Source organism: Arthrobacter sp. NPDC058127, assembly GCF_042884555.1.
In the GTDB taxonomy this organism is placed as follows: domain Bacteria; phylum Actinomycetota; class Actinomycetes; order Actinomycetales; family Micrococcaceae; genus Arthrobacter.
The window spans coordinates 227,913-285,583 of record NZ_JBHVTT010000004.1; the positions used below are offsets into that span (position 1 = coordinate 227,913).

The window sequence follows — 57,671 nt, forward strand, 5'->3', positions numbered from 1 at the left end:
GCTGCGCAAGCCGCGCATGGCTCCACTGCCACCCCCGATTCCTCAAGTACTCCGGCAACCACAGAAGAGGGCACACAGGCATGAGCGAAATTACCGCACACGGCGAGAAGAAACTAGTTCTCGCCGCCGGACGGGCGCACCCCGAGCTGGCGCAGGAAATCGCCAAGGAGTTGGAAACTGAACTCCTGCCTATCGACGCCTACGACTTCGCGAACGGGGAGATCTACGTGCGCTCGGCGGAGAGCGTCCGTGGCACCGATGCCTTCGTCATCCAGGCGCACCCGGCTCCGCTGAACAACTGGCTCATGGAGCAGTTGATCATGATCGATTCCCTGAAGCGCGCTTCGGCGAAGCGGATCACGGTGGTTTCGCCGTTCTACCCGTACGCCCGGCAGGACAAGAAGGGCCGCGGCCGCGAGCCGATCTCCGCCCGCTTGGTGGCAGACCTCTACAAGACTGCCGGCGCGGACCGCATCATGTCCGTGGACCTGCACACGTCCCAGATCCAGGGGTTCTTTGACGGCCCCGTGGACCACCTCATGGCCATCCCGCTGCTTGCCGACTACATCCGCACCAGGGTCGAAGCGGACAACATCACCGTTGTCTCGCCGGACACCGGCCGTGTGCGCGTCGCAGAACAGTGGGCCGAGCGCCTGGGCGGTGCGCCTTTGGCGTTCGTCCACAAGAGCCGCGACCTCACGGTGCCGAACCAGGCTGTCTCGAAGACCGTCGTCGGGCAGATCGAAGGCCGCACCTGCGTCCTGATCGATGACATGATCGACACCGGTGGAACGATCTCCGGCGCAGTCCAGGTCCTCAAGAACGCCGGTGCCAAGGACGTCATCATCGCGTGCACCCACGCCGTGTTCTCCGAACCGGCGGCGCAGCGCCTGGCCGATTCCGGTGCCCGCGAGGTTGTCGTCACCAACACCCTGCCGATTCCGGCCGACAAGCGCTTCCCGCAGCTCACGGTCCTGTCGATCGCACCGTTGATTGCGCGCGCCATCCGTGAAGTGTTCGACGACGGTTCCGTCACCAGCCTCTTCGACGGCAACGCCTAACCCGCCAATCCGCGGGTCGGGGCCGTTTTCCCTTCGGTGGGACGCGGCTGCTAAACTCTTGGGGATACCTTGGCGAGGGAGAGCACATCCGGGTTAAAACCGGATTGCGGGTCTCCGTTATCGACTGGGTCTGAATCTCCTTCAACGAAGGCGGACTGAACCTGCTGCTCAGCGGCCGGCATTCCGTCGGGCGTGGAAGGTCACCACAGACCTCCGCCCTTGCTGATCGACTTGCCGGCAATTCGCCGGCGCCACAGTAATCAAGGAGTACACATGTCTGAGCAGAAGCTCGCAGCAGAACTGCGCACCGAATTCGGCAAGGGTTTCGCCCGCCGCGCCCGCGCAGCCGGCCAGATCCCCGCCGTCATCTACGGTCACGGCGCTGAGCCCATCCACATCAACCTGCCCGGCCGCGCCACCACCCTGGCCGTCCGCGTTTCCAACGCCCTGCTGGCCCTGGACGTCAACGGCGAAGAGCACCTGGCCCTCGTGAAGGACATCCAGCGCGACCCGATCAAGCAGATCATCGAGCACATCGACCTCCTGACCGTCCGCAAGGGCGAGAAGGTCACCGTTGACGTGGCCGTCCACGTTATCGGTGAAGCTGCCATTGGCGCAGTCGCAAACCAGGAAGCCACCACGGTTTCCCTCGAAGCCGAAGCCACGCACCTGCCGACCTTCGTCGAGATCAGCATCGAAGGCCGCAAGGCCGGCGAGCACGTCCACGCTTCGGACATCGTCCTGCCGAGCGGTTCGGAACTGCTCACCGATCCCGAGACCCTCATCATCAACATCTCGGAGGCCACTTCGGAGGCCGAGGAAGAAGCAGCTCCTGCCGCCGAGTAGTTTTTCGGTTTATTAGTCGTTCCGACTAATTGCGGCATGAGCCTTTGCGAGTGGCCGGGTCCCTGAGGGGTCCCGGCCACTTCTTTTCATTCCACACTCTTGATTCCCTAGGATGACTCCATGACAGACACCTGGCTGATCGTAGGCCTTGGCAATCCCGGCGCTGAGTACAGCCACAACCGCCACAATGTCGGCCAGATGGTCCTGGACGAACTTGCCTCACGCATCGGCGGAAGCTTCAAGGCCCACAAGGCCCGGGCCCAGGTGGTCGAGGGCAGGCTCGGGATCGGTGGCCCGCGCGTGGTGCTGGCGAAACCGATGAGCTATATGAACGTCTCCGGGGGACCCGTTTCCGGCTTGGCCAGGTTCTTCGACATCGCTCCCGATCACGTCATTGCCGTCCACGACGAAATTGATATTCCGTTCAATACCGTCAAGTTGAAGATCGGCGGCGGAGAAGGTGGGCATAACGGCCTGCGGGATATTTCCAAGGCATTGGCTACAAAGGACTACTTGCGGGTTCGCGTGGGCGTCGGCAGGCCGCCGGGGAGGATGGACACCGCGGATTACGTCCTCAGGGATTTTGGAGCCTCCGAGAAGAAGGAGCTTCCATTCCTCCTGGATGAAGCTGCCGATGCTGTCGAAGTATTGATGACTGAAGGTTTGCTCGCCGCCCAGCAGAAGTTCCACCCGGTCAAGGCCTGACCCCACTGCCTCCCTAACCTCGCTTCGCTCGGCCAGGGAACCCGAGCGGCGTGGGCCTGCCGTGCACTCAATTCAGTGGTTAACAAGTACCCTGATGGTTCGTCGTCTGGCTAATTGATTCGGGCGGATCGCTATGATACTTTGCAAATCACTGCTGGGGGTGAAGAGGAAATTCTAAAGCAAACGACCCGCTGAACGTCACGTCCGCCAGAGCTGCGAAGGTAGCGTGATCTAAATTGCGAGCAACACCGGAATCTGAAATAGGGCGACCCGCAACGGAGCGGCAAGCACTAGGCGCTGCTGAACGTCGAAAATGGTCGTCGCTTGTCCGGCAGGATCTTCAGAACACGGTTATTGAAGCGCTCGGCGAGCCGTCTTTGTATGGAGTGGTGGTGGTTGGCGCGCCGGGCGTCGGCAAAGCGACTTTTGCCCGTTCGGTTGAAGCCCGGCTCACTCCAAAGACCCACGTCCTCCACCTCCACGGCTCAACGGACGTCAACTCTCCGTTTGGGGCGTTGGCCCATCTTGTCGCGAGGCTTCCAGCAGATGCTGCAGATTCCCCTGGCGCGACCATCTATGGCATATCGCACTTGATAAGTGCGGACGCCGCGGGACGCGAAGTGCTGTTGGTCCTTTCGGAACTTCCCGCTTTGGACAGTATGAGCACGGCACTTCTGGTGCACTTGTTAATTAGCGGGACCGCGAAAGTCCTCGTCACCGTCCGCCAAGCGACGGATATGCCGGAAGACCTGATCAGGTTGTTGAAGGACGGCCTCCTGGAAGAAGTTCAGCTTCAGGTTTTTTCCCGCTCGGAAGTTGCCAAATTGCTGACCGGCGTCCTTGGAAAACGGGTGACCGCAACCGCGGCAAGTGCATTGCACGCGTCCAGCGGTGGAAACCCCTTGGTGCTCCAAGCCATTGTCACCGAGCAGCTCCGCTCAGGCAACCTGCATCTGGCCGGGCAGGTTTGGGCGATGAAAGGCGAAATCCACCTTTCATCCGCGGAAGTCCTGACCGACCTGGTCCGTTCCCGCCTTTCCCGGGAGAGCCCTGCCGTCCAGGAAGCGCTGGAGCTACTTGCCCTCATTCGAACGGCCCCGCTCGCCGTGCTGTTGGACGTCCTCGAACCTGAAGTGGTTGCGGAGATGGAGTGGTCCGGCTATCTCCGCATCGAACCGTCCGGCTCCCGCCGGGTGGCGCTGCGCGACGAGTACATGGGTGAGGTCATTCGAGGCTGGATGGACTTGCCACGGCGGAATGAACTGCGCCGGCTTGCCGCCGGGGTGATTGGCAGCATTTCCCGGGACCTGGATGCGGAGGCCCTCCTGGGCTTTGCTTCTTCGACGCTAAACGTCCGCGAAACCCTTGAACCCGGGGTGGCCTTGGCGGCTGCGACGGCAGCGAACAGGCAATTCGATCCTTGGTTCGCCTTGGAATGCGCCCGGCAGATCGGGCGCGAGGACAAGGAATGGGTGGCTGCGGCCCAGCAACGCTGCGTTTCCCACGTCATTCTGGCCGAGCACGAGGCTGCGGTGGCCGCTTTGAAGGATGTGACTCCCGAGCAGCTCCGGCGCCTCCCGGCGTACGACTATGCGGACTACGTCCAGGAGCTCTGCAGTGCGCTGTTGTGGATTCCAGGCGGGCACCTCCAGATACCAGACCTCATCGCCCAGGCCCAGGAGGATCTTTCCCGCCGATCGCAGGAAGTCGGAGCGGATGCCACGGAAATTGAACGGGCCTGCGGGATGCTCAGGCTTGCGAGTTTCGAGCTCCAGGTCCATCAGGGCGAGTATGCCGAAGTTGCCGAGGCCTTGGAGCAGGAGTACCGGGATGGCAATGATCTTCAACAAAGGTTGAGCTGCGGGAGCCTGCTGACCATGGCCTGGGCAGTGCTTGGGCGGGAAATGGAAGCCATCGAGCTGGCGCGCGAGTTGAAGCACAAGATACAGCGCGCAAAGGCGCGGCCGCGCTTGCACAACTGGTTGTCCGAAGGCTTGTTTGCCGCACTCCTCTGCAGCGGACAGTGGGAAGAACTAGCCCGGATGCTGACGGCGACCCTCGATCAGCAACCAAAGAACATCCACTACCTTGGCGGAGCCGCCGAACTTGCCTTGGGCGTTTCCTACACCTATGCGGGACGGGCTGCGGTGGCCATCGACACCCTGCTGGGGGCCCAGGCGCAACTGGAGATCAGACGCAACTACTATGGACCCGCGCTGGCCTACTCGGCGCTTGCCTTTGCCTATGCGCAGGCCGGCGACGTGAAGGAATCCCGGACGTTTCTCGAACTGGCGGAAAAGGGACAAGGGGAGACAGCATGGTTCCCCGCATGGATGGCCGAATTCTGCGTCAAGATGGCACGACGCTGGTTGAAGGATCCCGGGGCGAAGCAAAGCCTCATCGAGTCGGCCAACCGGGACTTGGCGAAAGGACGGATCACCACGGCATCCATCAGCCTCTTCGGCGCCACCGTCCACGGTACCGAGGAGGAGTTGCTGCTCCTGGAGCAGGTCTCCTCCCGCCGCCAAGGCAAGATGGCCGCAGTGAACCGGATGGTGGCCGAGGGAAGCCGCAAGAAGGACCCGAAGACCCTGCTTCTTGCCGCTTCAGTTGCCCAGGAACTGAAGTTGGACGCGGTGGAGTCGCGCTGTGCCGTCCTGGCCCTGGACATCGCCCGGGAAGCCGGCGATTCGGCGTCCGCCAGGCTTGCCCAGCAACGGCTGGACCGCCTGGTCGGTACCGTGCCTGTATTGCCCCTGACACCGCATACTTTCGGACCCGAACTGACGGAAAGGGAGCGTCAGGTTGCAAAGATGGCCAGTCAAGGGTTGAGTAACAAAGAGGTAGCCAACCAGTTGCAAGTTTCCGTCCGCACAGTCGAAGGCCACCTGTACCAAATCTTCACGAAAATGGGAATCTCATCGAGGAGCGAGCTTGAAGGAACCGCGCAGTCATGACAACGCTGCGGCGGTGCATGGTCATGTCGGAGAAAGCGGTACGAGGCCGGCTGAACCGTGGCTCGACTATGGGCATTTGCTTCCCGGAATTACCGCTGCGGTGCGTGCCGACGATTGTTCGGCCGTCTTCATCGTGGGCGATTCCGGTCTCGGCGCGTCATCTCTCCTGGCACAGCTGGGCAGTGTCTTCGGCGGGGACCTTGCGGTAGTCCCGATTCACGGGAGTCCTTCACTGACCGCTGTCCCATATGGGGTACTCGCTCCGTTTCTTGCCCATCTTTCGCTTGCCGACATATCCTCCCGGGTCGCTGTGCTCCGCTCACTTTGGGATCACCTCGAAAGCATCCGCGTAGGTACCGGGCCGGCTTTGCTGCTGGTCGACGACGCGCACTACCTGGACGATGCCACGTGCGCGATGCTGACGGAGCTTGTCCAGGCGGGTTGGGCCAAAATCGTGGCCGCATGCGTTCCGCGGCCGGGAGTTCCCGGGCCGCTCTTGCGCTTGTGGCACGAGGGAACTGCCGAGTGGTTTGACCTGGAGCCCCTGACGGCAGAGCAAGGCCACGAATTGTGCGAGGCATTGCTGGGCGGAATCGTCCTGAACAGCACGAGCCATGGGTTCTGGACAGAGGCAGGGGGAAACACCCTTCTGCTCAAGACCCTTGTCCGCGAAGCCGAGAGCTCGGGGACCCTCGTCCAGAGGCACGGTGTGTGGCTCAAAACGGCTGCAGCACCGGTCCACACGGTGAAGCTCGAGGCGGTTGTCAAACTTCAGCTGATGCGCATTTCGGCCGCTGGCAGGGAAGCCTTGAGCTTGATTGCATTGGCGGAGCCGGTGGACGAGACCCTGATTAACGTTGTGGCCGGAGAAGCGGCCGTCCAGGAGTTGGTGGACCAGCATTTGATCAAGCCCGGAGGCAATGGGTTGCCAACCCTGCGGCTCGTCAATCCGGTCTACGGCGAGGTGCTTCGTAGCATCGTCCCGGCCGCACAGAGCCTCCAACTGCATCGGCAGCTGATCTCACGGATGGATGTTCTGGAGGACAATCCGGATTCCTTGCTGCGGATGGTGACATGGTCTCTTGACTGCGGAGCGGACGTGCCCGACCGTCTCTTGATCCGGGCCGCGGTCCTTTCGGCAAGGCTCCTGCAGAGCGAGACGGCGCTGCGCATGGCGGCTGCGGTGCGGGACACGCAGTGGCAATCGATTGCCCAGGCGGTTATGGCCCGCTCCTACTTCAATCTTGGCCGCCGGGAGGAGGCCGCGGCAGTCCTGGCCCAGGAAACAGTGGATACCGACGCCGGACCCTCCCACGTAGTATCCGGCAGCCTCCTTCGCGCGGCTACGCGTGCCGCCGTCGGGCAGCCTGCTTCCTTGATCCGGTCAGAAGCCGAGGTCCTCCGCGAGTGGGGAGAACAGCAGCCAGGCCTGCAGGGCCAGCGGACGCCGGCGGCGAAAGCCGCGGTGCCGCTCGCAGCCGCCCTCATCGGGCTGCTTGCCGGCTCCGTGGACGGCGACTACGAGAGGATGGGCCCTGAACTGGAGCGCGTGCTTCTTCAGTCGGGAACCGTGGAAGGTTCCTCGGCGCCGCTATTCAGGGCCTTGGCGCTGGCCCTGAAGGCAGAGATGTTCTGCGCTCTCGGCTTGGGACGCCAGGCAAAGCTGCTGGTGCTGGAGGCCGCCGCCCTCGCGCAGCCCCAGGAGAACGACGTCTTCTTCGTCCCTGAGTTCATCTCTGCGCGCCTCGTCATTTGCGCGTTGGCCGTAGGTGACTGGGCCGACGCACAAAAGCTGCTCGACAGGTACTACGAATCGTCCGGCGTCTCGATGGCGTCCTTCGGCGGGGCGGCCTACGTGGTGGCCGGGTACATTGACATCAGGCAGGGAAAATCCGCCGACGCCTTGCCGTTGCTGACTGCGGGACTTGAAGCCCTGAGGGACAGCGACCCGCAGAATCTCTTCGGGCTGTGTGCTGCCATGGCTTTCTATGCCGCAGCGGGCGCAGGATTGCCTGAAGCCGAACGGTTCCGGGCGGACTACAAGTCCTGGGGACAACACAGCACCCACCTTCTCGCGGCACAGGCAAGCAGCTTTTTCGAGGCCGCAGTTGAACTCCTCAACGCTGACGGCTCCGGCGTGGAGGCGTTGCACCTCAACGCGGACAACGCAGCGAAGGAAAACGCCACCTACCTTGAACTTCATGCCCTGGAGCTTGCGCTTGGCCTGGGAGACACCAGCAGGCTGGACCGGTTTTGTGAAACCGCGGCCGCAACGGAGGGCGAATGGGCGCATGCGCTCGCTGAATACGGGCTCGCGCTCAAATTCGGAGGGGCCGCCCGGTATCTGTCCGCAGGAGAGAAGCTGCAGGCGGCCACCGCCTACCACCTGGCCGCGAAGGCTTATGGTTTGGCGCTGGGAGCAGCGGATCGCGGCCAGACCAAAGAGCTCAGCGCGGTTGCCCGCGCAGGGCTGGCCCGTTGCAACGAAGAACTCGGTCAGGGCAGCGAGGAAGCACAGAACGAGTCCGTGGTTCCGAGGCTGACCCGGAGGGAATGGGACATCGTCAACCTCGCGGTCCAGGGCCTCAGCGACCGCCAGATTGCAGATACGCTCCTTATCTCGGTCCGGACCGTCGAAGGGCATCTCTACAGGTGCTATTCGAAGTTGGGGATCACCGGCAGGGACGAACTTGCCGGAGCTGCCGCCGTCGCACAGGGGGCGTCGGGCACAGGCTGAAGCCGGAAACGGCCGCAGGGCAGTAGTAGTGCACTCTCGATTCGAACAAGTCCCACTGCCAGCGACGAGTACCCGCAAACCGGGGCAGGGGTACTCACACCCGCATACGAGTATCCGGCGGTATGAAAGTCGAGTACTCACTACTGGTGTGGGCCTGACGGCTAGCTGGTTAATTGGGGGGTGTCACCACTCGATCACTGGGGGTCTCGCTCATGTTGACAGCAGGCAGTGCATCTACGGTCCATGCCGTTCGGTCCGGGGGATCCCGGTACCAGGCATTCGACGCATCCTCGGCTTCATCCGCACCTGACGGAACCGAGGGCAAGCCGGCGATTTCGACGGCCTGGCCGCCGATTGGACCTAGAGCCGCTGTTGAGGACATCGCCCTTGCGTTGGCAGCATCCAAAGGCGGGGTGCTCGTCACGGGTCCGTCGGGCAGCGGCAAGAGCTACTTGACTACTCGGGCGGTCAACGAACTACGCGGAAACTCATTCGTCGTCGTCATCCGCGGCAGCGCAGCATTGGCGAGATCACCGTACGGCGCCCTCAATATCCTTTTGAGCGATCTTGACCCCGGATACCTGGCCCATCCCGTCCTGGTGCTGTCGGCGCTCACCAACTTGCTCCGTGAACGCGCCGAGGGAAAGCCGGTGTACCTGGTCATTGAAAACGCGGCCGAGCTTGACGAGTTGGCGGCTATGACAGTGGCCCAACTCGCGAGGAACGGCACCGCACAGCTTGTCCTCACCTGCACGGACCCGCAGCGGCTCTGCGGCGAGATCACACGGCTTTGCGGCGATGGGTTCTTGCACCGGATTGACCTCAAACCACTGACTTTCCAGGAATCGTATGCCTGGCTCGAGGCCGGGCTGGGGGCACAAGTCTCTCCTTCCGGTGCCCATGCCCTGTGGACCGCCAGCGGGGGAAACCCGCACTACCTCAAGATGCTCGCGGCGGAGCTCGCCGAATCCGGTTCGCTTCTGAAAAGCGATGGTGTCTGGGTCCTGACATCCCGGAACGAACTGCACGGCAGGGCAATCACCGATCTCATCACCACGCGGCTTGGGCGGATGGGCGGCGGTGAGCGCAAAGTCCTGGAGATCCTTTCACTGGCCAGGGCGGTGCCCCTGGAATCCCTGCTGGCGCTCGCTTCGGCGGACGATGTGGATTCCCTTGAGAAAAGGAGCGTCCTCGTCGTCGACGATTCGCTGCCCAGGATGGCCCGCCTCCAAAGCCAGCTCGTGGGAGACGTGGTCCGGGCGAACGTTCCCCCCGGCCGTAGCAACGAACTACGGGGCCTGCTCCTTGAGTCGATGGATCCGGGCCTCGGCCAACGCTCCATGCTGCTGTCCATGGCCTCTTGGGCATTGGACTGCGGAGCCAAGCTGGGAAGGGAAGAAGCGCTTGAAGCTGCTGCAGTGGCGAATCGGCAACTTGATGCGCGGCTGGCCCTGCGCCTGGTCCGGTCCATTCCAGGCCACTCCACGGTGCCCGGGGCAGTAGCCGAGGAAGCCCGTGCGTTGATGACGCTGGGGGATGCCGCCGGGGCCCGGGACGTGCTGAGGCAACACCAGGACGGATCCGGCGATGAAGCCAGCCTTGCCGAATGGGTCCGGCTCAAGCTGGCCGAGGCCTCGGTCCTTCTGGCCCTTCCCGAAACCACGGCGCAAGCTTGCGAGACGCTGGCACACGTCCGCCGGCGGCTGGAAGACGAAACGATCACGGCGGGTGAAGGTCAGGACATCGCCACGCTTCGGGAGCAACTTGTCCTGGCCGAATCGCAGGCCGCCAGCTATTCGGGTTCCTACGCTGAGATGGCAGCAAGGCTGGAAGAGGTACTTCAAGATTTTGAATCGCACGGCACGGAGTTCCGCCTCCTCGCCGGAAGCTGGCTGTGCGAGGCATGGGCCCTGACGGGACGGCAATCCGAGGCGGCGGACATGGCAGAACAGCTGACGGCTGACTGCCATGACCCCGCTGTTTCGGTCGCCGCGGCCCGGCGCGCCACATCGCGGCTGCGGTTCGCCTTCGTGCTTGCCGGACGGTGGGACAAAGAGGCGGAAATGGTCCAGCCAGGCGATGAGCTCTTGGTCTCCGCGGCCGAGGTATTGCCCACGGCCATCGATCTTCCCAAAGCGATCTTCCGGTGCCTTCAGGGACGGGGCCAAGACGGCTTGGAGGCGCTCATTCCGGTGATTAGCCAGCTGCGGGTCCAGGACAATGAAGGCATGCTGGATGTCGCCTGCACGGCAGCGGCCTACGCCTCCGCCTTGCAAGGCGAGCACGAGCAGGCCCTGCGCTACCTGAAGGAAGCGTCCACCCAGCTGCGCCGGCCGACGTGGCGGAAGGAGCGGACGAAGAGGTATCTCGCGGCGTTGGCCCGGGATCGGATCAACGGCCCGGAGGCCGCCATCGAGGAGCTCCTCCGCTTGGCCGACGCCGACCGGGACGAGGGCGCCCCGGGTCACGAGATCTTTTGCCTCAGTTCGGCCGTCCGGCTTGGCGCGGTCGCAGCTGCTCCACGGCTGTTGGACTCGGCCCTCCGCTGCCAGGGACGATTCGCTGAACTGTGCGTTGCGTACGCACGGGCGACGATATCCGGTAGCGCCGAGCTTCTTCTCGAGGCAGCACGGTTGGCCGAAGACATGCAGAACGACAGGTTCGCCTTCGATATCGCCGAGACCGTGTTGCACCTGGACCAGGTTCAGCTGGACAAGACGGTCCTCAGGAAGGCGCGGCAACTCGCGGAGACGTGCAGGCAGCGCTTGCGCACACCGCAAAGCGGTAACCAAGAGGGACTGAAGTTGACTTCCCGCGAGTTGGAGATCGCCAAGTTGGCGGCGAACCGGGAGAGCAACAAAAGTATTGCCGCGAAGCTCCATGTTTCAGTACGCACGGTGGAGGGGCATCTCTACCAGATCTTCGGCAAGCTGAAAATCGTGGAACGCTCCGAGCTGAGCTTCGCCCTTGGCAACGTCGAAGGTGGTGCGAAATGACTGAGGTGGTTTCGACCGATGCGCTCGTCGGACGATTCAGCGTGATGGCAGCCGTTGTCGACTGCCTTCTCGATGTCAACGGCCCCGGGGTCCTGCTTTTCGGCGACGCGGGCATCGGCAAAACGGCACTGATTAACGAAGTGGTCCATGAATTGGGGCAACGTGTCCGCCCCTTCAGGGTCTTTGCCGGTCCCACCCTGGCCTCCGTGCCGTTTGCCGCCTTGGCGCCGCTGTTGACGGCTTTGACCCCAAGCCAGATCAATGAACCGTTGTCAGTCCTCAGGGCCGTGGTAGCGGCGTTGAACCCGGCAGGCCAGCCCCATCCAGCACCCGCCGTCCTGATCGTGGAGGACGCACACCACATCGATGACAGCAGCGTGGCTGTCCTGGCGCAGTTGGCGGCGGCGGAAGCCGCCAAAGTCGTATTCTTGTGCCGTCCGTATCCTGCGCCGCCAGCCGAGGTTTTCTCGATGTGGTCCGAGGGGCTCGTGGACCGATTCGACTTGCAGCCGCTCAACGAGCAGGAAGTCAACCAACTTTGCGCCCAGGCCTTGGAAGCGCCCGTCGTCCAGGGCACCAGCGCCGTCCTCTGCAAGTACTCCGGCGGAAACCCGATGTTCCTGCTGGAACTCATCGAGCACGCAAAGTCGCTGGGCCAGTTGGTCTGCCGCAACGACGCCTGGATGCTTTCGGGCGAGCTGCGGGGAACCAGCGTGCGCTTGATGGACCTCGTGCGGAACCAGATCCTGATGCTGGGAGCCGCGCAGCGTGAGACCCTCGAGACCGTGGCATTGGCGGAGCCTGTCCCGCTGAACGTCGTACAACAGGCCTGCGACTCCAGTGCCGTGGATGAACTGCAGGAACTCCATTTCATCGAGATCGCGTCCGACCCCGCCCGGCACGTCCGGCTGGCGCAGCCGCTGGTTGGTGAAGTGATCCGCCAGCTGGTCCCGACCGCCCACAGCATGACCATCCGGCGGCGCATCGTGGAGCTCATGGGGGCCAAGCCGCAGACCATGGACGGACTGCTGCGCTTCGTCTCCTGGGGTTTGGAATCAGGCACCGAGGTTCCGGACTCCGACATCCTGGAAGCAGCCCAGCTGGCCAACCGCTTGTTCATCCCCAGCTACGTGGAACGGGTAGCCGGCGCGATCAAGGATCCTTCGCTGAGGCTGGCAGCCCAGGTGGAGGTGGCGCGGGCCAAATGGTACCGGGGCGACATCAGGGGATCGGTGTCCTCGCTTGCCGGAGTGGTGGACAGGACAAATGATCCGCGGACGGTCCGGCAGGCATCGATGTTGGCGGCCCAGCTTGCCGGGCGTCAAGGCGTCGGGCCGAACGCCATCAAACAAGCAGCATACGAATGGGAGGCGGCCCTGGCCAGGCTCGCCGAATCCCGTCAGGGGATCGACCCTGGTGAACTGGAACGCGGGAAGCTGGGAAGCAGGCTCCTCTCGCTGGAAGGCCTCCAAGCCGAAGGCCACTACGTCGAGACAGAGCGTGAGCTTCGCCAGATCTGGAAGGAAACGGACGACGACGAGTCCCGCCTCGTGGCGGGCACCCTCCTCGCCGAGGCCCTGGCTGTCACAGGACGCCCGGTTTCCGCCATCCAGATCCTGATGGAAATACAGGAGATGGTTTCCACAAGCGGCGACTGGAGCCTCCAGTACGCAGGAATGGTGATGCGCCGCTACATTCTGGCCTTGCACCAGGCAGGTGAGTTCGGCGTTCTTGAAACGTTCCTCAAGAACCATGTTTCGCAGGCACCGAACTCCCTGATCTATTCAGGCGGGATGCTGCACCTGGCCGCAGGAATGGTGGACCTGCGCAGGGGAGACCTGGGGGTGGCGCTGCCCCGGCTTCGCCAGGCGGTCAGCATGCTGCGGGTCTCCGACATGGGAAGCGACCTGCCCGACGCCGTTGCTGCCGCCGCCTACGCGGCGTCGATCCTGAAACGCCGGGACACGGCCATGACGTACTCAGGCGAGTACGACGCATTGATCCGGGAAGGCGTGCATCCGTCGCTGCTTGCGCAAGGTCATGCGGCCGTAGCGCGAGCCGAACATACCGGATCGCAGACGGCGATTGCGAGACTCATGTCCCTCGCGGATTCCGCGGCCGCGGACGGAGCGATCGGCGCCGAGATCGACATCCTGATGTTGATCCTGAGGCTGGGAGACACGGGTGTGGCGCGTCGGCTGATAGCAGTAGCCGAGGGCAGCGAAGGCCGGACGGCTGAGTTTGCCCTGAGCGTCGGGCTTGCCCTTGCGCACAAGGACGCGGACCGCCTCATTGAGCTGAGTGAATCGGCCGCCAGGGACGGACTGGAGTTGGCCGCAGCTGATTGCGCCGGCCACGCCTTGCGGATCCTGGAAAGCAGGGGTGACAAGGCGCGCCAGCTGGAGGGACAGCGACTCCTCAAGCGCCGCACCGCTGCCCTCGACAAGGCCGGCCCGGCCCTTGAAGGCGGTTCCCCGGATCTCCAGAAGCTGACCCGCCGCGAACAGGAAATTGCAACGCTCGTGCAGTCGGGTTCGAGCAACAAGGACATCGCGCTTAGCCTGGGCTTGTCATTGCGCACCGTTGAAGGTCATCTGTACCGAATGTTTGCCAAGCTTGGCATCAGCCACCGGGAAGATTTGATGAACGGTGCCCACGGCACGCAGGGCCTGGGCTAGCCGCACGCGCGGCTTCCTTGCCCACTGCTTGGGGTGACCGTTTCCCCGAAGCCTCCTTCCGCCGTCGTCCGCTGCAATGAATGGCGCGAGGCCTTAAAGCGAGTACTAAATCGAGTGGTGAAAAGCGCCCGGACGGGTAGTCAATGGCCCCGGAAGGGGCCGCGCATCCAAAGACGGGTATAGCCCACTCGCGCCCGCCCTAGGGGTTCGTTAATACGCTTTTCCTGATGGCAACCGCCACTCATTTGGGGATAAGTGGGTCTCGAGATGAAACGCAGGAAGAATTCTTTGCTCCAGGAAAACCACCCGGTAATCCGGCGAGAAGTCAGCTCCAATGCGACCGGTCTCCCGCTTTCGGCGGGTACCCCCACAATCGAGCCGGCGGCGAGCGGTCATGTGCCCTCTGAGACCAGGGCACATCCCGTTTCGCCGCCGGCTTTCTTTCACACTGGAGACAACAGGCACCGGGAGGTCGACTGACCATGGCACCGAACACGAAGGTAAAGACCCTCAAGGCAGAGCCCAGCGGGAGCTCGCAGTCCTTGCACACGCAGGCCCCAGCTTGGCCGGAGGGCGCGGGAACACGGACAAGCACACAGGACCAGGCCTTTACTTTCGACGTGGCGATCGTGGGCATGGGCTATGTCGGCCTGCCCACGGCCCTGGCCATCAACGCCTCCGGCCGGCGCGTTCTGGGCCTCGACGTGTCCGATGCCCGCCTGGCCGTGATCCGCGAGCAACGGGCAGATCTCCTCGACTCGGACAAGGAGCGGCTCAGCAACGCACTCCTGGACCCGACCTTCATGCTGAGCAGCGATTTGTCGTTGCTTGCCCGCGCGGCTGCGGTGGTTGTGTGCGTTCCTACTCCCGTAGACGAGTACTTGGTCCCGGACCTTGGCATTCTCCGGGCGGCGTGTGCCTCGGTGGTCGATTTCGCCACCACTGGCCAGTTGCTGATGCTGACCTCTACAACGTACGTCGGATCCACCCGCGACCTTCTGGCTTTGCCCCTGGCTGCCAAGGGACTTATTCCGGGCCGCGATGTGTTCGTGGCCTTTTCACCCGAGCGCATCAACCCTGGCGTGGATTCGTTCTCCCACGAAGACGTTCCCCGGGTAGTCGGCGGCGTGACCCCGGCCTGCGGCGAAGTTGCCGAACGGCTTCTGAGCGCCAGCACCAAGCTGGTCCACGTTGTACCGTCGGCGGATGTCGCCGAAATGACGAAGCTGGTGGAGAACACCTTCCGGGCCGTCAATATCGCCTTGGCGAACGAATTCGCCGATATCTGCCACGAACTCAACATGGAGGTCATGGACGTTATCGATGCGGCTTCCACCAAGCCGTATGGATTCATGGCGTTCACTCCCGGCCCTGGGGTCGGCGGACACTGCATACCGTGCGACCCCCACTACTTGCTGTGGCAATTGCGCAAGGCCCGCTTGACGGCTCCGGTGATCGAGCAAGCGATGGCCGGGATTGCAGGCAGGCCGCACCAAGTGGTGGAGAAGGCCCGGCGCATCCTGTCGGACCGCAACCACGGTGTTGCCGGTGCCCGCGTCATGGTGCTCGGAGTCGCGTACAAGCCCGATGTCGAAGATCTCCGGGAATCCCCGGCACTGGAGATCATCTCCGCCTTGATCGCCGACGGAGCGGAAGTTGCATTCTCCGATCCTTGGTGCCGGACGGCTCCGGATGGCCACGGCGGGACGCTCGAATCCGAGCAATCGCCTGCTGACTGGGGCGCGGATCTGGTGATCCTGCACACGAGGCACAGCCGGATGGAACTTGACTGGCTGGCCGGGGCATCAGCAGTCCTGGACACGACGTACCGCTTGCCCAAAGCCGACAACGTAACCCGGCTCTAGATCCACCAGGTTTTCGACGGAAGCAGGAGTAATGAAAACAGCAATCACCGGCGGTGCCGGTTTCATAGGAAGCCACCTTGTTGAGCACTTGTTGGCAGCCGGGGACGAAGTCGCCGTGCTGGACAACTTGTCGACCGGACGCTTGGAGAATCTCAAGGGCGTCATCGGCCACAGGAACTTCCATTTCGTCGAGGGCACCATTCTCGACCGGGATGCGGTGGACAGGGTCGTCGCGGGTGCCGACAGGGTCTTCCATCTGGCCGCCGCTGTTGGGGTGAACTTGATTGTCGACCACCCGTTGGAGAGCCTCCGCACGAATATCCATGGCACTGAAGTGGTCCTGGACGCGGTCCTGGAATCAGGTGCCTCGCTCGTGCTGGCGTCCACAAGCGAGATCTACGGCAAGAACACCTCGGACAGCCTCTCGGAGGAAGCGGACCGCATCCTGGGATCCGCGCTCAAATCCCGGTGGACCTACGCTGCGGCCAAGGGCATTGACGAGGCATTTGCCCATGCATACTGGCGCCAATTCGGGTTGCCGGTTGCCATCGTGCGGCTCTTCAACACAGTAGGCCCGCGGCAGACGGGCCGCTATGGAATGGTTGTTCCGCGACTTGTGCGGCAGGCGCTCCTCGGTGAGCCCCTGACGGTATACGGAGACGGCCACCAGACGAGGTGCTTCTCCTACGTGGGCGATATCGTTCCCGCCATCGTCCGCATTTCCGAGGAGCCGCTTGCCTACGGAAATGCCTACAACCTCGGCGGCAGTTACGAGATTTCAATCCTGACGTTGGCCGAAAGGATCGTTGAACTCCTTGGGAGCGGCAGCGCCATCACCTTGGTGCCCTATGAGCAGGCGTACTCGGAAGGCTACGAGGACATGCGCCGGCGGGTTCCGGACAACAGCAAGTCTTTCGGGCTTGTTGGCTTCGAGCCGAAGACCACCTTGGATGAAATCATCCTCAACGTCGCGGCCGACTACAAGCCGGCAAAAGTCCTGGATCCCGCACGTTGGAAGATCACCCTCGCGTCTTGATGCGGGCCCGAACAAGCCGTGCCGACTGAAGCGGCGTCGTTCGACTGAAGTCGTTCAAGTGAAGAAGTACCGTGAAGAGAAAGGCTGAGTGCAAATGAAACGAATCTGGGGGGCGTCTTTGTCTCAACCTCGCCACAGGGCCGAACGCTTGAGCCCCAAGGGAAAGTCGCGTTGGCTCGCAGGCGTCCTGAGCGTCCTGATGTCAACGTCTGTCTTTGGGATAGCGGTACCGGCCGCCCACGCGGCGCCGAACACCATCATTACCCTGACTTTCGACGACGCCAACGCAGATCAGATTCCCGCTGCGGCTATCCTCAAAAGCAACGGGCTCAAGGGCACGTTCTTTACGCCGTCGGGCTTCCTCAACGCTCCGGGCTACATGACAACCCAGGAAGCACTGGCGTTGCAGGCGGACGGAAACGAGATCGGCGGCCACACAGTCACCCACCCGGACCTGGCCCAAATGGGTGCGGACGAGGTCACACGCCAGATCTGCAATGACAGGGTCAATCTCACCAACATGGGATTCACCAACGTCACCAACTTCGCGTACCCCTTCGCTTCCCTGACCCCGGCAGTGGAAACCACCGTCGCCGCCTGCGGATACAACAGCGCCCGCGGGCTCGGTGACCTGGAAAGCAAGGTGCCCGGAAGTGCAGGGCTGGGATTCGCTGAGACCCTTCCTCCCGCCGATCCTTATGACACAAAGGCTCCGGACGAAGTGGACAACACCTGGACCTTGACCGACCTGCAGAACCTGGTCACCAAGGCCGAGCCCGGCGGCGGCTGGGTGCAGGTGACGTTCCACCACATCGGCACCGGTATCGATCCGACGTCAGGAATCGCGGATCCCCTGACGGTTTCCACCGCGCTCTTCACCCAGTATGTACAGTGGCTCGCCGCGGAGAAGGCCGCCGGGCGGATCGCCGTCCAGACGGTCCAGGAGACGCTTGGCGGAGCCGTCAAACCCGTTGTCGCCGGGCCGACCGCACCGCCTCCCGTCACCGCGGGGAACCTCGTCAAGAATGCGAGCATGGAAACCGCTGGGCCGGTAGCTTCGGGACTGCCGCAGTGCTGGGCCCAGGGCAACTACGGCAGCCACACTTCGGCCTTCACCACGGTAACCCCCGGGCATGGAGGCACCACCGGGACCCATGCCGAGCAGCTCGTGATGTCGGCCTATGTCAGCGGGGACGCCAAGCTAGTGCCAACCCTCGACCTGGGCGAGTGCGCGCCAAGTGCGACTCCCGGCCACACCTATGAGATGAAAGCCTGGTACACCTCGACGACGACGACCCAATTCGAACTGTATTACCGCACGGGGCTGGGAACGTGGACGTATTGGACCGCTAGCCCGTATTTCCCGGCGTCGACCGCATGGGCCCACGCTGCGTGGACCTCGCCCGCGCTTCCAGTGGGTGCTTCGGCCGTCAGCATGGGCTTGAACCTGCTCGGCAACGGCACCTTGATCACGGACGACTTTGAACTCTATGACAGTGCAGGTATAAAGCACTTCATAGACGTCACTCCTACCACGGCGTTCTATGAGGAAATCAGTTGGCTGTCGAACAACTTGATTTCGCAAGGTTGGCCTGACAACACCTACCGTCCCCTCACGTCAATCACCCGCGAAGCCATGGCAGCGTTCCTCTACCGTTTCTCCGGAAGCCCTGTAGTGCCGGCGAACGCGCCCACGTTCTCCGATGTGCCAGCCGGCGCTCCGTTCTACAACGAGATCCGTTGGCTGGCATCCACAGGCATCACCACGGGGTACCCGGACGGAACCTACCACCCAGGTGAGGCCGTCAGCCGGGCCGCAATGGCCGCGTTCCTCTATCGTCTCAAGGGCCGTCCCTCTGTGCCGGCGAACGCACCAACCTTCTCCGATGTGCCGGCCGGCGCTCCGTTCTACAACGAGATCCGTTGGCTGGCATCCACAGGCATCACTACCGGCTTCCCTGACGGCACGTACAGGCCAACCACCGCAATCAACCGTGACGCCATGGCTGCCTTCTTGTACCGCTACAACATTGATTTCCCGAAGGGTTGACCGCGGCTCGTCCTGAGGGACAGTGGGTGGGATTTCCCAGCAAATTTCCGGTGTTCTCCCGCCCAAGGCCACGTACACTGCGAAAAGCACGTAAGACAGGTCCCAAGGGAGCGAATGGTGAATCCGGCGAAATCGACGGTGAAGCGTTGGAACCGCCCGGCCGTCTGCACTGCATTTTGCGTGGCCCTGCTGACGGCGGCCTGCACCGGACCAGGGCCGGCGCCGAGCCCGACCCAATCAGCCACGACGGCCGGGCGCTATCCCTGGCACACCGGGATAGTGTCCACGACCTTTTGGGTTGGCGAGATCTTTGATCCCAAGGCCGCAGATGGCAGCCAAGTAATGTCCACTTACGACTCCCAATGGATGCAGAGCTACGGAGGCTGCGACGGCGTCGTGAAGAACGGCTGCCAGACCGAGGCGAGAGCCCAGGCAAAAGGATACGCGCCGACCAGCATGACTCCGAAGGAGAACCCGTTCTACCTCGATCTTCCTTTCGATGACATCAACGATCCCGTCGCCTTTGCTGAACGGGCCAGCGTCATCCCATGGGCGAATGATCCCGGGTTCGCTGGCAATGCCCAGAACCGTTCCTTCAGCTACATGAAGAATCAATGGGTCAGGATCCGGATGGGCAACCGCGAATGCTACGGACAGATCGAAGATGCCGGTCCGGGCCAGTATCACGACAAGGACTACGTCTTCGGTTCGAATGATGCCCGTCCAGCCAACAAGAACTTCAACGGGGCCGGCATGGATGTGTCGCCTGCGCTCAACGGGTGCCTTGGTTTCTCCGAGCTCGATGGCGAGTCGGACAAAGTCGACTGGCAGTTCGTGCCACGGGACCAGGTTCCGGCTGGCCCCTGGCTGAACATCGTCACGGTCAGCCAAGTGAAGTAGCCACGGCGGCCGGGGCCGTCCCAGGAACCCGGTACAAGCAGCCCCTCGAAAACTGGAGGTATCCATGCAGTGGCTTAAGAAATTGTTCCGGCACGGCAACGGCCGGCACCTCGCCCGACCGGCCGACGGCAAGAACCAGAACAGGGCGTAACGTACTGGCCCGGCATGATCCTCTCTTGATCGGCGGGATCGTTGATCGGCGGGATCAAGGCAGTTTGGCGTGGAATCCTGCACTCAACAAATCGGAGAAGCGCTGGGTTCCTTGATCGATGCCGCTGCACACGTGGCTGGCCGGATCCTCTGGAGTGTCCTGCGGGCACGACATATCCCGGTTCAGGGACCACATGGATACTCGTTGAACCCCCTTGCTGATGGCGAAGGAGTTCAATCCGCGGGCCGCATCAAGGTCGAACACTTCGCCCGGGAGATCGTTCCGGCCGATCATGGGGGTCAATCCCATCTTTCCCCAGATCTGTTCGCTGTTAAGGGCAATCCCCGCACGCTGATAGATGATGCTGAGCTGGTCGTTGGTGGACTGGGCCGCCGAGGTTCCGGCATCGAGCATGCTCTGCGATTGACTCCGGCTTGAACCGTAGTTCATGGTCATGATGTTGACCCCGGACAGCTGGACTCCGGCGGCGAGCATCTGGTCAACGGCTGAGGTTCCGGCGTCGGTCAGCCCTTGCGGGGTGACCGGGAGGGTCAGCCAAATTGAAAGGGCGTGCCCTTCCTTGACACGCTCCTTCTGGAGGGCAGCGACGGCTGCGGCGCGGCGCTGCCAGGCTGCGCTGTCCGCAAGGTTGTCGCCCTCGATGTCAAAGTCGATGGTTGCGGGGTTGTAGCGTTCGAGGACGGCCCGGTAGGCCCTTTCCAGATCTGTTGCGTTCTGGCAGGAGTTGGCGAGCTCACTGTTCACTGAGCCGCCGAAGGACACAGCGAAGGCGCCGCCGTTCGACCGGAGCTTGGCGATACGTTCTTCGAGCTTGAGTGAGGTCTTCGCGGCATCGAGGCTGTATGTGCTACCCCAACTCGGTGTGCAGGCCTGTCCAGCCATTGCCACCACAAACGCCAGAGTGACATTCTTGGTGCCCTCGCCCACGGGTGTCTCGAAAGCGTATTGAGGGACCACAGTGACGTCGACATAGCCGGAAAACCACGGGGGCTCGAGGGAACCGTTTGCGTCCGTAGTAAACCGCCACACGAGGATGCCTCCCATCCCCACCACCACAAGGACTGCGGCAATGCAGGCCCGGGCGAAACCTGACAGCCGGCGGCGAGGTCCATTGGCTTGGGGCGACAAGCGACGGACGTCCCGCGCGCCGCCCGCCCCAGCCGAAACGGACGTGCCGCTTCCCTGTTTCCTGGACACGCTCTCCGCCATCCTTAAACTCCGACTGCCCTGATTGCACCATTTGACCATGAACAGACCGGATTCGCCCCTGCCCGCGCCCCCGGGTTTGATCCCCGTGGTTCCGGCGCGTAGCGCACGAGTAGTGGTGCTGTCCGGACGCCAAGGTTGAGTGTAAAGACGGGTAGAGCCTACTCGTGTCCGTTGCCTCCCTAATTCATACGCTGATGGTGTCAGTTGGTTGAGGGCAACGGGGGAGAGACAGGTCTCACAATGGAAACGGACTCTCTGGTCCGAACGGCATCAGGACGCGGCGGATTCATCCGAGAAGGCGTTTGCCTCGAGTCCGAGCCTGTTCTTTGGGGATACAGCACAGTCCCTCCTATGGACCCAGCGCCAATTGACGGTGCTGCCGGACGGCAGCGCGCCCTCGCAGAGAGGGTCCCTGAGCGGGGGCCGGTGGTGAATAAGCCTTTGAGACCGAGGCTTCCCCCAGTCGCCACCGGCCCCTTCAGGAATCCCGGCAACTCGGGTTGGCAATGAGTCCCCGGGTGAAGGGCATCGCATCCGGCCCGGTCCGCACTTCGAGGAAGCGGGCAGGTCTATGGGCTGCCTCGTGGGTGTCGGTGTTGCTCTTGTTGACGGGCGCAACATCGCTGATCAACGGAAGCCAAGCTCCCGTCGGTGGGTCCGCGAACAATACCCCCACACCTTCTATCGCCCCGCTCTCTTCTGTCAGCTTGACGTTCGATGCGGGCCGGGCGAGCCAGATGGAGGCGGCCCGGATCCTGAAGGACCACGGACTCCGGGGCACCTTTTTCATCGACTCGGGCTTTGTTGGCGCACCTGACTACATGACAACGGACAATCTCCATAGCCTGGCCGCGGACCAGAATGAAATCGGTGGCCACACAGTCACCCTTGCCGATGTGACCTCCGTAGAACCCGATGAAGCGTCGAGACAGATTTGCAACGATCGGGTGAACCTCACGGACTGGGGCTTTAAGGTCACTTCCTTTGCCTATCCGTTTGCGGCTTCAACGCCGAAATCGGAGGAACTGGTCGCCGGATGCGGCTACAACAGCGCGCGCGGCCTCGGCGAGATCAGCACTCCTGTTGACTGCGTCGGCTGCGCGGCAGCAGAAACTGTCCGCCCCGCCGACTTGTTCCGGACGCGGGCGACCTCGGAGGTCGGCAGCAAATGGACGTTGGCCGACCTTGAGGCGACCGTAGCGCAAGCCGAAAAGGCCGGCGGCTGGTTACAACTGACCTTCTACGACATCGACAACAGCGGCAGTCCCCGCTCCATCAGCCCCGCGTTGTTCGAACAGTTCGCCACCTGGCTGGCGGCCAAGACCCAACCAGGGACGATGGCCGTGCGCACCGTACACGACGTGATCGGCGGCGTGGCGAAACCCGTGGTGAACGGTCCCGTGGCCGCTCCGGCAGCACCGGGACAGAACGCCATTCGGAATCCGGGGCTCGAAACTGCTGGAAAGTACGGCTTGCCGCAATGCTGGCAGGTGTCGTCCTACGGCAAGAACGCCGTCGTTCTGAGCACTTTGACTCCAGGTCGCACCGGTGCGGTGGCCCGTCGCCTGGACGTGACCGAATACGCCTCCGGTGACGCCAAATTGCTTCCCGTCCTCGATCTCGGAGCATGCGCTCCGAGCGTGAGTGCGGGCCACAGCTATTCGCTCAGGGCGTGGTACCAGTCCAACGCGAAGACCCAATTTGAAGTCTATTACCGCAACAAGCTGGGCACGTGGACCTATTGGACAGCCAGTCCGTGGTTCACGGCCAACACCAGTTACGAGCAGGCGATCTGGGAAACGCCGCCCGTTCCGGCAGGAGCCGAGGCCATCAGCTTTGGAATGAACCTCTTCAGTGATGGCCAGCTTGCTACCGACGATTACGAAATGTACGACACTGTGGGAGCACCGTCGCCGTGATAGTTCTTTCGATCTTTTTGGTTCTGGGAGTCAGCACGATCTTTTGGTCTCTTGCCGGGCTGGTCCGTCTCGCGGGTGAGGAGTCGTGGCGGGCCCGGGAATTGTCCTTCCGGATCCGCGGGTGGATCGCCTTGCTGCGCGGCGTCAACGCGCCGATCCCTCGACGTCAACGCGCCCGCCATCGCGCAAAGGGAGTGCGGATCTCCCCGGCGAATGTCGCGGTCCTCATGGCCGCCCACAACGAGGCTTTGGTCATCAGCGAGACAATCCTTGCCGCGTCCGCTTTAGTCCCTCGACGCAACATCCACGTCGTTTCGGACATGTCCACCGATGACACTGCGGCCATTGCGCGGGCCGCCGGGGTGAAGGTCCTTGACCTGGAACCGAACCGTGGCAAGGCAGGTGCACTCGCGGCGGGCATCGCCCATTTCGATCTGTGCAGGCGGTTCAAGGTGGTCATGCTCCTGGACGCAGACACCCGCCCGATGCCGGATTATCTCGAAACGGGGCTCCCGCTCTTTGATGACCCCGCGGTGGTCGCCGTCGCGGGACGGGCCAAGTCAATCATGAGCCCGGCACCTCCGACGGCGATGGGCCGCTTCCTTGTGGCCTACCGGGAGCGTTTGTACATCGCGGTCCAACTCCTGCTCAAGTACGGCCAGGCAGCCCAGGGCGCCAACGTCGTCTCCATCGTGCCTGGATTTGCCAGCATGTACAGAACCAGCGCGCTCGCGAAAATAGAGGTCTTGGCGCCCGGACTGGTGATCGAAGACTTCAACATGACGTTTGAAATCCATGCAAAAAAGCTGGGACGGATCGCATTCCATCCCTCGGCCGCTGTTGCGTACACCCAGGATCCGGACAATCTGAAGGACTACATCAAGCAGGTGCGGCGGTGGATACTCGGTTTCTGGCAGACCGTCAGGCGGCACGGCCTGCAGTTCAGCCGATTCTGGTTTGTCCTGGGGTTGTACATTGTTGAACTCGTAGCCAGCTGCCTCTTCTTCGTGCTCCTGGTGCCGGCTTTCCTGCTTTCGTCCCTCGCTGCTGTCGAGGTGTGGATTTTTGGCAATCGATCGGACGTTTTTGTCTTTCTGTCGGGTGTCCTGCGGCCCCAGGACGTCCTCATTGGGGTCTTCCTGCCGGACCTTTTCCTGACAGTCCTTGCCGCAGTTTCGATGCGCAACCCGCGTTTTCTGTTGATGGCGCCCCTGTTTCCGCTGATGCGGATCCTGGACGCAGTCATCTGCCTCCAGGTCCTGCCCAGGGCGTACTCGTCGAGTTCGTCGGGAGTGTGGGTCAGCCCGGTCCGGAGGATCCAGCGCCAACCCCAGGAAGTCTCGACGCCGGGGCCTTCCGTCGTGCGGACGGGCTAGCGCACAATCTGGCGAAGTGAGCGGACACGCGGACGCCCACGCTACACAGCCATCGCGGCTGTGTGGCGTGGGCGTCCGGCACTCCCGGAGTATGTAGTGTCCGGTTGACCCTCAGGGACCTGGGAACGCGTGTCGCGTTAGTTTGTCACTCCCGCGGTGGTGACAACAGAGAGCCACGGACCGGCGGGCACACTGGCGCGGTCAACGAAACGCCACGATACGTGGTCGTTGTCGCCGTCCAGATCAGCGAAGCCCAGGCAGCCGTTCAAGGCAGGTGACACATCCATGCCCGCACCCTGGCTCGGGTCGCCGGAGAACTGCTTGTTGGCAGGACGCGCGTTGTTCGCACCGAAGACGTAGGCGGAATCGTGGTAAAGGGAGCCGCTGGAGGGGCCGGCATCTTCGACTTGTCCGTAGCAGACGCTGCCATTGGGGCCGGTGATCTGGACCCATGCGTTTTTCATGTAGCTGTAGCTCGAGTCCGCGCAGTGGTTGACGCCCGTTTTGGCGTTGTCCGCGGCGGCCCACGGAATCACGTTGCAACGCTCGGCGAAGGCGACACTGTCATTGACGTCGTCGTAAGGCAGGTCCAGGTAGAACGGGTTCTGCAAAGGCTTGGGCTGGTGCAGCGGGAAGTACCCATTACTGGCAACGCGCTGTTCCGTGGCACATTTGAAGCTCGTGCCGGTCCCGGAACTGACTCCGTCACAACCGCCGTAAGTGCTGCCGGGGCAACCGCTCGCGCTCGACGGAGTGGTTCCCATGTTGATGCCGGTGTGCTGCAGAGCCCACTGGCCGTTGTACGTGGAGCAGACCTGGGAGCCGTCCGAGAGGCTGGCATTGAAGATCTCGCCCACCCAGAAGGTGGTGCTCACGATGTTGGTGTGCAGCGGGTATGTTCCCGTGACGGGCAGGGGCGCTGCCGTTGGTGCGGGTGCGCCGGCGGCTGGAGCGGAAGCAGACGGTGCGGCCGGAGCGGGCGTGCTCGACGGCGTCGTGACCTTGGTAGGGGCCGGCGTCGGCGCCGGGGTGGAGGTGCGCGTTGGCGCGGATGAAGCGGAAGGCGACGAGCTCGGCCGCGAATATGAATCGCGGTCGCCGGCCTGGTAGGAGGATTTGTGTGATGACTGGACAGCGGACATGGTGGCGAACCCGCCGAAGGCAAGGACCGCCAAGGCGACGAGTGCTGTGAACAGGTGTTTCATATTTTGGGTGACATATCTGTTGGGGACATAGACATACGAGACCTGGGCAATGGGTAAGGCGATCTGCGGCCGAACGCGCCGCAGCGTCGTACACGGCCAAATGGTGTGTCACGACAGAGTGGTTACGGAAATCGGCTGCGCTTCAACTCCCCAGAAGTAGCCAGCCGGAACTTACTCTTGCGGCACCAGCTTACACAGTTAGATCACAGGGTGGTAACAGCGGATGCAAATCCGACGAAGGAACCGGCCTGGAAACGACGCCTTGGCACTTCGCCTGGAGGCCCCGTGGAGCGGGGATATTCCGCGCTAGTAGCCCCGGAAAACCAAGTAGTTACCACTCAATTCAGGGCTGAAACCCGGAGGTAACGTTTGGAAATGACACCGGTCCGTGCCACAGCCGTCAGGAACGTGTGTCCGGCGGCCCGAAGATGAGACAGGACCATGGACGAAACCGAAGGGACCCACACCTCGCCCCCGATTATTCGGGCAGCCGAGCTCCAGGAGATTGTCATTGCCTTGTCAGGGCCGGAACCGGCCGGGATAGTCATCTCGGGACCGGGCGGCTCCGGAATGACCACCCTCTTGGACGCCGCGGCTTCAGTGCTGGGCGGGTCCTTTAGCGTAATCGCCCACAACGTCTCGGAGTCATTCGCGGACATTCCTTTTGGAATCGCCATGGCGCTTGTTCCGGACCTGCCGGCCAGGGCCAAGGTGTGGCCGGGTTCCATCGTGGCAGCTTGCCGCAAAGCAATACGTGGGGCTGCGACATCCGGATCCGCCGCCTTGCTGGTGCTGGACAACATCGATTTCCTGGATGACATGTCCCTTTGGCTCCTGAGCCAATTGCTTGTTGAACCGGACATCCGCCTGATTGCCACACACCGCTCGGACCGGCCCTTGAGGATGGAACTCATGGAGTCCGTGGTTTCACGGCAGCTTTCCGTTGTGACGCTGGATGATCTTACGGAGCAGCAGCTCCGCGAATTCCTTGATGATCGCCTCGGCGGGCGTGCTGCCCGCAGCCTGGTCCGGGACATCCATGCCCTCACCGGAGGAAACCTGCAGACCGCGAAGTTGCTGGTGGACGAAGCCGCGGCGCGTGGCGAGATCGTGGAGCAGGCTGATTCCTGGATATTGTCCGGGCCGATCCGCCTGGACGGTTCGCAAGCGCTCGAGCTGACCCGCCACCGGCTTGAGGGCTATTCCGTGCCGCAGCGGCAGGTCGTGGACATTCTGGCGGTGGGGGAGCCCATACCGCTGGCAGTCCTTGACCAACTTGTCCAAAAGCGGGCGATCGAAGCGCTGCGGGCCGACGGAACGATCCGTGTCCAGAAAGACAGCCAGGAGACGGCAACGCTCAGCCACGCCATCGAGGGGAGGCTGGCCCGGCAGCAGCTGGGAGCTGCACGGATCCTCGAACTACGGCGGAGCATCTACGCGTCGTTTTCACCCGTTGCCGATGACTCGCTTTGGACGCTGTTCCGTCGCGTGGACCTCGAACAGGCGAGTGGTCTGCCGGTGCCCGACGCCGATCTTTTGGCCGTGGCCATTGCCGCAAACGACATTCACGACAATCGGAGGGCCCGGCGGTCCGCGGAAGCGGTGCAGGCGCCGGAACTCGGACTGGTTGCAGGTGTGGAACTGGCAAGGGCCCTCTACCAAACAAGGGATTTCTCCGGGGCGGTCAGGGTCCTGAAGGGTTTGGTGGCGAACACCCCCGACGTCCTGACTCTGGACTTCGCCCACGCGGTATGGCTCCTGCTGCATGCGCTTTTGCCGACATCGCCCGGGGCCAGTGTGCTGCAGGCGGTCCTCCAGGATGCCCGACGGCGGCTGGAGGCTGCCGCCGTCGGAATCCAGCCGGGCGGGGAGGCCCATCGTGACCATTCGGCCGTCCGGGACGAACTGGATGTTCTCCAGCTGTATCTGGATGCGCAGAACGGCACCTGGCCTTCAGCCAGTGGTGAGCTGTTCCAAAGGCTTAGCCATAGCCAATTGGTCGATCCTGGATTGCGTACGGAGCGCCATCCACCACCGCCTACCCAGGCTGGCGTGCTGTTGATGGCCCTCGTATCCCAAGGGCTGGCCGTCAGCGGACGGTTCGCGGACGCCGTCGCCCTTTCGACGCTGGCCCTCGAAGCCGTGGGGCGGCTGCCACGGTGCCCCGTGGACTTCCACTCCACGGTGCTGACCATCCACGGGTCCAATCTGATCTGGCGCGGGCAATGGGGTGGCCCCGAAATGTTCTGCGCCGGCAGTTCCAGCTTCAGCAACCGGATGAGCTATTTCGGCGGCTCCGCCCACCTCTACAGGGCGCTCGTCCTCGCCAGGCAGGGGAGCCTGGAACTGGCATGTGAACAATTCCGCCAGGCCAAGGCCCGGCTCGATGAAGCCGACCCCGACGGACTCCTGCCGCCGGCCCTCGGAGGACTTGCCGCGGCTGCGTGGTTGCTGGGCGATGTCAACCAGGTACGTCGCGCCTTGGCGGCCTACGACTCGCGGGCCAGCGGCGGGAACTATCTCGCCTCGCAGCTCGCCGAAAGCTATTCGTCCGCCGCCCGGTCAGTGCTGGTTGGCGCGGAACACTCGCACCGGAAACTGCTCCAACTTGCCGGTTCTGCCGCCAAGAAGGGACACCGGGCCCTCGAAATGTTGAATCTCGGCCTGGCTGCCCGCACCGGCAGCCGGGGATACAGGCAGCTGGGAGCGGGAGTGTCCGAACTGGTGTGGAGCGTCGAGTCCGGCATACCGTCGGGACAGGAAGCAGGACAGGAAATGGGAACAGGGCAAGTAAGCACGGGGGAACCTCAGCAAGCGTTCGACCAGGAGGAAGCGTTCGCTTTTGACGAGCCCCACCCGGTCGGTCCGGAGACCGGGTCCTCGGTCCTTCCCGGCATTGTCAAGCTTTCACAGCGTGAACGGGAAGTCACCGCCTTGGTGGCCTCCGGGCTGAGCAGTGCTGAGGTGGCTGCTCGATTGGGTATCGCGGTGAACACGGTCAACGCCCACCTGCAGCGGGTTTACGGCAAGCTCGGGGTTTCGCGCAGGCAGAAGCTCTCCGAACTGTGGGACGAGTTGGCGAAGCCGGAGGAGTAGGGTCGGCGCTCCGCGGATGAAGGCAGCGAAGCCGATTGGTGGGACAATTACTAGGTGACGCCGCCACTCCTGGCGGTCAGCCGCTGGCGATTGCCACGTAGTCCTAACAAGGAGCACCGGTTTTGACAATGGTTTCCACCCCCGCGAGGGGAGATGCCCAGGTTTCCGCACTCGATGACGATGAAGTCCGTCGCATCCGCAACGACTTCCCCGTTCTTGAGCAGGAAATCAACGGCAAACCGCTGGTCTACCTGGATTCGGGAGCCACCTCGCAGAACCCCCGGAGCGTTCTCGAGGCTGAGCAGGAATTCTATGAACAGCGGAACTCCGCCGTCCATCGCGGCGCGCACCATCTTGCGGTAGAAGCCACGGACGCCTTCGAGGAAGCGCGTGCCACCGTGGCACGTTTTGTGGGAGTGCAGGACGATGAGCTGATCTGGACCGCCAACGCCACCGCCGGGCTGAACCTCCTGGCCTATTCGTTTTCGAACGCCAGCGTGGGGCGGGCAGCCGGCGACGCCGGGCGTTTTGCCCTCAAGCCGGGCGACGAAGTGCTTGTCACCGAAATGGAACACCATGCCAACTTGATCCCCTGGCAGGAATTGTGCCGGCGGACCGGAGCAAGCCTCAAGTACATTCCCCTGGACGACGCCGGTGCGCTGCGTCTTGAGGAAGCAGCACGCCTCATGACCGCGCGCACCAGGATCCTGGCCTTCACCCACACCTCCAACGTGCTTGGCAACATCAACCCCGTGGACGTGTTGGTCCGGATGGCCCGGGAAGTGGGCGCCTTGGTGGTCCTGGACGCCTGCCAGTCCGCGCCGCACCTGCCCTTGGACTTCAAGGCCCTGGACGTGGATTTCGCGGTATTCTCCGGCCACAAAATGCTGGGGCCCACGGGTATCGGCGCGGTCTATGGCCGCAGCGAACTACTCAATGCCATGCCACCGTTCCTGACCGGTGGTTCCATGATCACTACCGTGACCATGGAGGAAGCCCAGTACCTGCCCGCCCCGCAGCGTTTCGAGGCCGGAACCCAGGCTATTTCTCAGGCGGTGGCACTGGCTGCCGCAGCAAACTACCTCAGCGAAACAGGAATGCACCGGATCGCCCTTCGTGAGGCGGAGCTTGGCCAAAGGCTTGTCACAGGCCTTAGCGCTATCGACGGCGTGCGCGTGCTGGGACCCGGTCCAGGAGAAGAACGGACCGGACTTGCCGCGTTCGACGTCGCCGGAGTGCACGCGCACGACGTCGGGCAGTACCTCGATGATCTGGGCATCGCCGTCCGGGTGGGTCACCATTGTGCCCAGCCCCTGCACCGCAGGCTGGGCCTGAGCGCTTCCACCAGGGCCAGTACGTACCTGTACACCACGTCCGAAGAAGTCGACCTGCTGGTCGAGGCCGTCGCGCAGATCAGGCCATACTTTGGTGTAACCGCTGCCGGAGCCACATTATGAGCGGCCTGGATTCCTTGTACCAGCAGCTGATCCTGGAGCACTCCAAGACCCGCAGCGGTGGAGACCTCGCCAAGCTTCCGGCCGCGGCAATGGGCACTCCCGGCCCGGGACAGAGCGGAACGGGACAGGGCGGAACGGGACAGAGCCACCAGCTCAATCCCATTTGCGGGGACGAAATCACCCTCCGGCTGAGTCTCGGCACCGACGGTGACGGACAGGCTGTCACGGAGATCCATTGGGACGGTGACGGCTGTGCCATTTCGATGGCCTCCGCGTCCATCCTCAGTGAAATGGCACCGGGCATGTCCCCGACGTCCCTTCGCCACACGATCGATCACTTCCGGGAATTGATGCGTTCGCGCGGCAAGCTGGAAGCGGATGAGGAACTGCTGCAGGACGCTGCCGCCCTGGCCGGGGTTGCCAAGTATCCTGCCCGGGTAAAGTGCGCCATGCTCGCATGGGTTGCCGCGGAGGACGCGCTGCGCCAAGCCGAGGCGGGCCAAGGGGTGTCCCAGGCTCTCTAATGCGGGTAGCCCGAGGTCGAGTAGCGTCCACTCTATTTCGGGCTCCGGGCCGGACTTAGCCTCGAAGCATGATTACCTTGGAGAGCAGGCGCGAATGGCGCCGGAGCCAGCATCGGGTCCGCAGGGCGGAATTCGTGGTTGTGGGAATGTTGCTCGTCCTCGTCGCCGCGACAATTCTCGCCGCCGTCGCGGGACTGATGCAGTAAGGGCCGGACGCACCAACGCAGCCATGCTGCGGGGTTCACGGCCGACTATATGACGTTGAAAAGCCTACGAGATGACGTTGAAAAGCCTACGAGGCAAAGAAAAGCTCGGACCCGCAAAAACCGGTCCGAGCTTTTTTGTACCGTTGGCCTAGTCACCGCATCATTTGGGTACCGCTGCGATGAGCACCGAAATCGACATGAGACCGAGAATTGCCCAAACAAAGATCAATGACCAGTTCTTCTCTTGGGCTTTCCTGTGGGCCCCATGCCACACTCGTTCCATACTATTCGCGTCCATAGCAGCAAGGTATTCCTGCCGAAACCGGCCAAACAGCGTGCCAACCACCCTACTTGAAAGACTCATTACTCCATTTGAAATATCGGCTACTCGTATCATTCCCGTCGTGGCATTTCCTGGGTGTCAGCACTCAAAACCCGGAGAATCGTCAAGGTTCGGAGTCCCCGGAGAAGAACGATAGGCTGTTTCAGCGCATCCGGAAGTGGTTGGGAGCCTAGCCACTGCAACCACTGCGTGCATGGTTAGGGAAGGACCGAGCGTTGAAGATTCTGGTACAAGGCGATTTGGGCCAGGTGGCCTACCACGTCGGTGACGAGGCGATGGCAATCGCAGCGGCTGATGAACTTCGAGCCCGGTTGCAAGCCGGAATCGTCCTCCTCACCCGCGACCCGGGACAAACCGGGGAGCTTTACGGCACGGCCGCGATAGACACCTTGGTGTTCCCCTGGCCGCCGGCAGAGCGCAGCAACCACTTGGAGCTCGTCCGCCGGGCGGCTCGCGGAGACAGGACGGCGTTGCCCCCGCAAGATTCGGTGTGGCGGGTCATTGACGAAGTGAAATCGGCCGACGGCGTGCTGATCGCGGGCGGCGGCAACATGAATTCATTGTATGGATGGTTGCTCTATGAACGTGCGGCGCTGGGCCTTATCGCGAACGAACTGGGCAAGCCCTTGGTTGTGAGCGGACAGACTTTCGGTCCCACGCTGTTACCCCAGGATCAGCAAATTCTCCATGAGCTCTTGGATTACGCGGCGTTGGTGGGTGCGAGGGAGCCATCCTCCTATGCGCTGGGCTTCCAGATGGGCCTGGGTTCCGGGAAGCTCATCAGGGTCCTGGACGATGCCAGCTTCCTGGTCCCGCCCGGATCGGTAGGCGCACCGCCCGGATCGGTAGGCGCACTGCCCGGATCGGTAGGCGCGGAAAATCCAGCCCGGGAAGGGTTCGAGTATCCGGCCGGCCCTTTCATTGCGGCGACCTTTGGTCCCGAATCCTGGCGGGACGGAACCCGCAGCCTTGCAAAGCTGGGAGAGGTGTTGGACCGGGCCGTGGAGCTGACCGGCCTTCCGGTCTATCTGATCCCGCACGTCGGCCACCTTGGCCAAGATGGCCAGGGCGGTGACCACGAGTCCCATGAAACTGTACTGGCACACTCCCGGAGCGGCCGGGTTCACGTTTGCCCCGTGCTTCCGGCCCCCGCGGCCGCGGCATTGACGGTGGCATCGGAGCTAGTGCTGACAAACCGCTACCATCCTGTGGTCTTCGGCCTAGCTGCCGGCGTGCCGGTTGTTGCGCTCGCGAATGACTCCTACTCGGATGTGAGATTGCATGGAGCCATGGGCAACTGGGGTGTGCAGGACTGGGCCTTGCCGCTGAGCAGCCTCGACATCGGCGGTTTCGACCTTGCGATCGCCGAAGCATGGACGAGGCGCGCGGAAATCCGCGAGCACCTCGACTCGCTGCGTCCCCAGATACACGCCGTCCACGAGAACTGGTGGGACGCCGTCGCAAGCATTTTCTCGGCGACAGGCGTCGAAGCAGCAAAGGGGCTGGGGGACGTCGTGACGCTTGAATCGGACTCGGAGTGGGCCAAACAGGCCCGCGGCCAACGGGCCCAGTTCCGTGCATTGAGCGGCGGTATCGCCAGCCTCTGGACGGAGTGGGACGACGTCCGCTCGCAACGCGATCTACTGTTGCATGAACGGAATGAAGCCCTGGATGAAAAGGAACGAATCGTGCAATCACGATCGTTCAGGACCGCTTCCATGTTGCGCGAAGGTGCCAACCTGCTGCGCCGTGTTTCCGGAGGCCGTCGATGAACGCCCAGGCCCGCGTCGCCGTCGTCGTACGCACAAAAAACCGGCCGGTCCTCTTGCGCAGGGCGCTCGCGGACATCTTTGACCAGTCCTTCGAGGATGTTGCGGTGGTCGTCGTGAACGACGGCGGGGATCCTGTTCCCGTAGACGCGCTCGCCAGGACCTGGGACCACCTTCCCGCCGGCAAGCTGACGATCCTCCATCACGAGGCCAGCAAAGGCATGGAGGCCGCGTCCAACGCGGGAATCCATGCCACGGACTCGGAGTTCATCTCCATTCATGACGACGACGATCGTTGGCACAGGGACTTCTTGAAGAAGACCGTGGGCTTCCTCGAGGGGGCGCCGCAGGCCCAGGGCGTGGCCGTCCGGACGGATATCGTCTATGAGGAAATCCGCGGCGGAGTCATCGAGCAGACCGGCTCCCAGGGGTTTGAGCATGAGCTTCGGGCGATCACCTTGTCCGATATGCTTCGCAGCAACCGGGTGGTGCCGATTTCCTTCCTGTACCGCCGTTCCATCCTGGAGCGGATCGGGTGTTACAACGAAGCGCTGGACGCCGTGGGGGATTGGGAGTTCAACCTCCGTTTCCTTTCGGCGTCTCCCATTGAATTGCTGGACGGCGAGCCCCTTGCCTACTGGTGCCATCGACCATCAGAGCGCGGCGACATGGGAAACAGTGTCATCGCCGGTGCCGATGACCACCAGAAGTTCGACCGCTATGTGCGTGATGTCTACCTTCGCGAAGAGGCAGGCAAGACTGGATACGGAACCTTGCTCTATTTGGCCCAGATGCACGGCCAGCAAGAAGGTGCGATCCGTGAGTTGCGCGAGTTGGCGGAGCGGATAAATTCAAGTGTGGACGAGCTGGGCCGAAGGGTGGCGTCCTTGGAAGAAACCGTCCTGAACAGGACCAGCTTTACCGATCTTGCCAGGCGTCCCGGCCGGGTGACCGGCAGGATCGTCCGGTTCTTGCGCGGCAATCGATGACGGCCGGCTTATCCTCGAACCGCCCAACGCGGGCGAACGTGACCAGGTGCATCAGGCGCGGGTAAAAACATCGGGGACGCCATCGCCGTCGGCGTCCCTTTGCTCCTCCCACGCGACGCTGCGGTAGTGCCGGTTGCGGGCTTTGAGCACGACGGCGGCAAGCACCGCCGCGGCGAGGGAACCGGCGAGGATGGCCACTTTCGCGTGGTCATCGTGCGGGGAACCGGTACCGAAGCCCAGCTCGGCGATGAGGAGGGAGACGGTGAAACCGACGCCCGCCAGCATGGCCAGCCCCGCGACGTCGATCCATGTCAGGCCGTCATCCAACCGCGCGCGGGTGGTCTTGGTGATGAGGAATGTAGTGCCGAAGACTCCTGCCGTCTTGCCCACCACGAGGGCCAGAACGATCCCTATAGCTACCGGGTCGCTCAGGGCAGCTCCGAGTCCCTCGGCGCCGCCCAAAGCCACGCCGGCAGAGAAGAACGCGAAAACAGGTACGGCAAAGCCTGCGGAGAAAGGACGCAAGCGGTGTTCGAAACTTTCGGCGAGCCCGGCCGCAGGTTCACCCTTCTTGCCTGAGGCCACGACGGGTACGGCGAAACCGAGCAGGACCCCGGCGACGGTGGCGTGGATTCCCGAGGCGTGGACGAAGGCCCAGGTGGCCGCCGCCAAGGGGAGGAGCAGGTACCAGCTGCGAACCCGTTTCTGGACGAGGAAAGCAAAGAGGGCCAGGGGCACCGCAGCGGCCAGCAGCATGAAGGGTTCGAGGCCGTTCGAGTAGAAGAACGCGATGATGCCGATAGCAATCAAGTCATCCACCACGGCCAGGGTCAGCAGGAAGGTCCGCAACGCGGCGGGCAAATGCGTGTTGATGACTGCCAGGACAGCCAACGCGAACGCGATGTCCGTGGCCGTCGGGATAGCCCAGCCCTTGAGTGTTTCCGCGCCCGAGCCGAGGTTGATGACCACGTAGATGAGCGCGGGAAGGGCCACGCCGCCCACTGCCGCCGCCACCGGGACGATTGCTTTTGCGGGCTTCCGCAGTTCCCCGGCCACGAATTCACGCTTGAGCTCCAGCCCGGCGATGAAGAAGAAAACGGCCAGGAGCCCGTCGGAGGCCCAGTGGCCCAGGCTCAATTCCAGATGCCAGGGAGCGTAGCCGATCTTCACTTCGCGCAGTGCGAAGTAGCCGTTCGCCAGGGGTGAGTTTGCCCAGACGAGCGCGGCCACCGTGGCGGCGAGCAAGAGTGCGCCGCCGACGGTTTCAGTGCGCAGAATAGCCAGGATCCGTTGGTACTCGGGGAAGCTGGAGCGGCTCAAAACCCTGGAAGGGGCAGCGCGGTGCGGACGGTTCGCCATGTGGCTCCTTGGGGAGTTCGGGGTCGACAAAACTGTTGCCGACCAGACTTCCCGGCGCACCTGTGTTCAATTTTAGCCGAGGCACCCAACTCACTCGCATTTGTTGTCGTTATGAGCCGTCAAAACGACAACAAATGCGAGCTAGTTGGGCTCGGAAGGGGCGTTAGGTGAGCAGCCCCGTGATCCCGATGACCGCCGTCGCGAGTCCGAGCACCATGGAGATGGTGACCAACACGACGTGGACCGTGAGGAACTTCGTGGCTTTCCCGTTGGCGTCGCGGGCACGGGAGTCGGCCATGACGCGGCGCAGGAACTGTGGCCACACAATCAGTGACCACGCGCCTGCGACGATCAGCACAATCGACAGCCCGGCTGCCAGCTGCACGCTAGTGGCTTTCGAGCCAGGCCTGGGCCTGCTGGGACTGGATGTTCAAGGCCTTGCCCACCATCGGTTCGGCTGCGTCGGCGATCTTGCCGCCGAGGAATGGAACCGACGACGTGACGGCACCTTCGAGCTCGACGCGGGTGTTGCCGCCGTCGGCCACCAGGCGCTGCACTGCGGTGACATCCAGCGGTGCGCCGGAAATCTTCAGGGAGATGTGGCTGGTCCGGGAGCCGTCGGCCGTCGGGGCGTCCCATTTCTCGGTCTGGGTGACGGTGAGTTTCTCGCCCACGAATTTGCGGGCGATCTCCGGGAGGCGCGTGGTGGGCAGGGTGCGGACCGTTGTGGTGGTGAAGGGTCCGGCGACGTCGCCGTCGATCTGGAATGATTCCAGCGTGCCGCCGACATACTCGCTCGTGTGGCGCAGGAAGTCTTCGTCAATGAAAGTAGCTGCTACGCGGTCGACGCCGTAGGGCAGGGTGGTGGATGCGTTCAGGGCCATGGGGGTCCTCCGTGAATATCTCGGTTGAAAGCTCTTGCGGCTCCCAAACATCCTACGGTGTGGGCGGGGTAGGCTAGGAACGCCCCGGGATTCGAGAGAATTTCGGGTTTTCGTGCTGCCTTTCCCTATCCGACTTCCCTCTTCCGAGGAGTGCCATCCATGAGCCCCAAAGGCCAACCATTAGCGGTCAACTCCGGAATCAGCCCTGCCGGCACTGTCGCATCCCTTGATGGATTGCGGCGTGCCCTGGGTGAGGACCGGACGTTCGCGCGGGTCAGGCCTGAGGCTTCGCGGGCGTTCGGCGAACGCAGCAACGACTACCAGATCAGCGCCCCCGCAGGCTTGAGGGCCGCGCTGCTGGCGGAAATGGCCGACGGCCTCGCCTCCCGGAAGCTTGAAGACAGCGCCGTGGTGTTGGCCGTCACGGCAACGGGTCGAGAAGCCGAGGACCTCACCGAGGCCTTGGCCGCCTATCTCCCCGCGGACTCAGTGGCGGCCTTCCCCAGCTGGGAAACCCTGCCGCACGAAAGGCTCTCCCCGCGCTCGGACACCGTGGGCCGCAGGCTCTCGGTCCTTCGCCGCCTGGCCCACCCGGAGAGCTCGACGGCGGGACCCCTGCGGGTGGTCGTGGCGCCCGTTCGCGCCGTGGTCCAGCCGGTCGTGGCGGGCCTCGGAGAGCTGGTCCCGGTGACATTGAGGGTGGGGCAGGAAATGCCCTTCAGCGACGTGGTACGCCGCCTTGCCGACGCTGCCTACTCGCGCGTGGACATGGTTACCCACCGTGGTGAATTCGCCGTCAGGGGCGGTATTTTGGACGTGTTCCCACCCACCGAGGACCACCCGATCAGGGTGGAATTCTTCGGCGACGAAGTGGACCAGATGCGCTGGTTTGCGGTGGCCGACCAGCGTTCGCTCTCGGGTCCGGCCGTGCACCACCCCAGCGAGTTGCACGCCCCGCCTTGCCGGGAAATCCTCATCACGCCGGCGGTCATGTCCCGCGCCGCGAAGCTCAAGGCCGACATGCCGGCCGCCGCGGACATGTTGGAAAAGATCGCGGGCGGCATCGCCGTCGAGGGCATGGAGTCCCTGGCGCCGGTCCTGGTGGACGCCATGGTGCCTTTCGTGGACCAGTTGCCGGCAGGTTCGATCGGTGTGGTCATTGAACCGGAGAAGGTCCGCACCCGCGCGCATGACCTCGCCGCCACCAACGAGGAGTTCCTCGAAGCGGCCTGGTCCACGGCGTCCGACGGCGGGGCGGCGCCCCTCGATCTCGACTCGGTATTGGGCTCCCAAGCCGCTTCAGCGTTGCACGCGGCCAGTTTCCAATCCTTGACGGACACCCGGAGTGCGGCGCTGGCCCACGGCGTCTCCTGGTGGTCCATCACGTCGTTGGCGACCGACGAAGACCTGGTCCTCGACATCGACGTCCTGAACCTGCACGCCCGTGAACCGCGCGGATACCAGGGCGACGTCGCGGAAATGCTCGAATTCATCGGTTCCCATGTGCGGGACCAATGGCGCATCGTGGTGGCGACGGACGGCCCCGGGCCTGCCCAGCGCCTCGCCGAATTGTTCCATGATGCTGATATCCCGTGTTCCCGCGTCGACTCCCTGGCCCACGAACCCCAGGCAGGCATCATCGAGGTGACCACTGCCGCCGTCGGTCGCGGTTTTGTCCTGGACGGCCTCAAGCTGGGGCTCCTCACGGAAGCGGACCTCCTGGGCCGCTCGTCGGCCGGCTCCACGAAGGACATGCGGCGCATGCCCTCGAAGCGGCGCAACGCCGTCGACCCCCTCCAGCTGCACGCAGGCGACTTCGTGGTCCACGAACAGCACGGGATCGGGAAGTTCGTGGAGCTGATCCAGCGCAAGGTGGCCGGCTCATCTGCCGGTTCCTCCGGGGGAGATGCCGGTCTTCGCGAGTACCTCGTGCTCGAGTACGCGGCGTCCAAGCGCGGTGCGCCCGGCGACCGGCTTTTCGTGCCCACGGACCAGCTGGACCAGGTGACCCGCTACGTCGGTGGCGACACGCCGTCGTTGAGCAAGATGGGCGGGGCGGACTGGGCGAGCACCAAGTCCAAGGCCCGCAAGGCCGTGAAGGAAATCGCGGGCGAGCTCATCAGGCTGTACTCCGCCCGAATGGCCTCGCGAGGGCATGCCTTCGCTCCGGACACGCCATGGCAGCGGGAGCTTGAGGAAGCCTTCCCGTATGTGGAGACGCCGGACCAGCTCACCACCATCAACGAGGTCAAGGCTGACATGGAACGCGAGATCCCCATGGATCGCCTCGTCTCGGGCGACGTCGGCTATGGGAAGACCGAGATCGCCGTGCGTGCCGCATTCAAGGCGGTACAGGACGGCAAGCAGGTCGCAGTTCTGGTTCCCACCACTCTGCTCGCCCAGCAGCACTATGAAACGTTCACCGAGCGCTTCTCCGGATTCCCTTTGCGCGTCAAGCCGCTGTCACGGTTCCAAGGTGCGAAGGAAGCCAAGGAAACCATGGAGGGAGTCAAGAATGGCTCCGTGGATGTGGTCATTGGCACGCACCGCCTGCTGTCCAAGGACTTCGAGTTCAAGGACCTTGGCCTGGTGATCGTGGACGAGGAGCAGCGCTTCGGCGTGGAGCACAAGGAAGCCCTCAAAAAGATGCGCACCAACGTGGATGTCCTGGCCATGAGCGCCACTCCCATCCCGCGTACCTTGGAGATGTCCCTCACGGGCATCCGCGAAACGTCCACCCTGGCCACGCCGCCGGAGGAGCGGCACCCCGTGCTGACGTACGTCGGGCCGTTCACCAACAAGCAGACCTCCGCGGCGATCCGACGCGAACTCATGCGCGAAGGCCAGGTGTTCTTCGTCCACAACCGGGTGTCCTCGATTGAGCGCATCGCCGCCCAGATCCGGGAACTCGTCCCCGAAGCCCGCGTGGAAGTGGCGCATGGTCAGATGTCCGAGAGTCGCCTGGAAAAAATCATCGTGGACTTCTGGGAGAAGCGCTTTGACGTCCTGGTCTGCACCACCATCATTGAGACCGGCCTGGATATTTCCAACGCCAACACCCTGATTGTGGACGGCGCGGACAAGTACGGGCTTTCCCAGCTCCACCAGTTGCGCGGCCGCGTGGGCCGTGGCCGGGAACGCGCCTACGCCTACTTCCTGTACCCCTCCGAGAAGCCGTTGGGCGAAGTGGCGCTCGAACGCCTCAAGGCCGTCGCGGCCCACAACGAGCTTGGCGCGGGTATGCAGTTGGCCATGAAAGACCTCGAAATCCGCGGTGCCGGCAACCTGCTGGGCGGGGAACAGTCCGGGCACATCCAAGGAGTCGGCTTCGACCTGTACATCCGCCTGGTGGGCGAAGCCGTGGCCGAGTACCGGGGCGAGGCCGAAGAGAAGGCCGCCGACATGAAGATCGAGCTGCCAGTCAACGCCCACTTACCGCACGACTACGTGCCCGGCGAACGCCTGCGCCTCGAGGCCTATAGGAAACTGGCCGCGGCCATCACCAACGAGGCCATCGACGAGGTACTGGCCGAACTCGTGGACCGTTACGGTGAGCCGCCGCTGCCCGCGAAGAACCTGATCGCCGTCGCGCGTTTCCGGGTGGGTGCCCGCGAAGCCGGGCTGTCCGACGTCGCGCTCCAAGGCAACTTCATCCGCTTCTCGCCCGCCCAGCTGCCCGAATCCAAGGTCATGCGGCTCAACCGCATGTACCCGGGATCGCAGATCAAGCCGGCCCTCGACGCCGTGCTGCTCCCCAAGCCCAAGACGGCAAGGATCGGCGGCCGCGACCTGCAGGACGCCGAAATCCTGGAATGGGCCAACACTGTGATCGAAGCTATCTTCTTCCCGGCTTCGCCGGCGTCCAGCGCTTCGCAGACCGCAGGCTAAGCGATGATGGGAGGACACCACGCCGCGTCCGGGGCTGCGGCGTGGATAGCTATCGCTTCAACCGGCCCGTACGCCTTGGGCTGGTACCCGCTGGACGCCACCGGAATCCTCATCGGGGCGATGACGACGGCGGGAACTGCTTTGGTGTGCGATTGGGACCACCGCTCAAGCACCATCGCCCACTCACTGCCGCCGTTGTCGAACGTGATCGCCGTCGGGATCGAGAAGGCCAGCGGAGGGCACCGGCAAGGAACCCATTCACTCCTGGGCGCCTCGGCCTTCGTGGTGCTCGCCGCCATGGCCGCCCAGTTCCAGCTGGATACTCCTGTGGGCCGTTTGTCCGTGGGGGCCGGGCTGTTATGCATGTTCATGATCAACCTGGCCGCAAAAGCACTGAAGCTGTTCCCGAACTCGGGGTGGCTGGTCAATTGGGTTTTTGCCCTTGCTATGGCCGGACTGGTGACCTGGTTCGCTCCGCACCAATGGAGCTGGTTGCCGCTGTCCATGCTCACCGGCGTGATAGTCCACATTGTCGGCGACATGATCACCACCGGGGGAGTGCCGCTCCTGTGGCCCATCGTCATCAAGCCGCCGAAGTTCTGGCGCAAGCTGCCCCTCGTGAGCGGAATCTGGCGGGCCAACGGCGCATTCTCCATTCCCTTGCTCGGCAAGGCCGGTTCACGGCGGGAATGGCTGGTCCTGATTCCAGTGGGTGGTTACGCGATGGTTGGATTTGGCCTAGCGGCGTGGGCATTGCTCCGAAACCAGTGGCCGGCGCTCCTGGCGCTCATGCTCGGCTTGGGTGGATGACGGTGGATTTCAGAACTTGCTGGTTCTGACGCCGGGACCCGACGTCAGAACCTTGACGTACCTGCTGATGTAAACGGCGTTGTGCCGAGTGGGTTCGCAGCCAGGTCGGACAGTCCAGACGGCGGGGTGTAGGACGGGGTTCCGGCAACACTCGACGCTAGAGTCCCGGTTTTGTTGGTGCCGAGGACAATCGTGAGCTTGAAGAGGGCCGGATCCCATTGAACCGAGGAAACCTTCCCGTTGCCCGAGCCCTGGAACGTTGCCGTCGCGGAGCTAACATAGTTTCCGCCCAAGGCCACGGTCCCGATGTTGAGGGAGGGACATGCACTGCTGGAGACGGTCAGAGTGTCGTTGGACCCGTTGTCATGGAGGGTGACGACGACATCGCTGTTGCTGTTCAGGACCTGAGTTCCGGTGTTATTCCAACCTGGGCAGAACTTGGTCGCATCCATGCGCTCCGAATAGGTAATGGTCACCGAGTCTAAGACGTCAGCTGTGCCAACAGTGTTGCCACCGTTCGACAGTGCAACCCCTGTCACTGTAGGCGGCACGACGTCCTTCGTGCTGCTTGCCGTACCCGCGGCGCTGACATTGCCGGCGGGGTCCGTGGCTGTTGCCGAGTAACTGATGGCACCGGGGTTGAGCGTGCCCAGGTTGAGTCCACTGATAGACCAGGTCCCCGAGCCCGTCGCGGTGACAGTCTGGCTGACGGTGTGAGTGGGGGTGCCGACATCCGTGACAGTCAGACTGACTGACGCTCCGGCGTCGGAGGTTCCGCTGACCGGGACACTGGCTACGTTCGCGCCGTTCACAAAGGCAGGAGCGTTGACCACCGGAGTAGCGGAAACCGTGTCTTTCGTGTTCGTCGCCGTAACGGTGGCGCTCACGTTTCCGGCCGCGTCGGTCGCTGTCACCTGGTAGGTGGCCGTGCCTTGGTTCAGCCCCGTGAGGTTGAGTGCAGTCGTGGACCATGCACCAGTGCCACTGGCCGTCACGGTTTGTTGCACCGTGTGCGCCGGACCGGGGTCCGTGACAGTCAGACTGACTGATGTGCCAGATTCGGCGGTGCCGCTGACGGGGACGTTGGCCACATTGGCGCTATTCACGAATGGTGGGACGCTTATCGACGGCAATCCGGGCGCGATCGTGTCCTTGGTTTTAGTAACCGTGGTAGTAGTCCCGGTATTGCCGGCGGCGTCCGTGGCGGTGGCCGCGTACGTGACGGCGCCCTGGTTGAGGGCTGCCAGGTTGAGCCCGGTTGTGGACCATGCGCCGGTGCCGCTGGCCGTCGCTGTTTGCGTTACCGTATGGGCGGCCCCGGCGTCGGTGACGACCAGGGTTACCGCCGCGCCAGCCTCCGCCGTGCCGTTGACTGGCACGTTCGCAACGTTGGCGCTGTTGACGTACAGCGGGGCGGAGATCGTTGGGGCGGCCGGGGCCACTGTGTCCTTGATGCTGGTGACGGTCACCGTGGAGCCGGTGTTGCCTGCAGCGTCCGTGGCTTTTGCGGCATACGTGACGGTGCCTTGGTTCAGGGAGGTCAGGTCGAGGCCGGTTGCCGTCCACGCTCCGGAGCCGCTGACTGTCACTGTTCCTGCCAGCGTGTGGGCAGCACCGGGATCCGTGACTGTAAGGGTCACCGTTGATCCGGGCTCAGCTGTGCCGTTGACCGGGACAGCGGCAACGTTGGCGCTGTTCACGTACGTGGGCACGATGATCGAAGGCGCGCCGGGTGCCACCGTGTCGATCTTGATCGCAAGATTCTGGGAGGCGCAGGAGTTGCCTGCGTTGTCGGTCGCGAAATAGGACACGACGTGCGTTCCGTCGCCACTGACGGTAACGGCCGCGTTGGCGGCATTCACCGTGGTCTGGCTACCGGAATCAACGGCGTAGGTGATCGATGCGACGCCGGAGCCGCCTGCGTTGTCCTGGGCTGTCAGGTTGACGATGACAGGGCTGCTGTTGTTGAAGCCGGACGCGTTGGGCGTCGGGGAAATGGACGCAACGGAGGCCACCGGCGGTGTGCTGTCACTGCTGACGGCGTCACTGCGAGGGCTTTCAGCGCCGGTCCAGAGTGCGATGACCGGGGTGACGGTGTAGAACCATATTCCGCCGGGGACGTTGTGTTCGGCACAACTGAGGACCGTAACAGTGCCTGCGCAGGCCCCTGTCGCAGGGGTTTTGGATCCGCCGGTGGCCGCGTTGTACCGGGCCACGGTGTAGCCGGTAACGGCCCTGCCGCCCGCCGTCGTACCAGGTGTCCAGCTCACTGAGATATCGGCGCCAGTGGCAGAGGCGGATGGCTTGCTTCCAGGCATGACGGCGTCCCCGGCGGCAGCGGCGAAGTTGCTGCTGCTGATGGACTGCCAGAACGCGTAGGCCGCCGAACCGATGCCGGACACCAGGAGGATTCCGATCAGTACCCACGGCGCACGGGTCCTAAGCCAAGCGACGGTGAGGGGCATGTGGTGCAGTGGTTTAGTGCTCATTTTCGGACCGCCAACGTGACTGGAAGGTGGAACGTGGCACCCTGGCAGGCCGGCTGGGATGTTGCATCCATGCCCGCCGCCCCGGGGAGGGTGACCAACGCTGTCGAATTCGCGGGGATGGAAACGGACGGGCTGAGTGGACCGGGAGAGCCGGCGAAGGTGACGCCCGTAGTGGTGCAGGCAGGATGCGCGGTGTCGGCGGTGACGGGTCCGTCGCCCATGACGCTGTACACCTGGACCGGGTAGGGGTTCGGGTTGGTCACCCGAAGCACTATGTCGGCTGTCCCACCCGGGATCAGCATCGACGTCGGGGTGTCACCGGGAACGAGCGCGTCGACGGTCACCGTTTGCATGTCGCCGGTGGCAGCGGAGCCGCTGCCGGAGCCGTTCGTGGCCCAGTATGCAAACGCCGTCCCCGTACCGAGTGCCAGGGTGAGCGCGCCTGCCAGGAATGCGGCCTTGACGCCCCGGCCTCCGCTGATCTTCAGCCGTCCGTTGGAAGTCATGTCAGTTGCCCTGTCCCGTTCCGGAGTAGGAAAGCTGGAGGGTTGCGCCTTTGCAACCGTCCTGGTTGAGCGAGCTATTCAGCATCTTTATCTGGGGCCATTGAGCCGCCGGAATTCCGTTCCCGGAAAGGGAGGAATTGCCCGGCGGGGCGGCGATCGGATAGCTGCCGCTGAATTGGGTCACGGCGTAGTCCGAAGGATTGCACGGCCGGTTGTTAGCCATGGCCTGGGCAGTCCGGGTGACTCCCGTGACGGAAACAGTGAGGCCAGTGACATTGAGGCTGGAATTGCCCGGGTTCGCCAACTGGAGATCAATCGGCACGCCGTAGCCCGGCGCGAGAACTCCGGTGGGGCCGCCTGAGATGGTGAACGGCTGGTGCTGGCCGGCGGTCACCGTCAAGGAAACGACGACGACGGCGGACTGTAGCGTCCCGCTGCTGCCCTTGAGGCTCAGGGAGTAGGTTCCAAGAGGTGTGGCGGAAGTGGTGGACACGTCGAGGGTTGCTGACCCTGATCCGGGCCCGGTGGCTACGACGGCGGGAGAAAACGATGCCGTGGCACCTGCCGGCAGCCCAGTGGCCGACAACGAGACATTCCCGGTAAAGCCGCCCGAAGGCTGGACCACCACGTTGTAGCTTGCCGACGTTCCCTGAACGGCGGTCCTGTTGGTGGGTGCCAGCTGAAGCGTAATGCCTTTGGGCGGGTTTTGGGTGCCGTTGCTGTTGGCGGCGAGCACTACGCCCGATGTGAGGGTCACCAGAAGAAGGCCTGCCAGGAGCACTTTAGCTCCCGCGCGGACGGTGCGGATCGGCGATCGGAATAGCTCCGGAATGCGTGGCACCGGTTCCTCCTCTGGGTCTGTTCTGCGTGGATTCTGTGCGGACAGCACAAGCTGGTGGGCCCGTGACGGGCCCACCAGCTGGATGGCTAGAGACTTCCGACCGTGACCGTCACCGTGGCGCCCTTGCAGGAGTCTTGGCTGGCGGCGTCGTTGAGGAAGGTCAGCGTTCCGCTGCCGACGGACGTGCCGGTTGAGTTGTGTGCCACGGGCGAATTCGAGGTCGAGGCGGTAACCGTGAACCAGGAAGCGAGGCAATGCGTGGGATCGCTGGTGGATACCGTTGCGGTGAGGGCTCCCACAACTGTGTCGGTGTTGCTCGCATTGTCGGCCGTGTAGGCGACAGACGTCGAGTTGCCTGGTGCCAGGCCGGCCGCGAAGGTGGCGTGCAGGGTGACCGTTCCTCCGCCTGCCGAGTTGGCCGCCCCTCCCGACCCGGTGCCGGTGGTGGTCCAGTAGGCGAAGGCTGCTCCGCCGCTTGCTGCCACAAGGGCAACCGATGCTGCAACGGCGTAGACTTTTCCCTTTTTGCTCAATTTGCGCATGAGTGAAACTCCTTTTTGAATTGGTATTCCCCAGAACAGGCGAAGCGGCAAGGAATTCGCAATTACCAATTCTTGCTTCGATTGCCCATTCAATCGATGACCAAATGCTGGCATGCGCAGTGTTTAACTAACAACGAGTGGTGTTACCCGTTTTTCGCAGTCCAATGCGAGTGGTACTACTTGGTTTCGAAGGAGTCACACTTAAACCACTATGGCCCCGGACCGAAGTCCGGGGCCACAGCTTTTGCAGTTAGGTCTTAGCTTTCGCCAGCCGAGTTGGAGCGGCCGAGGATGGTCTGCGGGATCCAGAAGGCGAGGCCAAAGAGGACTAGGCAGACGGCCATCGGCCAGGTGTTCTCCAGCGTCAGGAAGGTCAGCGAGTAGATGGCGCCGAGGAACAGGACCATGCTGAACACAAAGAGCAGAATGCTCTGGGCCAGGGGGTTCTCTTTTTCGATGGGCTGGCTGGCGTTCTGGGACATGCTTTCCTCCTCGGCCCCGTGGGGCTCAAAAACTATGGCGGCTTCCGTGACATTCAGTACGAGGATGAACCTTGTTCACCCTTGACGATGGCAATTCCGGAGCTCGCACCGATACGTGTTGCACCAGCAGCAATCATAGCCTGTGCATCGGCCAAGGAACGTACTCCACCGGAGGCCTTGACGCCCAGCTCCGGGCCCACCGTCCTGCGCATGAGGGCAACGTCTTCCACCGTGGCGCCGCCACCGTTGAAACCGGTTGAGGTCTTGACGAAATCAGCCCCGGCCTCGACAGATGCCTCGCAAGCGAGGACCTTCTGCTCGTCATTCAGCAGGGCCGTCTCGATGATGACCTTCAGGATGGCTCCGCCGGCGTGGACCGCCTCCGCTACGGCGGTGATGTCATCCACCAACGCGCCCTTGTCCCCGGCCCGGGCCGCGGCGATGTTGATCACCATGTCGATTTCGTCCGCACCATCCAAAACGGCACCGCGTGCTTCGAAAGCCTTGACGTCGCTGGGAGTCGCGCCCAGCGGAAAGCCGACAACCGAACAAGTGAGCACTCCGGAACCTTTGAGGGCCTTCGTTACGGTCTTGACCCAAATCGGATTGACGCACACCGACTTGAACTTGTACTCCGCCGCCTCGGCACAGACTTGGCGCACCTCGGCCTCGCTGGCCTCTGGCTTGAGGAGAGTGTGGTCGATGTATGAAGCGATGCTTGCACTATTGTCCAGTGCGGTGGAGGCTTCGTTGCTCATGGAGGTCCTTCCGTGGCGGGCCCGGTGCGCCGCAAGGGTCGCGGCTCGTCAAATGACCATCTTGCCACACCGCCCGGCTGCCGTGGAGGCTCCCCTCAAGCAGCGGCGGAACGTTCGGAACGCTCGGACCGTGTGGCACTGGAAGCGCGGAGCCTGGCGTCTTCCTCAAGCCGGGAGGCGCAATGTGCCGCCGCGGCATTCGAGGACAAGACGAGCCCAAGGCGCATGCCGTCCCGGGAAGCGGCGTCGCCGATTGCCCAGATGCCGGGCACCGAAGTGGCGAAGTCGCGCCCCACCCTGATGCCGCCGTCGGGCGCTGTTTGCAGGCCGGCACTTTCAGCGAGCCCATTGCGGGGGAGCCGTTCCTCGGCGAGCACCACAAGATCACCGTTCATGCTGCTCCCGTCTTCGAAGACGATCCCGGTAGCAGGCAGGACCGAGCCGGCGACGGAAGGCATGACGGCAGCTGGACGCAAAGTGGTACGGATGGGCCGGACTCCGCGGGCGCGGAGCACGGCCTCGGCCTGGCCGGCTGCCGGACCGGTGCCAACCAGTATCCCCAGCGGACGACGGCCCAGGACCCGGGTGATGTCCTTGACCGCGGTGCCGATCTGCTCGGCGTCGTCGATGGTGGAGTAGCTCAAGCTACGCGCAGCGCCTTGGACGGGCGGGAACATCGGGGAGGACCCGGTCGCAATGACCAGCTGATCATAGGGGAACTCGAGGCCTTCGGTGGTGGTGACCGTGCGGGTCTGGACATCGATGAAGCTCGCGGCCTGGCCGAAACGCACGGAGACCTGGGGGAGGGCGGCTATCTCCAGCAGCGCATCAGGGCAGTCGTCGCGGTTGCTGAGGACCGTGATGGTGCCGTGGAACGCTGCCGTTCCCGGCTGTCGCGACGTAGTGCTACTGCCTGTCAGTTGGCGGACCAGGGCCTGGGCTGCGGGCCCGGCTCCTGCGATGACGAGGTGGATGGAACCTGCGGACGGGGTGATGGACATGGTGGGTCCCTTCGCTGAACTGAGCTGTGGTTGATGCGCCTGTACCCAGCGTAGGCGCGGGGTTTTTCGCTGGTGTTTCCCCGCTGTTGCCATTTGCCGGTGGCCCGTTCCCTGATGGTTACCGGCCGGTAATGAGCTGGGTCACATGGGGGCGGGTGCCGTTGAGTTTCGGACTACCAGTTCGGGCGTGAGGCGCGTGTCCGCGACGGGAGCATCGGGATTATTGAGCCGGTCCATGGCCACGGCTCCGGCGACGCTTCCCAGTTCCACTGCGTGGAGGTCCACCGACGTCAGGTCGATTCCGTGGAGCCGGCCGGTCCGTGAATTGTCGTAGCCCACGAGCGACAGGTCTCCGGGAATGGCCAGGCCCCACGCGTAGGCAGCCTCGCGTACCGCCATCGCGAACTGGTCATTGTGGGTGAAGATGGCCGTCGGTCGGTCCGCGGAGTCAAGCAGTTCAGCTGCGGCACGCTGTCCGGCGGCTTGCGTGAAGTCATCGGCCGGTATGGTCCAGGGCACCCTACCGGCGTCGCGCATGGTCTTCTCATAGCTTCTGCGGCGGACCGTGTGGCCGTCATAATCGGGTCCGGCAAGATGGGCGATCCGGGTGTGTCCAAGGCCGAGGAGGTGTTCGGTGGCGGCGCGGGCGCCGGCGTCGTCGTCCGAATACACGCTGTCCACGCCGGGTACGGGCCGCGCGACACTGACGATCGGGACTATTTGGGCCAGTTCCCGCACTCGTTCGTCCGGGTCCAGCAGCGTCGCGGCGATGATGATCCCCACCCGCGCCTCGATCAGCGAGTCCACGGCTCCCGGGTCCACGCCGTCGATAGACTGGGAGACGCTCAGGATGAGCCGGTTGCGGGCCTGGGGAAGTGACATCCTTACGCCGCTGAGGATGTCCGCGTAGACCTCGTTGTGGATGTCCATCAAATAGAGCCCGACGGCGGAGCGATGCTTTCGTGCCAGGTCGGCAGCTGCCGCGTTGGGCCGGTAGCCGAGACGTTTTGCCGCGTCGAAGATGGCCTGTTTCGTCTCGCCGCTGACACCCGGAGCACCGCGGAATGCGAAGGACACGAGCGTGCGGGAGACGCCGACTTCACGAGCCACATCGCTCTGTGTTGCGGGACGAAGCTGCCGGTCAAGACCCATGCCCTCATCTTCCCATGACGGAGAAGTCTCAATTAAGTCATTTGTTAGATTGACCTTACATTCAAGTCTTTCGCGCGTTAGTCTGTTATTCAGAGCGGGTGTATGACCCGCATCACAAGACAAAGGAGTCCTGATGTCTGCTACGCAAAGCCATAGGGGAATCGGCAGCGCAGTCGCGCTTCCCCCACTGACCAACGGCCCGCATCGTAAGCGCCTTGGCCTGGTCGCCCTGATTGCCACGTTCGGTGGCCTGCTATTCGGTTACGACACGGGTGTCATCAATGGCGCCCTGAGGCCAATGACGGCCGAGCTCGGCCTCACCCCGTTCACCGAGGGCATCGTTGCCAGCTCGCTCGTTTTCGCCGCGGCGATCGGTGCGCTCTCGGGCGGGCGCATTTCCGACGGGTGGGGGCGCCGCAAGACGATCATTCTGCTGGCGGTGCTGTTCTTCGCCGGCACCGTGGTGTGCGTATTCACGCCGAGTTTCGGGGTGCTCGTCGTCGGCCGGATCCTGCTCGGTCTCGCCGTGGGCGGCGCCTCAGCGGTGGTCCCGGTGTTCCTGGCGGAGATGGCGCCGTATGAGATCCGTGGCTCCCTCGCGGGCCGCAACGAGCTCATGATCGTCGTCGGTCAGCTGGCGGCCTTCGTCGTCAATGCCATTATCGGCATCGTCTGGGGCGACATCCCCGGTGTGTGGCGCATCATGCTTGCGGTCTGCGCGTTGCCGGCGATCGCGCTGTTCTTCGGGATGCTCCGCGTGCCCGAATCGCCGCGCTGGCTCGTGGAGAAGGGTCGGCACGATGAGGCCCTCGCCGTGCTGCGGTCCGTCCGCTCGGAGGAACGTGCACTTGCGGAGCTTGGCGAGGTCGAGAACGTCGCGAAGGAGGAGCAGGAGAGCCAGCAGATCGGCTGGCGTGCGGTCTTCAGCAACAAGAACCTGTTCCGCATCCTCCTCGTGGGAATCGGCCTGGGCGTCGCCCAGCAGCTGACCGGCATCAACTCGATCATGTACTACGGCCAGACGGTGCTCGTCGAGTCGGGCTTCAACGAGAGCGGCGCGCTCATCGCGAACATCGCGCCCGGCGTGATCGCCGTGATCGGCGGCGTCGTCGCTTTGACCCTGATGGACCGGATCGACCGTCGCAAGACCTTCATTCTCGGCCTGACGCTGACCACCAGCTGCCACCTGCTGATCGGGTTCGCCTCAATGATGTTGCCCGTCGGCAACCCGATCCGCCCGTACGTGATCCTCTTCCTGGTGGTTGCCTTCGTCGGGTCCATGCAGACGTTCCTGAACGTCGCGGTGTGGGTCTACCTGTCGGAGGTCTTCCCGCTGCACATGCGCGGCTTCGGTACCGGCGTCTCGATCTTCTTCCTCTGGGTCGTGAACGGTTTCCTTTCGCTGTTCTTCCCGTCGCTGGTCGCGGGCCTCGGGATCACCGGCACGTTCTTCCTCTTCGCCGTCGTCGGGGCGCTGGCCCTGGTCTTCGTCGTCAAGCAAGTTCCCGAAACCCGTGGCCGCACCTTGGAAGCACTTGAGGAGGACGTCACCACTGGTGCCATCTACCTCGTCCACAAGAACCAGGGCTAGACCCGCAGCCGGTAGCCCCGTTTGACCACGGTTTCCACGAGCTTTCCGTCAGGGAGCGAGGACCGCAAACGGCTCACCGTCATGTCCAGGGCGTGGACCGAGCCACGCAGTTCGAGAAGGTCGGAAAGCGACTCGCGGGACAGCACTGCGCCCCCGGCTCCCAAAAGCGCCCTGAGCAGGAGCAGCGGAGCCGGGGCCAGTTCCACCACGGAACCATCGATCCTCAAGCAGCGCCCGCGCAGCTCGATATGCCCTGAGGGAGTGTCGAGCCGGCGCACATGGTTCAGGGCCAGATGTTCGGTGACGAGGCGGATGAGCGCGCCCATGCGGTAGCGGTCCGGGATGAGCGGGGCGAGTCCGGCGTCGATCAGCGGCTGTGCGGTGACGGGCCCGACGGCGGCAACGGTCACTTGGGTCTTGAGGGCTTCGATCAGTTGGCGGTACATGCCCATTTCGTGGGCCGTGCTCCACATGGCGTCTACCGCGGGCGCGCTCGTAAAGGTGAGCACATCCAAGTCTCCACTGCAGGCGGCTTCGATGAGGCGCGGCAGCTTGTCTTCGCCGTCGGGCTTTACCCAGCGGTACGGGGTGACGGTGAGGACCGTCGCGCCGGACATCCGGAGGCGCTCCAACTGGCGGACGTCGGTGTAGCCGTGCAATTGCACGGCGACGGTCTTCCCCCGGACGCCTTCCTGAAGGAGCATGTCCACGAGTGTGGCGGTGGTTTCGTCACTGCTGATTCCGACGTCGGCAAGGCCTGCCGCGCGGACCGCACCCCGGGCTTTTGGTCCCCGCACGAACATGCGGCAAGCGGCCAGGACGTCAAGAAGTTGCTCGCCGATGCCGAAGGAGTCGGCGGCCTCGCACCAGCGCCGCATGCCGTAGGCGGTGGTGGCGATGCAGATATCGGGCTTGGCCGCGATGATCGTTTTCGTGTCCTCGATGAGCGTGACGTCTTCCTGGACCGGCGCGATCTTCAACGCCGGAGCGTGCAGCACCGAAGCACCGCGCCGTTCGAGCGCCTCGATCAAGTCACGTGAACGCCTGTGCGAAGTCACTCCGATCCGGAAACCGTCCAGCGGCGCATCGTCGCTTGGTCCGGGCGCGGCCAACGGCGAGCCTGCATCGATGGAATCAAGGGCATTCAACGTAGTCATGTGTGTTCTTTCAGGCTTCAAGGAGGGAAGCCGCGAGGCGGTCCAGGTCTGCGGTGGCTTCGGTGTGATCGCGGTTGGTTTCGGCCACCCGGACCACCTCTCCGATGACCAGGACGGCCGGGTTGGTGCAGCCTGCGGCCGCGGTTTCGATGGTGCCGAGTTCGGCGATGGTGGTGCGTTGTCCGGGGCGGTAGCCGCGTTCGACGACGGCCATGGGCATCGCGGGATCCATCCCCGCCCGCCGGAGCCCGGCAGCGAGTTGGGGGAGGGTACCGATGCCCATGAGGACCACGATGGTCCCGCCGAGCCCGGCCAGGTGGGTGTGTTCCTTCTCGGTCAGCGGTGCGTGGCCGGATACCACGGTGAACATGTGGCTGACCTCGCGGTGCGTGACGGGAATGCCGGCGGCCGCCGGGACCGAGATGGCGCTCGTGACGCCCGAGATGACGCGGACGGGGACGCCCGCCTGCACGCAGGCGCTGACTTCTTCGCCGCCGCGGCCGAACACGTAAGGGTCACCGCCTTTGAGCCGGACCACATTCTTGCCGGTCAGCGCGGCGTCAACCATGAGCGTTTCGATGTCGCATTGGGCGACCTTGTGGTGCCCGGGGCGCTTGCCGACATCCACCAGTTCCGCGGACGTCAGTTGCGCCAGTTCCGCGTAGGGGGCAAGCCGGTCGTAAAAGACGACGTCGGCGTCCCGCAGCGCGTTGACCGCGCCTACGGTCAGGAGGTCGAGGGTGCCGGGACCGCCGCCGACCAAGGTGACGTGCCCGGACTCGCCTGCAGCCGGTTCGCTGGCGACGGGGATCCCCGCTTCCCGGCAGCGTTCGAGCAGGGGTTCCCAGCCGGGCTGGCCGTCGTCGACGGCCGCGACCAGAAAAGGGCGTTCGGGCAGCGGGCCGTCAGAGTCGGCTCCGTCGGGGGTGCTGAGCCGATATACGACGGCGCCGGCGGCTTCGAAGCGCCGCACGGCTTGCCGCGCGGCGTGGGCAGAGCCCGTGACCAGAACATCGCGGCCTGTGAGGTCGATGGTGAGCTGCATGGCTTTGTGCTCCTTAGTCCTGGCCGCGAACGGGGATCGTGCTGGCGATGAGGACGCCGCCCTTTTCCTCGTTGGTGGCGGGGCGGATCTGGCCGCGTTCGGGGACGAAGGCGATGGCCTCGTCTTTTTGGTCGGGGGCGTTCACGAAAGAGCGGAAGCGGCGCAGGCGTTCGGGATCCTTGAGCGTCTCGGCCCATTCGTCCTGGTAGGTGTCGATATGGCGGACCATCGCGGCTTCGAGGTCGTTGGCGATGCCGAGCGAGTCGTGGATGATGACGTCTTCGATGTGTTTGAGGCCGCCGTCGAGTTCCTCCTGCCAGCGGGCGGTGCGCTGGAGCCGGTCGGCGGTGCGGATGTAGTACATGAGGTAGCGGTCGATGTACTTGATCAGGGTGTCGTCGTCCAGGTCCTGGGCAAGGAGCTGGGCGTGGGCGGGCAGGAAGCCGCCGTTGCCGCCGACGTACAGGTTCCAGCCCTTGTCGGTGGCGATGACGCCGACGTCCTTGCCGCGGGCTTCTGCGCATTCGCGGGCGCAGCCGGACACGCCCATTTTGAGTTTGTGCGGGCTGCGCAGTCCCCGGTAGCGCAGCTCGAGGTTGATGGCCATGGCGACGGAGTCCTGGACGCCGAAGCGGCACCAGGTGGAGCCTACGCAGGATTTCACGGTGCGCAGGCTCTTGCCGTATGCCTGCCCGGATTCGAAGCCGGCTTCGACGAGTTCCTTCCAGATCTCCGGGAGTTGTTCGAGGCGGGCGCCGAACATGTCGATGCGCTGGCCGCCGGTGATCTTCGTGTAGAGACCGTATTTCTCGGCAACCCGGGCGATGACCCCCAGGCCCTTAGGGGTGATTTCGCCGCCGGCGATGCGGGGGACTACAGAGTAGGTACCGTCCTTTTGCATATTGGCCAAGGCGCGGTCATTGGTGTCCTGCAGGGTGCCGCGACCGGCACCGAGGACGTATTCGCTGTTTTGGCTGGCCAAGATGGAGGCGATGGTGGGTTTGCAGATGTCGCAGCCCGCACCGGTGCCGTATTTGGCCAGGATGTCCTCGAAGGATGTCAGTTCCAGGACGCGGATGGCGTCGAAGAGTTCCTGGCGGGAGAGCTCGAAGTGCTCGCACAGGGCCTTGGAGACCTCGATGCCGGACTTCTTCAGTTCCCCTTCAAGGAGCTTCTTGAGCATCGGGACGCAGGAGCCGCACTGCGTTCCGGCCCGCGAACACGTCTTCAGTTCGCCGAGTTCCTGGACGGGGGCGTTGCCTTCGCAGGAGCCGCAGCCGTTGATGGCATCGCGGACGCTACCTGCGGCCACGTTGTTGCAAGAGCACAGGATCGCGTCATCCGGCAGTTCGGTTTCGGGGGCGTCCCCGCCGCCGGCAGCGGTGAGGTAGGCGCCGGGTTCGGCGGGGAGTTCGCGGCCGAGCAGGGGGCGCAGGCTCATGTACGGTGTGGCGTCGCCGACGAAGATCCCGCCGAGCAGGGTCTTGGCGTCGTCGGTGGTGACGATCTTCTGGTAGACGCCGCGGGCCGGGTCTGCGTAAACGATTTCCAGGGAGTGCTCGGTTGTGGCGAAGGCGTCGCCGAAGCTGGCCACGTCCACGCCGGAGAGCTTGAGCTTGGTGGCCGTGTCGAAACCGGGGAAGGTCGCTTGCCCGCCGTGCAGGCGGTCGGCGACGATCTCGGCCATCGTGTTCGCCGGAGCCACGAGCCCCAGGCACATGCCATCGAAGTTGGCCACCTCACCGATCGCCCAAATGCCCGGGACCGGGGTGGCGCAATGGTCGTTGATGACAACGCCGCCCTTCTTGCCCAGTTCGAACAGCTGTTCTTTGCCAGCGGCGGGCCCGTCTACGGTGCCTTCCGTTTCGCGGAACAGCTCATCGCGGGGACGGATGCCGATGGACGCGATGACCATGTCGGCGGGGATGACGCGGCCGTCCTTCATGAGGACGCCGGTGACCTGGCCGTCGTCGTCGGACAATACTTCGGCAGGGTAGGTTCCCGTAAGGACTTCGAGTCCCTTGGCCGTGACCAGCCGGCCCAGCGCCTGGCCGGCGCCCTCATCGAGCTGGGCGTTCATGAGCCAGCGCGAACCGTTGATGACGGTGGCCTGCGCGCCCAGCTCCATGGTGCCGGCCGCGGCTTCCAAACCGAGGAGGCCGCCGCCGATGGTCACGGTCTTCACGGTCCGGCCGAGCTTCTCCGTGAGTTCGGCGATGGCCTTGTTGATGGCCCAGACGTCGTCGAGGGTGCGGTAGACATGGGCGAGCTCGCCGCCGGGGAAGGGGAGCTGTGCCGCGTCCGAGCCGGTGGCCACCACCAGGTGGTCATAGGCGTAAGTGTTGCCGGCTGCGGTTTCCACGGACTTGGCATCGGGGTTGATCTTGACCACCCGCTCGCCCGTGCGCAGCTCCAGCGCATCATGCTCCCACATGGACATGTCGCCCAAGGTGAGGTCGTAGTCCACATCGGTCAGCGCTTTGCTCAGGGTGACCCGGTCATACGGAACGTGCGCTTCCTCGGTCAGGACCGTGACGTGCCAGCCCTCGAGACCGCGGGTATGCATCGCATCGGCAAAACGGTGGGCCGCAGGGCCCCCGCCGGCGACAACAATACGGCGCTGGTTTTCTGGGGTGGAAGTGTGTCCGGTCACTGGTGGCCTTTCGCATACGCCGCAGAACGTGCTCCGCAACTTGTCACTTCAGACTACGGACGGGCAGTTTCTCTTCAGTTTCCCTTTTGTTTCGTGGTCTTAACTTCTGGGTCACGATTGGATGTCGGCACCTGTGAGGTCTCTTTTACGCACCGGACACATTGACTGCGTTCCGGTGAAACACTCCCCGCCTACCTTGAAGGTATGGCCGCTGGGCGGCCAACGCCTGAAAGGAAAGGACAGCATTTGTCCGGCTGCAGGCATAGCGAGAGGGGTTGACATGACCGTCATTCTGGAACGGGAAGAACAACTGACGAGCGCGCCGACCGCGTCCAGCTGGCACCGTGTATGCCCGTTGGACGAACTTGAGCCGGCTTGGGGCGAGGCAGCGTTGATCGACGGCGTGCAAGTGGCGATTTTCCGCCTCGATGCCGACAATGTCTACGCAGTCGCCCAGCAGGACCCCGCAACCCTGGCCAATGTCATGGCCCGCGGGATCACCGGTTCCCGGGGATCACGCCCCACCATCGCCTCCCCGTTGCACAAGGAGGTCTACGACCTGCAGACCGGTGAGTGCTATTCCAACCCCGGGCTCCGGCTTCCGGCATTCAGGACCCGCATGGTTGACGGCTTCATCGAAGTCGAACTCTAGCTCAGAGCCCCAGCGCCTCGCGGACGTCCGCGAGTATGTGGTCCAAACTGGTTCGCGCGGCGTGCCGGGTTTCTGCGAGTTCCGCCGCGGACCCGACCGACTTGATGACCTCCAGGTAGCACTTGAGCTTTGGCTCGGTGCCACTGGGCCGGATGATGACGCGGCTTAGGTCCTTGGTCAGGTAGAGGAGACCGTCCGTTGGCGGCAGTTGCTCGCTTCCCTCGGCCAAATCCACAAAGGTCTCGATGGCGGATCCGCCAAAGGACTCCGGCGGATCGGCCCGAAGCCGGTTCATCATCGCGTCCAGCAAACCAAGGTCCGCCACGCGGATGCTGAGTTGGTCACTCGCGTGCAGGCCGTGCACCAGGTAGATCTCGTCCAGGGTGTCGAAGATCGTCTTTCCTTCGGCCTTGGCCGCCGCCGCTAGTTCGGCGATGAGCAAGGAGGCGGAAATGCCATCCTTGTCCCGGACAAGTTCGGGCGCAACGCAGTAGCCCAGGGCTTCCTCGTAGCCGTACACAAGCCCCGGCACCCGGGAAATCCACTTGAATCCCGTCAGCGTTTCTTCATGGGCGAAGCCGGCCGCCGCCGCAATGCGGGAAAGCAGCCGGGACGAGACGATCGAGTTGGCAAAAACGCCGCGTGTCGCATCTCCTTGCCGCGCATCCGCGGCGTGCCGGGCCACCACATGCGCCCCAAGCAGGGCGCCCACTTCGTCGCCCCGCAACATCCGCCAAGCACCCGTATCAGGGTCCTTTGCCGCCACAGCCGCGCGGTCGGCGTCGGGGTCGTTGGCCAGCACGATGTCGGCACCCAGGCGCGCCGCTGCCGCCAAAGCCAGATCCAGTGCGCCGGGCTCTTCCGGGTTGGGGAAACTGACCGTGGGAAAGTCCGGATCCGGCGCTGCCTGCTCTTCCACGAGCGAGACGTCCGTGAAGCCTGCCGCATTCAGCACCGACACCGCCGTCTCGCCGCCCACGCCATGCATTGGAGTCAAAACGATCTTCAGCTCACGGGCCGGGAAATTCCCGACGTCGGCGAGGCCGGCCATCGCGGCCTCATACTCGCCGGTAATGGAAACAGGCAGCTCAGTCCAGCCGGACCCGGCCAGTTCGATGGAATCCAAGGGGCCCACGGCTTCGATGCTTGCGGCGATCTGCGAATCGTAGGGTGCCACGATCTGGGATCCCCGGCCGCTTTCCTCCACGGCCCGGCCGCCTAGGTACACCTTGTATCCGTTGTCCTGCGGTGGGTTATGGCTCGCCGTGACCATGACACCGCCGTCGCAATCAAGGGCGCGGACGGCGTAAGCCAGCAGGGGGGTCGGAAGGGCCGAAGGCATCAGGAACGTGTCGATTCCCGCGGCTGTGAAGATGGCTGCGGACTCTCGTGCGAAGACGTCCGAGTTGTGCCTCGCGTCATAGCCGACGACGGCGCGCGGCCGCGTTCCGGGGGAAGCCGCCTCAACGGCGTCCTTGAGGAAGGCCGCCAAACCTGCTGCTGCCCGCCGCACCACCACGCGGTTCATCCTGTTGGGACCAGGACCGAGGGCGGCGCGGAGTCCCGCGGTACCGAACTGCAGTGTTCCACTGAAGCTGTCTTCAAGCTGTTGACGGGCTGCAGCGACGCCGCTGGAGGCGAGTCCGGCCAGTTCGGACAGCGCTGCCGCGGTGACCGGGTCCGGGTCCTGGGCAGCCCATTCGCCGGCGTCGGATATCAGCTTTTCAAATTCGGCATCGCTCGATGTCATAGGGATAAAGCTATC

General features: G+C 63.7%; 41 protein-coding genes (1 of these 41 only partly in view). 24 read left to right on the forward strand and 17 right to left on the reverse strand.

The genetic code is table 11. The features are described from left to right. From glmU to ACFVTG_RS08950, 12 genes are all read left to right on the forward strand, one after another. Positions 1-84, forward strand: the final stretch of a protein-coding gene (gene glmU / locus ACFVTG_RS08895) for a bifunctional UDP-N-acetylglucosamine diphosphorylase/glucosamine-1-phosphate N-acetyltransferase GlmU (protein WP_390279652.1). The gene continues 1,425 nt to the left of window position 1, outside the view; 84 of the gene's 1,509 nt are visible here — the last part of the coding sequence; its start codon lies beyond the left edge, outside the window; the stop codon is at positions 82-84. Continuing rightward, positions 81-1,061 carry a ribose-phosphate diphosphokinase gene (locus ACFVTG_RS08900; RefSeq protein ID WP_028266439.1) on the forward strand — a complete coding sequence of 327 codons (981 nt, stop codon included), beginning with the start codon at positions 81-83 and terminating at the stop codon, positions 1,059-1,061. Before glmU ends, ACFVTG_RS08900 begins: the two co-directional genes overlap by 4 nt. Before the next feature lie 273 nt (positions 1,062-1,334). Beyond that, positions 1,335-1,907: a 50S ribosomal protein L25/general stress protein Ctc gene (locus ACFVTG_RS08905; RefSeq protein ID WP_284752518.1), complete on the forward strand. Its 573-nt coding sequence runs from the start codon at positions 1,335-1,337 to the stop codon at positions 1,905-1,907. Positions 1,908-2,027: 120 nt separating this feature from the next. Beyond that, positions 2,028-2,612 carry an aminoacyl-tRNA hydrolase gene (gene pth / locus ACFVTG_RS08910; protein WP_284752519.1) on the forward strand — a complete coding sequence of 195 codons (585 nt, stop codon included), beginning with the start codon at positions 2,028-2,030 and terminating at the stop codon, positions 2,610-2,612. 392 nt (positions 2,613-3,004) lie between these two features. After that, positions 3,005-5,569 (forward strand): LuxR C-terminal-related transcriptional regulator, encoded by a 2,565-nt coding sequence (locus tag ACFVTG_RS08915; RefSeq protein ID WP_390279655.1) that lies wholly within the window; start codon positions 3,005-3,007, stop codon positions 5,567-5,569. Continuing rightward, complete coding sequence (locus ACFVTG_RS08920; protein ID WP_390279657.1) at positions 5,547-8,306, forward strand: LuxR C-terminal-related transcriptional regulator; 2,760 nt, start codon at positions 5,547-5,549, stop codon at positions 8,304-8,306. The genes ACFVTG_RS08915 and ACFVTG_RS08920 overlap by 23 nt, the downstream gene beginning before the upstream one ends. A 212-nt stretch (positions 8,307-8,518) precedes the next feature. Continuing rightward, complete coding sequence (locus tag ACFVTG_RS08925) at positions 8,519-11,302, forward strand: LuxR C-terminal-related transcriptional regulator (RefSeq protein WP_390279659.1); 2,784 nt, start codon at positions 8,519-8,521, stop codon at positions 11,300-11,302. Next, on the forward strand, positions 11,299-13,980 hold the full coding sequence (locus ACFVTG_RS08930) for a LuxR C-terminal-related transcriptional regulator (RefSeq protein ID WP_390279661.1): 2,682 nt from the start codon (positions 11,299-11,301) through the stop codon (positions 13,978-13,980). The genes ACFVTG_RS08925 and ACFVTG_RS08930 overlap by 4 nt, the downstream gene beginning before the upstream one ends. Positions 13,981-14,462: 482 nt before the next feature. Beyond that, complete coding sequence (locus ACFVTG_RS08935) at positions 14,463-15,845, forward strand: nucleotide sugar dehydrogenase (protein ID WP_284752524.1); 1,383 nt, start codon at positions 14,463-14,465, stop codon at positions 15,843-15,845. Between the two features lie 31 nt (positions 15,846-15,876). Continuing rightward, positions 15,877-16,881 carry a dTDP-glucose 4,6-dehydratase gene (locus ACFVTG_RS08940; protein WP_390279663.1) on the forward strand — a complete coding sequence of 335 codons (1,005 nt, stop codon included), beginning with the start codon at positions 15,877-15,879 and terminating at the stop codon, positions 16,879-16,881. 94 nt (positions 16,882-16,975) lie between these two features. Further along, a complete protein-coding gene (locus ACFVTG_RS08945) occupies positions 16,976-18,931 on the forward strand; it encodes an S-layer homology domain-containing protein (protein ID WP_390279665.1) in 1,956 nt (651 codons plus the stop codon). A gap of 279 nt (positions 18,932-19,210) precedes the next feature. After that, the gene (locus tag ACFVTG_RS08950; protein WP_390279667.1) at positions 19,211-19,831 is read left to right on the forward strand and encodes a hypothetical protein; all 621 of its coding nucleotides are present in this window, start codon (positions 19,211-19,213) and stop codon (positions 19,829-19,831) included. Positions 19,832-20,036: 205 nt separating this feature from the next. On the opposite strand, the gene ACFVTG_RS08955 is transcribed toward ACFVTG_RS08950, so the two are convergent. Beyond that, positions 20,037-21,200, reverse strand: coding sequence for a chitinase (locus ACFVTG_RS08955; protein WP_284752528.1), 1,164 nt, complete (start codon positions 21,198-21,200; stop codon positions 20,037-20,039). A 530-nt stretch (positions 21,201-21,730) separates the two neighbouring features. Here ACFVTG_RS08955 and ACFVTG_RS08960 point away from each other — a divergent pair. Together ACFVTG_RS08960 and ACFVTG_RS08965 are read left to right on the forward strand one after the other, a co-directional pair. Next, entirely contained in the window at positions 21,731-23,131 is a 1,401-nt protein-coding gene (locus tag ACFVTG_RS08960; protein ID WP_284752529.1) for a polysaccharide deacetylase family protein, read from the forward strand. Next, positions 23,128-24,507: a glycosyltransferase family 2 protein gene (locus tag ACFVTG_RS08965; RefSeq protein ID WP_390279669.1), complete on the forward strand. Its 1,380-nt coding sequence runs from the start codon at positions 23,128-23,130 to the stop codon at positions 24,505-24,507. The genes ACFVTG_RS08960 and ACFVTG_RS08965 overlap by 4 nt, the downstream gene beginning before the upstream one ends. 137 nt (positions 24,508-24,644) lie before the next feature. Here the strand turns inward: ACFVTG_RS08965 and ACFVTG_RS08970 are convergent, their stop codons facing one another. After that, the gene (locus ACFVTG_RS08970) at positions 24,645-25,712 is read right to left on the reverse strand and encodes a hypothetical protein (RefSeq protein ID WP_390279671.1); all 1,068 of its coding nucleotides are present in this window, start codon (positions 25,710-25,712) and stop codon (positions 24,645-24,647) included. A gap of 441 nt (positions 25,713-26,153) precedes the next feature. Here ACFVTG_RS08970 and ACFVTG_RS08975 point away from each other — a divergent pair, with 441 nt between their 5' ends. The 6 genes from ACFVTG_RS08975 (at position 26,154) to ACFVTG_RS09000 (ending at position 34,096) form a co-directional block, all read left to right on the forward strand. Beyond that, positions 26,154-28,808, forward strand: coding sequence for a LuxR C-terminal-related transcriptional regulator (locus ACFVTG_RS08975; protein ID WP_390279673.1), 2,655 nt, complete (start codon positions 26,154-26,156; stop codon positions 28,806-28,808). Positions 28,809-28,930: 122 nt separating this feature from the next. Continuing rightward, the gene (locus ACFVTG_RS08980) at positions 28,931-30,265 is read left to right on the forward strand and encodes a SufS family cysteine desulfurase (RefSeq protein ID WP_390279675.1); all 1,335 of its coding nucleotides are present in this window, start codon (positions 28,931-28,933) and stop codon (positions 30,263-30,265) included. After that, a complete protein-coding gene (gene sufU / locus ACFVTG_RS08985; protein WP_390279677.1) occupies positions 30,262-30,789 on the forward strand; it encodes a Fe-S cluster assembly sulfur transfer protein SufU in 528 nt (175 codons plus the stop codon). The genes ACFVTG_RS08980 and sufU overlap by 4 nt, the downstream gene beginning before the upstream one ends. Before the next feature lie 68 nt (positions 30,790-30,857). Further along, positions 30,858-30,995 carry a hypothetical protein gene (locus ACFVTG_RS08990; RefSeq protein ID WP_390279679.1) on the forward strand — a complete coding sequence of 46 codons (138 nt, stop codon included), beginning with the start codon at positions 30,858-30,860 and terminating at the stop codon, positions 30,993-30,995. 558 nt (positions 30,996-31,553) lie between these two features. Continuing rightward, positions 31,554-33,110 (forward strand): polysaccharide pyruvyl transferase family protein, encoded by a 1,557-nt coding sequence (locus tag ACFVTG_RS08995; protein ID WP_390279681.1) that lies wholly within the window; start codon positions 31,554-31,556, stop codon positions 33,108-33,110. Next, positions 33,107-34,096, forward strand: coding sequence for a glycosyltransferase family 2 protein (locus ACFVTG_RS09000; protein WP_390279683.1), 990 nt, complete (start codon positions 33,107-33,109; stop codon positions 34,094-34,096). Before ACFVTG_RS08995 ends, ACFVTG_RS09000 begins: the two co-directional genes overlap by 4 nt. 51 nt (positions 34,097-34,147) lie before the next feature. Here ACFVTG_RS09000 and nhaA read toward each other — a convergent pair whose 3' ends face one another. The 3 genes from nhaA to ACFVTG_RS09015 all read right to left on the reverse strand — a co-directional run bounded on the left by nhaA (position 34,148) and on the right by ACFVTG_RS09015 (position 36,339). Beyond that, the gene (gene nhaA, locus ACFVTG_RS09005; RefSeq protein ID WP_390279685.1) at positions 34,148-35,455 is read right to left on the reverse strand and encodes a Na+/H+ antiporter NhaA; all 1,308 of its coding nucleotides are present in this window, start codon (positions 35,453-35,455) and stop codon (positions 34,148-34,150) included. A 163-nt stretch (positions 35,456-35,618) separates the two neighbouring features. Next, positions 35,619-35,840, reverse strand: a complete 222-nt coding sequence (locus ACFVTG_RS09010; RefSeq protein WP_284752540.1) for an SCO4848 family membrane protein — start codon at positions 35,838-35,840, stop codon at positions 35,619-35,621. Position 35,841: 1 nt separating this feature from the next. Continuing rightward, positions 35,842-36,339, reverse strand: a complete 498-nt coding sequence (locus ACFVTG_RS09015; RefSeq protein WP_284752541.1) for a DUF2505 domain-containing protein — start codon at positions 36,337-36,339, stop codon at positions 35,842-35,844. 159 nt (positions 36,340-36,498) lie between these two features. Between ACFVTG_RS09015 and mfd the strand changes: the two genes are divergently transcribed. Beyond that, positions 36,499-40,227 (forward strand): transcription-repair coupling factor, encoded by a 3,729-nt coding sequence (mfd, locus tag ACFVTG_RS09020; RefSeq protein WP_390279687.1) that lies wholly within the window; start codon positions 36,499-36,501, stop codon positions 40,225-40,227. Between the two features lie 3 nt (positions 40,228-40,230). Continuing rightward, positions 40,231-41,037, forward strand: a complete 807-nt coding sequence (locus ACFVTG_RS09025) for a metal-dependent hydrolase (RefSeq protein ID WP_390279689.1) — start codon at positions 40,231-40,233, stop codon at positions 41,035-41,037. Positions 41,038-41,081: 44 nt separating this feature from the next. Here the strand turns inward: ACFVTG_RS09025 and ACFVTG_RS09030 are convergent, their stop codons facing one another. From ACFVTG_RS09030 to ACFVTG_RS09065, 8 genes are all read right to left on the reverse strand, one after another. Next, positions 41,082-43,526 carry a beta strand repeat-containing protein gene (locus ACFVTG_RS09030; RefSeq protein WP_390279691.1) on the reverse strand — a complete coding sequence of 815 codons (2,445 nt, stop codon included), beginning with the start codon at positions 43,524-43,526 and terminating at the stop codon, positions 41,082-41,084. After that, entirely contained in the window at positions 43,523-44,032 is a 510-nt protein-coding gene (locus ACFVTG_RS09035; protein ID WP_390279693.1) for a hypothetical protein, read from the reverse strand. Before ACFVTG_RS09035 ends, ACFVTG_RS09030 begins: the two co-directional genes overlap by 4 nt. A 1-nt stretch (position 44,033) precedes the next feature. Further along, a complete protein-coding gene (locus ACFVTG_RS09040; RefSeq protein ID WP_390279695.1) occupies positions 44,034-44,873 on the reverse strand; it encodes a hypothetical protein in 840 nt (279 codons plus the stop codon). 86 nt (positions 44,874-44,959) lie between these two features. After that, positions 44,960-45,415 carry a hypothetical protein gene (locus ACFVTG_RS09045; RefSeq protein WP_390279697.1) on the reverse strand — a complete coding sequence of 152 codons (456 nt, stop codon included), beginning with the start codon at positions 45,413-45,415 and terminating at the stop codon, positions 44,960-44,962. Between the two features lie 257 nt (positions 45,416-45,672). After that, the gene (locus ACFVTG_RS09050) at positions 45,673-45,897 is read right to left on the reverse strand and encodes a hypothetical protein (protein WP_284752548.1); all 225 of its coding nucleotides are present in this window, start codon (positions 45,895-45,897) and stop codon (positions 45,673-45,675) included. Positions 45,898-45,950: 53 nt separating this feature from the next. Continuing rightward, positions 45,951-46,655 (reverse strand): deoxyribose-phosphate aldolase, encoded by a 705-nt coding sequence (gene deoC, locus ACFVTG_RS09055; RefSeq protein ID WP_390279699.1) that lies wholly within the window; start codon positions 46,653-46,655, stop codon positions 45,951-45,953. 95 nt (positions 46,656-46,750) lie between these two features. Continuing rightward, positions 46,751-47,656 (reverse strand): FAD-dependent oxidoreductase, encoded by a 906-nt coding sequence (locus ACFVTG_RS09060; RefSeq protein WP_390279702.1) that lies wholly within the window; start codon positions 47,654-47,656, stop codon positions 46,751-46,753. 141 nt (positions 47,657-47,797) lie between these two features. Continuing rightward, positions 47,798-48,808, reverse strand: a complete 1,011-nt coding sequence (locus ACFVTG_RS09065) for a LacI family DNA-binding transcriptional regulator (RefSeq protein ID WP_390279704.1) — start codon at positions 48,806-48,808, stop codon at positions 47,798-47,800. A gap of 133 nt (positions 48,809-48,941) precedes the next feature. Between ACFVTG_RS09065 and ACFVTG_RS09070 the strand changes: the two genes are divergently transcribed. Continuing rightward, positions 48,942-50,399, forward strand: a complete 1,458-nt coding sequence (locus ACFVTG_RS09070) for a sugar porter family MFS transporter (RefSeq protein WP_390279706.1) — start codon at positions 48,942-48,944, stop codon at positions 50,397-50,399. On the opposite strand, the gene ACFVTG_RS09075 is transcribed toward ACFVTG_RS09070, so the two are convergent. From ACFVTG_RS09075 to nirB, 3 genes are read right to left on the reverse strand one after another with little or no spacing between them, the layout of a single operon-like run. Further along, positions 50,396-51,556, reverse strand: coding sequence for a uroporphyrinogen-III synthase (locus tag ACFVTG_RS09075; protein WP_390279707.1), 1,161 nt, complete (start codon positions 51,554-51,556; stop codon positions 50,396-50,398). The two genes, ACFVTG_RS09070 and ACFVTG_RS09075, sit on opposite strands and share 4 nt — an antisense overlap. A gap of 10 nt (positions 51,557-51,566) precedes the next feature. Then, positions 51,567-52,601, reverse strand: coding sequence for a uroporphyrinogen-III C-methyltransferase (gene cobA / locus ACFVTG_RS09080; protein WP_390279708.1), 1,035 nt, complete (start codon positions 52,599-52,601; stop codon positions 51,567-51,569). A 13-nt stretch (positions 52,602-52,614) separates the two neighbouring features. Beyond that, a complete protein-coding gene (gene nirB / locus ACFVTG_RS09085; protein WP_390279709.1) occupies positions 52,615-55,254 on the reverse strand; it encodes a nitrite reductase large subunit NirB in 2,640 nt (879 codons plus the stop codon). Positions 55,255-55,534: 280 nt separating this feature from the next. Here nirB and nirD point away from each other — a divergent pair, with 280 nt between their 5' ends. Further along, a complete protein-coding gene (nirD, locus tag ACFVTG_RS09090; RefSeq protein WP_284752556.1) occupies positions 55,535-55,906 on the forward strand; it encodes a nitrite reductase small subunit NirD in 372 nt (123 codons plus the stop codon). 1 nt (position 55,907) lies between these two features. Here the strand turns inward: nirD and ACFVTG_RS09095 are convergent, their stop codons facing one another. Then, positions 55,908-57,656 (reverse strand): phospho-sugar mutase, encoded by a 1,749-nt coding sequence (locus tag ACFVTG_RS09095; RefSeq protein WP_390279711.1) that lies wholly within the window; start codon positions 57,654-57,656, stop codon positions 55,908-55,910. Between the last annotated feature and the right edge of the window lie 15 nt (positions 57,657-57,671).

Bases quoted from the DNA above. Each gene is read 5' to 3' on its own strand.
- ACFVTG_RS08900 (WP_028266439.1), top strand. From the start codon at position 81: ATGAGCGAAATTACCGCACACGGCGAGAAGAAACTAGTTCTCGCCGCC.
- ACFVTG_RS08905 (WP_284752518.1), top strand. From the start codon at position 1,335: ATGTCTGAGCAGAAGCTCGCAGCAGAACTGCGCACCGAATTCGGCAAG.
- pth (WP_284752519.1), top strand. From the start codon at position 2,028: ATGACAGACACCTGGCTGATCGTAGGCCTTGGCAATCCCGGCGCTGAG.
- ACFVTG_RS08925 (WP_390279659.1), top strand. From the start codon at position 8,519: ATGTTGACAGCAGGCAGTGCATCTACGGTCCATGCCGTTCGGTCCGGG.
- ACFVTG_RS08930 (WP_390279661.1), top strand. From the start codon at position 11,299: ATGACTGAGGTGGTTTCGACCGATGCGCTCGTCGGACGATTCAGCGTG.
- ACFVTG_RS08935 (WP_284752524.1), top strand. From the start codon at position 14,463: ATGGCACCGAACACGAAGGTAAAGACCCTCAAGGCAGAGCCCAGCGGG.
- ACFVTG_RS08940 (WP_390279663.1), top strand. From the start codon at position 15,877: ATGAAAACAGCAATCACCGGCGGTGCCGGTTTCATAGGAAGCCACCTT.
- ACFVTG_RS08945 (WP_390279665.1), top strand. From the start codon at position 16,976: ATGAAACGAATCTGGGGGGCGTCTTTGTCTCAACCTCGCCACAGGGCC.
- ACFVTG_RS08970 (WP_390279671.1), bottom strand. From the start codon at position 25,712: ATGAAACACCTGTTCACAGCACTCGTCGCCTTGGCGGTCCTTGCCTTC.
- ACFVTG_RS08975 (WP_390279673.1), top strand. From the start codon at position 26,154: ATGGACGAAACCGAAGGGACCCACACCTCGCCCCCGATTATTCGGGCA.
- sufU (WP_390279677.1), top strand. From the start codon at position 30,262: ATGAGCGGCCTGGATTCCTTGTACCAGCAGCTGATCCTGGAGCACTCC.
- ACFVTG_RS08990 (WP_390279679.1), top strand. From the start codon at position 30,858: ATGATTACCTTGGAGAGCAGGCGCGAATGGCGCCGGAGCCAGCATCGG.
- ACFVTG_RS09000 (WP_390279683.1), top strand. From the start codon at position 33,107: ATGAACGCCCAGGCCCGCGTCGCCGTCGTCGTACGCACAAAAAACCGG.
- nhaA (WP_390279685.1), bottom strand. From the start codon at position 35,455: ATGGCGAACCGTCCGCACCGCGCTGCCCCTTCCAGGGTTTTGAGCCGC.
- ACFVTG_RS09015 (WP_284752541.1), bottom strand. From the start codon at position 36,339: ATGGCCCTGAACGCATCCACCACCCTGCCCTACGGCGTCGACCGCGTA.
- mfd (WP_390279687.1), top strand. From the start codon at position 36,499: ATGAGCCCCAAAGGCCAACCATTAGCGGTCAACTCCGGAATCAGCCCT.
- ACFVTG_RS09025 (WP_390279689.1), top strand. From the start codon at position 40,231: ATGATGGGAGGACACCACGCCGCGTCCGGGGCTGCGGCGTGGATAGCT.
- ACFVTG_RS09030 (WP_390279691.1), bottom strand. From the start codon at position 43,526: ATGAGCACTAAACCACTGCACCACATGCCCCTCACCGTCGCTTGGCTT.
- ACFVTG_RS09035 (WP_390279693.1), bottom strand. From the start codon at position 44,032: ATGACTTCCAACGGACGGCTGAAGATCAGCGGAGGCCGGGGCGTCAAG.
- ACFVTG_RS09045 (WP_390279697.1), bottom strand. From the start codon at position 45,415: ATGCGCAAATTGAGCAAAAAGGGAAAAGTCTACGCCGTTGCAGCATCG.
- ACFVTG_RS09050 (WP_284752548.1), bottom strand. From the start codon at position 45,897: ATGTCCCAGAACGCCAGCCAGCCCATCGAAAAAGAGAACCCCCTGGCC.
- deoC (WP_390279699.1), bottom strand. From the start codon at position 46,655: ATGAGCAACGAAGCCTCCACCGCACTGGACAATAGTGCAAGCATCGCT.
- ACFVTG_RS09060 (WP_390279702.1), bottom strand. From the start codon at position 47,656: ATGTCCATCACCCCGTCCGCAGGTTCCATCCACCTCGTCATCGCAGGA.
- ACFVTG_RS09065 (WP_390279704.1), bottom strand. From the start codon at position 48,808: ATGGGTCTTGACCGGCAGCTTCGTCCCGCAACACAGAGCGATGTGGCT.
- ACFVTG_RS09070 (WP_390279706.1), top strand. From the start codon at position 48,942: ATGTCTGCTACGCAAAGCCATAGGGGAATCGGCAGCGCAGTCGCGCTT.
- ACFVTG_RS09075 (WP_390279707.1), bottom strand. From the start codon at position 51,556: ATGACTACGTTGAATGCCCTTGATTCCATCGATGCAGGCTCGCCGTTG.
- cobA (WP_390279708.1), bottom strand. From the start codon at position 52,601: ATGCAGCTCACCATCGACCTCACAGGCCGCGATGTTCTGGTCACGGGC.
- nirD (WP_284752556.1), top strand. From the start codon at position 55,535: ATGACCGTCATTCTGGAACGGGAAGAACAACTGACGAGCGCGCCGACC.
- ACFVTG_RS09095 (WP_390279711.1), bottom strand. From the start codon at position 57,656: ATGACATCGAGCGATGCCGAATTTGAAAAGCTGATATCCGACGCCGGC.